Origin of the sequence: Streptomyces sp. NPDC021115, from assembly GCF_044333065.1 — a bacterium.
Lineage (GTDB): Bacteria > Actinomycetota > Actinomycetes > Streptomycetales > Streptomycetaceae > Streptomyces.
In genome coordinates this window covers 284433-330155 of the sequence record NZ_JBIRQF010000001.1, presented here as the reverse complement: position 1 = coordinate 330155, position 45723 = coordinate 284433, and the positions used below count along the sequence as shown (strand labels likewise).

Below are 45723 nucleotides of genomic sequence, written 5' to 3'. Positions count from 1 at the left end.
TTGGCGCGGGTCTCCTCGAAGAGGGCGTCAGCCTCCGCGCGTTTCTGCTCGGCTTCCCGCATCGCTTCGGACCACAGCGATCGGGCCTTGCTCTCGGCCTCTGCGACGATCCGGACGCTGTTGTCCAGTGCCTCCACCTCCTGCAAGGAGGCGGAGGACTTGGCCTTCTCGTTCGCGGCCGTGGCCGCCTCGGCAGCCTGTCGCAGGATCTGCCGCGCCCTGTCCAGCATCCGCCCGGCCAGGGTGTCCGTGTAGCCGAAATGCGTCAGGTCCAGACAGCCGTCGGCGGGTAGCGCCGCCGCGTGGTCGAGGAGGATCCCGCCCAATGCGTCGTACACGGCCTCAGCGTCGGCCGGGCGATCGTCGGGGGCCTTGGCCAGCAGGCGCAGGATGAGGTCATTGAGGGCCTCGGGGAGATCCTGGGCGAGGGCGCTGGGTGGCAAGGGGGTCTCCTCGATGTGCATACGGAGAACGGCCCACGTATTGCTCCCGGTGAAGGGCTGGCCGCCGGTGACCGCGTGGTAGAGCAGGCAGCCGAGGGAGTAAAGGTCGCTGCGGTGGTCGACCTCGCGATCACCCAGAGCCTGCTCCGGGGACATGTAAGGCGGGGAGCCCAGGGGCGTGCCGGTGGCGGTGAGTTCGTGGACTCGGAGCGTGTCACCCAGGAATTTGGCGACACCGAAGTCGAGGACCTTCAAGGTGCCCTCGGGGGTGAGCAGAACGTTGGAAGGCTTGATGTCCCGGTGCACCACCCCGGCTCGGTGGGCGACGTGCAGCGCCTGGGCGATTTGCCCGGCCCACCCGGCGGCGAGCGTCCAAGGCGGGATGGACTCGTTGAGCCGTGCGCGGAGACAATCCCCGGAGACCAGCTCCATCACCAGGTAGAGGGCCTCGCGACCGCTCACCGTTTCCTCGCCCCAGTCATGGACGGTGACGATGTTCCGGTGGGAGAGCCGGCCCGACAGCAGCACTTCACGCTGGAATCTGAGCCGGGTCTCCACCTCGTTCATGTCCGGACGCGTGTGGACGAGCTTGACCGCCACGTTCCGCTGCATTCGTTCGTCCAGGGCGGCCCACACCTCGCCCATGGCGCCTCTGCCTACCAGGTGGGTGATCCGGAACCGTCCGGCCACCAATGTTCCTTGCAACTCTTTCCTCCCCCTTGACCAGTCACGCTCACAGCGCGCCTGGATCCCCCGTCAGTTTCGTCGGTAGCGACGATCAGTAGCCGTAGCCCGCCGAGTTTCCCGAGCTACCGAACGAGCCGCCTGCGAGCTGCCTCAGCCGACGGGCCTCGTCCTCGATGCGGTGGGCGACCCCTCCGGACCTCGCGGTGTCCAGCCCGCTGGCGTTCAGCTGTGCGGCGAGGGTGATGAAGTAGTGTGCCGCGCCCAGGAGATGATGCTCCGGATCCTGCAAGAGGATGTCATCGCCGGGGGGATCGCCGAGGTGATCGAGGACGCGGGAGATCCGCTGCGTGATCTCGTCCCGGGCGTCCTGGGACAGGTCGACCGCGCGGCCCACCTGCGCCAGGATCGAGTGGCAGGAGCGCCTCAGCTCGCCCAGCAGCCGGTAGTCGTGGCTGACCAGGGACGCTCTCGGTGCGAAGTGGCCGATGTTGCCCGAGGCGATGCGGGCGCCTGCCACCCCGGGCGCGAAGCGGTGCAGGTCGATCGCGCTGGTGGCGCCGAGGGCCGCCCGGAAGCACGGGTGGACATGGAATTCGGTTTCGTGCGGCTGTACGGGCAGTTCGCCGCCGCCCGCGAACACCACATCGCTGCCGCGCCGCACGCCGAGGAAGCCGACCCCGTACAGGACGTCGATGACGCCGGAGAGGGTCAGGGCTTCGGCGTACGCGGGGAACAACCGGTGCAATGTCTCCGCGGCTTCCTCGAATCGGCCGCCGAGCGCGGCACGGGCCACCGCATAGCCGGTGTTCTGGAACAGTGGGAAGAGCCGTTCCAGGAAGGGGTGGGCGACCAGGTACTCCAGGACCAGGTCCTTCAGCTTCCACGCGGAGAACTGCAGGCTCGCCTGGTGGATGTCGGCCTCCGTGATCCGGTTCCGGCCGTACGTCAGCCAGGCGGTCTCCTGGCAGAGGTTGAGGAACTGGATCACATCCCGGGGCCGTGGCAGACACCGGCCGAAGAGATAGTCCGGGGTTCCCTCTCCCCGGACGGTCCTCGGGAAGATCTCCCGCCACAGTCGCTCCTCGGTGAGCCCGGCCCCGGCCGTGGCCCGCGCGCGGGCGAGGGCGAGGTCCCGCAGGGCCTGGTCCGTCCATGCGATCCGCAGTTCGTCCCCGTGGAACTTGTCCCCTTCCCCGAAGGACAGCGAGTCGTAGATGTCCGAGCGGAGGAAGAGCAGACACCGCACTGCCTGCCCGTACAGCCCCATCGTGTGCTTGGCCGCCAGCAGCAACCCGATCACCATCGAGTTGCTGTCCGGCTCGGCGGACCACACCCGCTCCAGCTGGTCGACGAGGATCAGTAACGGGCTGTGGGTGCTGGTGCACCCCAGGGCGGTGAAGGCCCGTGCCACTCCCTCCTCGAGCACTTCCAGCTGTCGTGTCGCACGCGCGCCCTCCGACGGAGAGGAGGCCAGCTCCAGACCGGCCTTGAAACCGAACGCCTCCAGCGACAGCGCTGTCTGGAGTCCCCTCGCCCCTCGCGCCAGCCGATTCCCCAACCGGTCGCCGGGCAACTCGTCGTTCTGCTTCAGGAAGCGGTGGAGGGCCTTCAGCGAGCGGTGTTTGCGGCCGTGTGCGTCCTTGGCGTGCGAGAGCAGATGGCGCGCGGCGTGGATCGCGAAGACGTACCGCCAGATCAGCGCCTTCGCCGAGTCGGCGGGCAGTCCCTGCAGCTCGAACCGCCGGATCTCGTCGCCGGCCGCGTCGTCCGGGGTGATCAGGACCTTCCCGCCGGGATGTACCCCGTCCGACATCAGGTGCATGCAGATGGCGCTCTTGCCGGATCCCTTGCGCCCGATGATCAGGGTCTTCCGCCCGGATACCGCCGCATCGGAGGCGGTGGTCCGCAGGAAGCCGCCCCGCAGCAGAAGTCCGTCGGTAACGTCCCGCTCGGCGTCCTCCCGCCCGAAGTGCAGATGCGCCAGTGCGGATTCATCAGCCATCTCAGGCCCCCCAAATCCCCGCTTGACCCTCAATAGAGAGTTGTATCCCATTCCTCGCGGAAGAGAACCGCCGATCGGCGGACAGAACCGGCCCGGGACCGCACCGGTACCGGACCGAGACATGTCGGAATCAGCGGTGGGGAAGCCATGAGAGCCCTCGGCCGGCGGACACGCTCGGCCGAGGGCGAAGGGGCTACTTGACGTTGACGCCGCCCCAGGCGTTGTTGACCGTCTTGTACTCGGTGCTGTTCGCGCCGTACAGCTTCTTCGCGGCGTTGAGCGTCGCGGTGCGGGCCTTGGCGTAGTTGGTGGTCGAGGTCATGTACGTGGTCAGGGCCTTGTACCAGATCTTCTCGGCCTTGGCGCGGCCGATGCCCTTGACGACCCGGCCGTCCTTGGTCGGGCTGTTGTACGTGACGCCGCCGATCACCTTGCGGCCACTGCCCTCGGCCAGCAGGTAGAAGAAGTGGTTGGCGATGCCGGACGTGAAGTGCGGGTCGTCCTCGCCGACGCCGCTCTTCCAGTAGTCGTAGGACAGCCCGTCCTTGCTGGGCTTGTCCATGTAGCGCAGCGGGGTGCCGTCGCCGTTGATGTCGATCTTCTCGCCGATGAGGTAGTCGCCCGGGTCCTTGGCGTTCTTGGAGTAGAACTCGACGGCGGTGCCGAAGATGTCCGAGGTGGCCTCGTTGAGGCCGCCGGACTCGCCGCTGTACTCCAGGTTGGCCGTGGCCGAGGTGAGGCCGTGGCTCATCTCGTGGCCCGCGACGTCGAGGGAGGTGAGCGGCTTCTTGTTGCCCTCGCCGTCGCCGTAGGTCATGCAGAAGCAGGCGTCGTCCCAGAAGGCGTTCTGGTACGCGTCGCCGTAGTGGACGCGGGAGTACGCGGCCTTGCCGTTGCCCTTGATGCCGTTGCGGCCGAGGACCTTCTTGTAGTAGTCCCAGGTCATGGCGGCGCCGTAGTGGGCGTCCACGGCGGCGGTCTGCGCGATGGTGGGCTTGCCGTTGCCCCAGACGTTGTCGGGGTCGTAGAACGCCGACCCCTTCTTGGTGTCGTCCCACGAGTGCTTGGAGTTGTACGTCTGGTGGCCGCCGCGCGCGGTGTCCTTCAGCAGCCACTGGCTGCCGCTCTTGACGGACCCGACGGTCACCTTGCCGTTGTGCTGGCCGGTGCCGGTGCCGTTCTCGATGGCCTGGTACTCGTACAGCTTCTTGCCGCTGTCGGCGTCGGTGATGACGTGCAGCCGGTTCGGCGTGCCGTCCTTCTGGAGGCCGCCGATGACGGTCTCGTACGCGAGGACGGGCTTGCCGGTGGCGGCCCAGATCACCTTGCGCGGGGCGCGCTCGGTGGTGGCGCCGGTGACGTCGGCGGCCTTCGCGGCGGCCAGGGCGGTGCGCTGGGCGCCGGAGGCGGCGAACGAGGCGCGGGTGTCGGCGACCTTGATGGTGGCGTCGGTCGCCTTGGTGACGCCGTCCTTGGTGCCGCTCGGCGTCTGGTGGACGATCAGGTCGCCGCCGAGGACGGGCAGCCCGTCGTAGGTGCGCTCGTAACGGGTGTGGACGGAGCCGTCCGCGTCCCTGACGACGTCACGGACGACCAGCTTCTCCTTGCCGCCGAGACCGAGGGACTTGGCGGTGTCGGGCGTCGGAGTGGCCGCGCTCGCGGGGACCGCGGCGGCGCCGGCGGCGAGCAGGGAGGCGGCCAGGGTGGCCGCTCCGGCGGCGAGGGCGGTACGCGAGCGTCTGTGACGGGATATGCCGGATATGGCAGACGTCGAGCGTGAATCCACGCGTATCTCCTGTTGTCATGGGAGGTTGACCGACGTATCGGTCAACCAGGCAAAGATGTGTCTTTGCTGTGAAGAAAACATACCGGTGCCCGGGGACAATCCCCGGGCACCGGCCACATGTTGTGCGTTACGCATCGGTAACGCCGCAGGTTCTCCCCGACGTTGGTGCTACTTGACGTTGACCCCCGCCCAGGCGGCGTCGACGCCCTTGGACTCGGCGCTGTCCTTCCCATAGAGGTCGTTCGCGGCCTTCAGGGTTGCCTCACGCGCCGCGTGATAATCCGTGGTGGAGGTGAAGTACGTGGTCAGGGCCTTGTACCAGATCTTCTCGGCCTTGTCCCGGCCGATGCCCTCGACCTTCTTGCCGTCGGAGGTCGGGCTGTCGTACTTGACGCCGTCGATCTCCTTGGCGCCGCTGCCCTCGGACAGCAGGTAGAAGAAGTGGTTGGCGACGCCGGAGGAGTAGTGGACGTCGAGGTCGCCGACCTTGTCGGACCACGCGTCCGCGGACTGCCCGTCCTTGCTGGGCTTGTCCATGTAGCGCAGCGGGGTGCCGTCGCCGTTGATGTCGATCTTCTCGCCGATGAGGTAGTCGCCCGGGTCCTCGGTGTTCTTGGCGCTGAACTCGACGGCGGTGCCGAAGATGTCGGAGGTGGCCTCGTTGAGGCCGCCGGACTCGCCGGTGTACTCCAGGCCCGCCGTCTTGGAGGTGACGCCGTGGGACATCTCGTGCGCGGCGACGTCGATGGCGGTCAGCGGGGCCTTGTTGCCCTCGCCGTCGCCGTACGTCATGCAGAAGCAGGAGTCTTCCCAGAACGCGTTGACGTAGCTGTCGCCGTAGTGGACGCGGGACGTGGCGGCCTTGCCGTCGCCGCCGATGCCGTCGCGGCCGTGCACCTTCTTGTAGTAGTCCCAGGTGGTGGCGGCGCCGTAGTGGGCGTCCACGGCGGCGGTCTGCGGGTCGTCGCCCTTGCCGTTGCCCCAGGCGTCGTCCTCGTCCGTGAACGCCTTGCCCTCGCCGTCCTCCTTGTTCTCCAGGTTGAGGGTCTTGTGGCCGCCGCGGTCGGCGTCGGTCAGGGTGTAGCCGCTGCCCTCCTTGGAGGTGCCCAGCTCCACCTTGCCGCTGTACTCGCTCTGGCCGCTGCCGGTTTCGACGCCCTGGCGCTCGTACAGCTTCTTGCCGGTGGCGGCGTCGGTGATGACGTGCAGCTCGTTCGGGGTGCCGTCCTTCTGGACGCCGCCGACGACCGTCTCGTACGCCAGGACCGGCTTCCCGGTGGCGGCCCAGATCACCTTGTGCGGGGTCTGCGCCTTCGCCTGCTTGCTGCTCTGCGCCTCGGCGGCCTTCACGGCGGTGCGCGCGGCGCCGCTGGGGGCGGCCTCGGCCTTGGTGGTGGCGACCTTGACGGTGGCGTCGGTGCCCTTGCTGACGCCGCTCACCTTGCCGTTTCTGGCCTGGTGGACCACCAGGTCGCCGCCGAGGACGGGGAGTCCTTCGTAGGTGCGGTCGTAGCGGGTGTGGGTCGTGCCGTCGGCGTCCTTGATGACGTCCTTGACGACCAGCTTCTCCTTCGCGCCGAGGCCGAGGGTCTTCGCCGTGTCGGCCTTGGTGGCGTTCGCGTCGCGCAGCAGCTCGGCGCGGGCGGACGCGGTGAGCTTGGCGGGCTGGGCGCCCGCCCTGGCACCCGCGTCGGCAGGTGCGGCACCGGCGGATCCGGTGGTCAGTCCGGTGGCCAGCAGCGCCGCGGTGGCGACCGCGGCACCGGCGGCGATCGCCGAACGGCGCCTTCCGCTCCCGGATATGGGCATGCTGAAGGTCTTGCTCACGCTAACTCCCTCGTTGCTGTGGGGGGTCAGTGCCGGGCCACGGCAAGCCGCCGCTCGGCACTGAACAAGAGGTACTGGTGCGTAATGCGTGGGCAGACTGTCACACAAGCCGCGGACATGTCACGGGTTTCCTGGCGGGTCTGGCAGAAATTGTTCATGGAAGCGCTCATGGAGACGCCGCCAGGAGGAGTCGGGTCACCCCTGGCGGCGCCTGGTTCATGGTGTTCACCGTCGCAACGGACGGGGGTTCGGACGGGGGATCAGAAGGTCAGCTTCCAGCCGTTGATGGTGCCGGAGTCGCTTGCGTAGACGTCCTGGACCTTGAGGTTCCAGGTGCCGACCGCCGTCTCGGAGGAGGCGTCCACGGTGTACGTGGCCTTCACGTCGTCCGCCGAGTCGAAGATGCTGGAGTTCTTGAGCCGGTAGGCCGTGCCGTCCGGGGCGATCAGGTCGATCACCAGGTCGCCGCGGTAGCTGTGGGTGATGTCCACGGTCACCTGGAGGGCGGACGGGGCGTTCCCTGCCCGGCTCACGGTGATCGGGGAGTTGACCGCGTCTCCGCCGTCCGGAATGGCGAAGTCCGTGGTGTTCTCGAAGACGTTGCCGCCGGTGGTGTTGACGGTCCAGGTGAACGACGCGGTGCCGGTCTTGCCCGCCGCGTCCGTCACCGTCACGGTCACCGCGCTGGAGCCCTCGGTGGTCGGGGTGCCGGAGATCAGGCCGGTGGACGAGTCGATCGCGAGGCCCGCGGGCAGCCCGGTGGCCGCGTAGCTCAGCGCGCCCGGGTTGGAGCTGACGGCCTTGATCTGCACGCTGGTGGCCTGCCCGACGATGCTGGTCTGGTCACCGGGCGGGGTGACGGTGACGCCGTCGGCGATGCGGGTGCCGACGTTGACCCCGGCCCAGGCGTTCGCCACCGCGTTGTACTGGGGGCTGCCCTGGCCGTACAGCTCGCCCGCCGCCCACAGCGTCGCCTCGCGCGCTGCGGCGTAGTTGGTGTTGGACGTCATGCGCTGGCTGAGCGCCTTGAACCAGACCTGCTCGGCGGCGTCCCGGCCGATGCCGGTGACCGGCAGCCCGTCGGAGGTCGGGCTGTTGTAGCTGACGCCGTTGATGACCTTGGCGCCGCTGCCCTCGGAGAGCAGGTAGAAGAAGTGGTTGGCGACGCCGGACGAGTAGTGCACGTCCACGTTGCCGACGCCCGAGTACCAGCTGTCCTTGGACGCGCCGTCCTTGCTCGGTTTGTCCATGTAACGCAGCGGGGTGCCGTCGCCGTTGATGTCGATCTTCTCGCCGACGAGGTAGTCGCCCACGTCGGACGCGTTGTCCGCGTAGAACTCGACCGCCGCCGCGAAGATGTCGGACGTGCCCTCGTTGAGGCCGCCGGACTCGCCGCTGTACACCAGCTTCGCGGTCGCCGCGGTGACGCCGTGGCTCATCTCGTGCGCCGCCACGTCGATCGAGGTCAGCGGCTTGGCGTTGCCGGAGCCGTCGCCGTAGGTCATGCAGAAGCAGGCGTCCTGCCAGAAGGCGTTGACGTAGCCGCTGCTGTAGTGGACCCGGGAGTACGCGCCCACGCCGTCGCCCCGGATGCCGCTGCGGCCGTGCACGTTCTTGTAGTAGTCCCACGTCTCGGCGGCGCCGTAGTGCGCGTCGACCCCGGCGGTGGCGGCGTCGGCGGTGCTGCCGCTGCCCCAGACGTCGTCGGCGTCGGTGAACAGGGTGCCGGTGCCCGAGGTGCCGCGGTTCAGGTTGTACGTCTTGTGGCCGCCGCGGCCGGCGTCGGTCAGGTTGTACGAGCCCGCGCTGCCCGAGGTGCCGAGGGCGACCTGCCCGCTGTACTGGCTGTTGCCGGTGCCGTTCTTGACGCCCTGGTACTGGAACAGCTTCTTGCCGGTGGCCGCGTCGCTGATGACGTGCAGTTCGTTGGGCGTGCCGTCCTTCTGGAGGCCGCCGACGACCGTCTCGTACGCGAGCGTCGGCGTGCCGGACGCCGCCCAGACCACCTTGCGCGGCGCCCGGTCGGCCTCGGTCTTCCGTGAACCCTGCGCGTCCGCCGCCTTCACGGCGGCCTGCTCGGCTGCGGCGGGCCTCACGTCCGCGGTGGTCGTCGCCACTGCCAGCCGGGCCTTGGTGGCCTTCGCGACCGACTCCACCGCGCCGCCCTTGGTGCGGTCCACGACCAGGTCGCCACCGAGGACGGGGAGCCCGGCGTAGGTGCGCTCGTAACGGGTGTGGGTGGTGCCGTCGACGTCCTTGATGACGTCCCTGACGACCAGCTTCTCCTTGGCCCCGAGGCCGAGTGTCTGCGCGGCGGCGGACTTCGCGGCGGCGGTGTCGGCGGCGCGGATCAGCGCGGTGCGGGCCGCGGGGGACAACTGCGCGGGCAGCGCCCCGGGTCGCGCCTTGGCGGCGATCGTGCCGCCGGGCTTCGCGGCCTGATCGCCCGCGCGGGCGGTCGCGGGACCGGACTGGACACCGACGACGATCATCGCCGCGGCGGCCACCAGGGCGCCGGTCGCGGCGGCGCGCCGATGGGGTCTGTGGGGTCTGGGATGCCGTTGGGGGAAGGGTCTCACGCTGACTCCTTCTGCACTGGCCGCGCGCGATGGCGCGGCCCTCCGGGCAGGACATGGCGGAGCAGGTGGTACGGGTGCGTCCGGCGTCACCGGGTTCGCCTGCCGCGGACGAGCGACGAGGCGAGGCCGCGGTGCGACCGGGGGGTGTGGGGGGTGGTCCGGGGGTTGATGAGCTGTGGAATTGCAGCACCCCGGTCGGGGGAAGAGTGCCATCATTGGACTCGACCTGTCAGGAGCGCGACAATAACTTGACCGGAAAGCGTCCGTTGACAGATGTGCTCTATCCGCATATCGGATAGCGGAGTTCAGTCCGAGCCATCGGCACCGACTGCGCGCTCACGTCGTGTCGAACCGCGGCACCCCGTCGAGCAGCGCGCTCAGGTCGTGGCCCGGCCGCAGTTCGGACACCGTCTCGCCGCGGCGGAAGAGCACGGCCCCGGCCTCGATGCCGCCCAGGGTGAGCCGGTCGCCGTCGCGGCGCAGCCAGGTGCCCTCGCGCAGGCCGAGCACCGGCACGTCGTTCTCCTCCAGGAACTGTTCCAGGCGCTGGGCGCGGGTCTCGCCCATGTGGGCGCTGTCCGGGCGGGCGTCCAGGAAGTGGGGGTTGATCTGGAACGGCAGCAGGCCGAGCGCTTCGAAGCTCGGCGGCTGGACGATGGGCATGTCGTTGGTGGTGCGCAGGGTCGGGCAGGCCATGTTGGTGCCCGCGCTGGACCCCATGTAGAGCGCGCCCCGCTCGACCCGCTCGCGGATCGCCCGTACCAGGCCGTGCCCGTGCAGCGCCTTCAGCAGCCGGAAGCTGTTGCCGCCGCCGACGAACACCGCCCCCGCGTCCCGTATCGCCGCTGCGGGGTCGGCGGCGGTGTGCGCGCCGGTCACCGTCACGCCCAGGGGCTCCAGGGCGCGGGCCACCTGGGTGGTGTAGCCGTCGTGGTCGGCCAGCGCGTACGGGACGAAGACCAGTTCGCGGGTGTCGCCCAGCGCGGCGGCGATCTCCTCCAGGACGTGCTCCAGGTAACCGCGGCCGGGTGCGGTGGAGTTCGAGAGCAGCAGCAACCGCATGCGGGAGCCTTTCGGTACGTACGTAAGGGCGTCAGCGGCGCGGTCAGCGCCGACCGCGGCGCGGGACCTGCCGCGGCCGGGCAGGGGTCAGCAGTCTGCCCAGGTCCGCCGCGCCCTGGAGCAGCGCGGCCACCAGGTCGTCCCGGCGTGGCCGCAGCACCTCCTGGGTGGCGGCCAGGGTCAGGGTGCCGACCGGGCGCCTGCCCACCAGGACCGGCGCGGCCAGCGCCGCGGTCTCCGGATCGTACTCGCCCTCGGAGTACGTGAAGCCCTCGCGCCGCACCTGGGCGAAACGCTCCTCCAGCGCCGCCGGGTCGGTCAGGGTGTGCTCGCTGAACCGGGCCATCGGGCGTCCGTAGATCAGCGCGGCCCGGTCGTCGGCGTCGAGCATGCCGAAGTACGCGCGGGAGGTGGCCCCCGCGTGCGCCGGGTACAGCTCGCCCGCCAGCACGTAGTAGCGCAGCGGCCCGGTCGCCCCGTCCACCGCGGCCACACAGCGCATGTGCACCCCGTCCGGGACCGCGAACAGCGCGTTCACCCCCGCCTCCCGGGCGAGGACCGCCAGCGCGGGCCGGACCAGGCTGGCCATGCCGCCACCGCGCTCCCACACCCGGGACAGATGCCAGACGGCCGGGCCGAGACGGTAGCGGCGGGTGCGCCGGTCGGAGACCAGGAAGCCCCGGTGGGCGAGCGCGGCCAGCAGCCGCTGCGCCACCGACTTGTCGAGGCCGAACTCGGCGGCGACCTCCATCACGCCCCACTCCGGGCGCTCCCGGTCGAAGGCGAGCAGGACGTTCAGCACGCGGTCCGCCGTCTGGAGCGGCGGTGCGCCGGTTACCGGTACGCGTCCGACGGGAGCGCCCCGGAAGCCGTCGCCGCGGCCGCCCGCACCCTCGCGGCACGCGGCAGCACCTGGATCGTCCTGGACTGCATCGGCTACACCGAGCGGATGCGCGCCGCCGCCCTGCGCGCCGCGGAGCGGCCGGTGCTGCTGGCCCGGGCGATCGCGATACGGATGGCGGCCGAGGTGGTCGCCGCCTCGCCGTGAGGCCACCCCCTTCTTGCGCCACCTTCTCCGTACGTCGGCACCCGAGAGGAGCCCATCAGCCCATGCACGGCATCATCCGTGTCCTCACCTGCGACGACCCCACGGCGCTCGGCGCCCATGGCAAGGTCATCGAGGAGCGGTACGCCCTCGCCACCGTCTCCCGCTGCATCCCCGGCCAGCCGCACGGCATCCACGACGACGAGTCGGAACGCCGCGCCGAACCGAAGGTCGTCTCCCTGGCCCGGGAACTGGCCGCCGAGGGCGCCGAGGCCCTCATCATCAGTTGCGCCGCCGACCCGGCACTCGCCCTGACCCGCGAGGCCGTGGACATACCGGTCATCGGCGCCGGTTCGGCGGCCGCCGCCGTGAGCCTCGGCCTCGGCCGCAGGGTCGGGGTGATCGGCATCCGCGACCGGGCCCCGCCCGCCGTACGCGCCGTCCTCGGCGACCACTTCGCCGGTTCGGCCCGCCCGCACGGCGTCCACCGCACCACCGACCTCACCGCCCCCGGCGGCCGCGGGGCGGTGGTCGACGCCGCGTCCGAACTGATCCCCTCCGGCGCGGACACCCTGCTGCTGGCCTGCACCGGCCTCAACACCATCGGCATCCGCCCGTTGCTGGAGGACCGCCTGCGGGTGCCGGTGGTGGACCCGGTGCTCGCGGCGGGCCTGATGGCGTCGTACGCGGCGTAACGCCCTCACGTCCCGCTGGGCACGTGCGTCATACGAGACGCTGCGGCGCTCCGCCGAGCAGCTCCCGCCGCCAGCGCCAGGCGAGCGTCAGACAGGCCCGCCCGGCGGGCAGGGTGTCCTCGTGTGCGGCGTAGCCCAGGACGTTGTCCTCGGTGAAGGGGATTCCGCGATAGCCCGTACCGGCCCGGGTGCCCACGACGAGGACGCCCTCCTCGTTGCGGTCGCCCATGGCCGCGAAGATCTCGTCGAACGCCGCGGCGTCCCAGACGCAGACCAGACAGAACTCCGGCTTCCAGGTCAGCGGGTCGAGGCCGATCCCCAGGAACCGCACCCGGACCTCGCCGGTGCGCAGCGCCTCCTCGAAGCGGGCGTAGGGCGCGTCGTGCGCGTAGTCGAGGGTCACCCCACCGCTTCCGGTGGCATCGGCGGCGCCCAGGAACTCCTCGGCGTACTCCCGCATCGTGGTCCGCCACAGGTCCAGATCGGACTGCCAGACGGGCAGCACGTCCGCGTGCGGCTGGAACTCCCCCGCCGGGGCCACATGGGTGGTGCCCATGGCCACCGCGACCTTCCCGGCCTCGCGGCGGTGCAGGAAGAAGTACGCGTCGTCGCCGTCGACCCGTATCGTCAGGGCGCTCACCCCCGGCAGCGCGGAGCGCCGGGCCAGCGCGAACGGATCCCCGAGTGCGCGGCGGTACGGTCCGCTCAGCGGCTTGGCCCCGGCCCCGCCCCTGAGGTGGCGCAATGCCTCCTCGTACGCGAGCGATTCAGTCGTGTCGAGGCCGTCGAAGTAGTGGCCGAGCGTGAAGTCGAGGGCGATCCCGTCCCCGAGGCGGTCCGCGGGCGGCGGTGTGACCTCCAGCAGACGGTAGGAGGGGCCGTTGAACCAGACGCCGGGGAGGTCGAACGCTTCGATCGCGGCCGAGTAGCTCTCCAAGTGCCGCGCCCCGGCATCGCGCGGCCAGTACCGCAGCAGCTCCTTTCGCCGGATGATCAGCTGCTCCGGGGGCCGGGCCTCCCGCAGTGTCATGCGGACCGCGTCCAGGGGAAGCGGCCGGTCCGGGACCCAGCCGGGCCGGGTGAGCAGGGCGAGCCCCTGGTCCGCCCGGCGCTCCGCCTGGTCGGCCACACACGCGGCGGTCAACTGGGCGCGCTGCGCCTTGAGATGACGCCGGGCCTTCACGAACAGCGCCGCGCCGCGATCCCGGCTCGCCAGCCGCTGCGGAGCCCAGGCCAGCGCCGCGGCCACGATCGCCACCAGCAGCCCGGCGGCACCGATGGCGGTCTCCAGCTCCATCTGCCCGTCCCTCCCCCGTAGACCGGGCCATTCAACCAGGTCAGGCCCACCAGTTCAGATCAGCGCCGGGTCATACCAGACTGTCCCGCCACGCCTGGTGCAGCGCCGCGAAGCGGCCCTCGCCCGCGATGAGTTCGGTCGGGGTGCCGTCTTCGACGATGTGGCCGTCGGCCATGACCAGGACGCGGTCGGCGATCTCGACCGTGGAGAGGCGGTGGGCGATGACGACGGCGGTGCGGCCGCGCAGGACCGTGTCCATGGCGCGCTGGACGGCGCGTTCGCCCGGGATGTCGAGGGAGGACGTGGCCTCGTCGAGGATGAGGACGGCGGGGTCGGCGAGGAGGGCGCGGGCGAAGGCGACGAGTTGGCGCTGGCCCGCGGAGATGCGGCCGCCGCGCTTGCGGACGTCGGTGTCGTAGCCGTCGGGGAGGGCGGCGATGAACTCGTGGGCGCCGATGGCCTGGGCGGCCTGCTCGACCTCGGCGCGGGTGGCGTCGGGGCGGCCGATGACGATGTTGTCGGCGACCGTGCCGGAGAACAGGAACGCTTCCTGGGTCACCATGACCACGCCGCGGCGCAGTTCGGGGGTGGCCAGGTCGCGCAGGTCGACACCGTCGAGCAGGACGCGTCCTTCGGTGGGGTCGTAGAAGCGGGCGAGCAGCTTGGCGAGGGTGGACTTGCCCGCGCCGGTCGCGCCGACCACGGCGACCGTCTGCCCGGCGGGCAGGGTGAGGTCGAAGCGGGGCAGCACCTCGCCGCCGGTGCGGTACGCGAAGCGCACGCCGTCGAAGACGACCTCGCGCCCCGGGGAGCGGGCGGGGCGCGGTGGGAGGGGGCGCGGATCGGAGGGTTCGGGGACGGACGGGTGCTGGGCCAGCAGGCCCGCGATCTTCTCCAGCGACGCGGCGGCGGACTGGTAGGAGTTGAGGAACATCCCCAGGCGGTCGATCGGGTCGTACAGCCGCCGCAGATACAGCGCGGCCGCGGCCAGCACTCCCAGCTCCAGATCGCCCGCGGCGACCCGGTAGGCGCCCCACAGGACGATGGCGGCGACCACCGTGTTGGCGGTCAGCCGGGAGCTGACGACGTAGCGGGCCATCTCCAGGATCGCGGTGCCGTTGATCCGCTGATGGCGGCCGTTCAGCTCGTCGAAGCGGGCGTCGTTGGCGCGCTCGCGGCGGAACGCCTGCACCGGCCGGATGCCGTTCATGGTCTCGGTGAAGGCGACGATGACGGCGGCGGTGGCCGTCGACCGCTTGCGGTAGACGCGCATCGACCGGCGCCGGAACGAGCGGATGAGCAGATACAGCGGCCAGAAGGACAGTACGGCAGCGCCGCCGAGCCCCCAGTCCAGATAGAGCAGGGTGAGGGCGATGTAGACGACGGACAGGGCGATGCCGAGCAGCTCGTCCAGGCCCTCGTTCAGCAGCTCCCGCAGCGATTCGACGTCCGTGGTGGCGCGGGAGATGAGCCGCCCCGAGGTGTACCGCTCGTGGAAGTCCACGCTGAGGGTCTGGGTGTGGCGGTAGATCCGGCCCCGCAGATCCAGCAGCACGTCCTGGCTGATGCGGGCGGAGGCGCGGATGAACGCGAACTGGAGGGCGCCGGAGGCGAGCGCGCAGCCCAGGTAGGCGGCGCCGACGGCGGTGAGCGGGCCGCGGTCGCCGCCCCGGAAGGCGGGCACCGCGCGGTCGATGGCGAACGCGACGAGCAGCGGGCCCGCCTGCACCGCGGCCTGTTGCAGCAGCAGGAGGACGGCCGCGACCCATACGCGGGCGCGGCGCGGGGCCAGCAGCGAGCGCAGCAGGGCGAAGGAGGCGCCCTTGGGCGCGGGCAGTACGTCGTGGTCGAAGGGGTCGTCGCCCCCGGCGGGACGCTCCTCCTCGGCCTTCCGCGCCTTTTCGGCCGGGCGTTCCTCCTCGGCCGTCGTCATGGGCCCTCCTCCTCGTCGTTCTCCCCGTCGTGTCCCGACATCAGCGACCGGTACGCGGCGCTGTCCCGCAGCAGTTGGTGGTGGGTGCCGACCGCGGCGATACGGCCCTCCGCCATCAGCGCCACCCGGTCGGCGAGCAGCACGGTCGACGGCCGGTGCGCGACGACCAGCGCGGTCGTGGTCGCGAGGACCTGCCGCAGCGCGGCCTCGACCCGTGCCTCGGTGTGCACGTCCAGCGCGGACAGCGGGTCGTCCAGCACCAGGAAGCGCGGCGCGCCGACGACGGCGCGGGCCAGCGCCAGCCGCTGCCGCTGGCCGCCGGACAGGCTCAGCCCCTGCTCGCCCACCTCGGTGCCGGTGCCCTTCGGCAGGGCGTGCACGAACTCGGCCTGCGCCACCTTCAGGGCGCGCGCCAACGCGGCCTGATCGGCGCCGTCCGCGCCCATCAGCACGTTCTCACCGGCCGTCGCCGAGAACAGCGTGGGCTCCTCGAAGGCGACGGCGACCAGGCCGCGCAACTCGTCGCGGGGGAGCGCGGTGATGTCCCGCCCGTCGAGGGTGATCCGCCCGCGCGTCACCTCCAGCAGCCGCGGTACGAGGGCGGTCAGCGTGGTCTTCCCGGAGCCCGTCGCCCCGACGAGCGCCATGGTCTCGCCGGGCCGGATGTGCAGGTCCACCCCGCGCAGCACGGGCGGGGCGTCCGGGGGAGTGTCCTCGTACCGGAACTCCACCCCCTCGAACCGGAGCCCGCCCTCGCCCCGCTGCCGGGGCAGTACGGGCGCGGGGTGGCCGTCGGCGTCGGCCGGGCGGTCGTCGGCGTCCGCCGGGGCGGCGTCCAGGACCTCGAAGAAGCGGTCGGTGGCCGTCGCCGAGTCCTGGCTCATCGCCAGCAGGAACCCCAGGGACTCCACCGGCCACCGCAGGGCCAGCGCCGTGGACAGGAAGGCGACGAGCGTGCCCGCCGACAGATCGCCGTCGGCGACCTGGACGGTGCCCAGCACCAGCGCCGTGCCGATCGCCAGCTCCGGCAGGGTCATGATCAGCGCCCAGATGGTGGCCAGCAGCCGCGCCTTGCGCAGCTCGGTGGCCCGCACCCGCTCCGACAGGGCCCGGAAGGCGCGGGCCTGGCTGCGGTGGCGGCCGAAGCCCTTGACGATACGGATGCCGAGCACGCCCTCCTCGACGACCGTCGTCAGATCGCCGGTCTGGTCCTGCACGGTGCGGGCGACCGACGAGTAGCGCGACTCGAACAGCGAGCAGACGATCATCAGCGGCACGGCCGGTACCAGGAGCACCAGCCCCAGCGTCCACGCCTGCGCCAGCAGGATCGCGAAGCCGACCAGGATGGTGACCCCGTTGACCACCAGGAAGGTCAGCGGGAAGGCCAGGAACATGCGCAGCAGCATCAGATCGGTCGTGGCGCGCGACAGCAGCTGGCCCGAGGCCCAGCGGTCGTGGAAGGAGACCGGCAGCCGCTGGAGATGGCGATAGAGAGAGGCGCGCATCGACGCCTCGACGGACGCCAGCGGCCGCGCCACCAGCCAGCGCCGCAGCCCGAACAGCCCGGCCTCGGCCACCCCGAGCGCGAACAGCAGCGCACCGCCCAGCCACACCCCGCCCGGGTCGCGGTCGGCGACCGGCCCGTCCACCATCCACTTGAGGACGAGCGGGATGACCAGGCCCAGGCAGGAGGCGACGACGGCGACCGCGGCCGCCGTGAACAGCCGGGCCCGCACCGGGCGCACGAAGGGCCAGAGCCGCAGCAGGGAGCGCGTGGTGGAGCGGTGCCGCGGGGCGGTGCCGCCCTCCTGGGCGCGGGGTGGTGTCGTCGTCACAGCCATCAGTGGCGAGACTACGGTCCGCCACTGACAGTGCTCACTCGGTTTTTCCGGTTCAGGGTGCGGAGCGGCCGTACCGCTGTCGGTATCGCCGAGGTGATGCGAACGTGCGTGCCCGTGTTCGCTGGTTGGGGTGGTGGCCATGGGGTTGGGGGACGTGTGTGCTGCTGTCGTACGTATGGTCCGTCAGAGGGTTCGGGACGGCATGTCGTCCCGGCCGGGGCCGTGAGGGGCGAGATGGCGCATGTGGGGGTGGCGGCGGAGGGTGGGCATGTCCGGTACACGTACCGGCTGCGTGTGCCGTCCACCGCTCGCACCGTCCTGGTGGCGGAGTGGGACCGGTGCCGCTGGGTGTGGAACGAATGCGTCGCCAAGTCCAGGGCCGTGTACCTGTACAACAAGTCCACCGGGCAGAAGGTCATGTGCGGCCCGGCTCAGCTCGACAGGATGCTGACCGAAGCGAGGCGGAGGACGCTGTGGCTGCGTGAGGGCTCCTCGGTTCCTCAGCAGCAGATCATTCGCGACTTCGGCCGCTCTCGCGCCAAGGCGCACAAGGACATCCGCGCGGGCCTGCCTGTGGCGCGCCGGGCCGGGATGCCGAGGTGGAAATCCAAGCGCGAGGCGCTGCCGACTCTCAATTACACCCGGCGCGGGTTCAGCTTGAAGGGCGGACGTCTGCACCTGGCGGGCGGCATCGTTGTGGTGGTGGTGTGGTCGCGGGAACTGCCGGCTGAGCCGTCCTCGGTGCGTGTGTACCAGGACAGTCTCGGGCACTGGTACTGCTCGTTCGTCGTGCCCGCTCAGGTGCAGCCCGTGCGGGAGACGGGTCGCGTACTCGGTGTCGACTGGGGCGTGAAGGAGATCGCGACCACCACGTCCGACGCGCACGACCTGCCGCACGCGGGGTACGGCAGGAAGGTCCAGGCGAAGCTGACCCGGTACGACCGGATGATGGCCCGCCGCAGGCCGAAGAAGGGGCAACCGGCGTCGAAGGGCTACCGCGAGGCGAAGAAACTGCGGGCGAAGGCGTACAAGAAGGCTGCCAGGCAGCGTGAGGACACCGGGCGAAAGTGGGCGAGGAAGGTTGTCCTCGACCACGACGCTGTCGCTGTGGAGGACTTCCGCCCGAAGTTCCTGGCCAGGACCACCACGGCCCGCAAGGCCGCTGATGCCGCCATCGGCGCCACCAAGGCCGCTCTGGTGGCGATGGGCCGCAAGCATGGGCGGGACATCCGCCTTGTCCACCCCGCGTACACCACGATGGACTGCGCGCACTGCGATGCGAGAGCCAAGCATCGCCTGCCGCTGGGTGAGCGCACCTACACCTGCGCCGTGTGTGGAACCGTGTCTCCACGGGACAAGAACTCCGCACGCGTGATGCTCGTCCGGGCTGGTCTCAACCCGGCTGGTGCTGATGGCGGAAGACCTCCTGGAGCGCTGCTCCAGGAGGCGGCCTGAGCCAGGAATTCCCTCCCGTCAGGGAGGGGAGGAATCAATCGGTTTTTTGGCGTAGGTCCACGGCCGTGAGAGCGCGCAGCAGCAGAACCGAGCGTTCCGGTAGTTCGATCGTCGTACCGGCCGCGTACCGCACTCCGGGTGCCGCGTCCTGGTCCTCGCGCGAGGTGTCCACCAGAAGGTCGTAGCCGGTGGCCCACGGCGGTCCTGGCAGCGTGAAGGGCAGCGGCCCGGGGCCCGCGTGGAGCAGCGCCAGGAAGGTGTCGTCGGTGACCGGCACGCCGCGCGGATCACGCTGCGGCAGGTCGTGGCCGGAGAGGTGGACGCCGAGGGCGGTCGGGGGCGCGTACCAGTCGGATTCGGTCATCTCCTCGCCGCGCGGCGTGAACCAGGCGAGGTCGCGCACCCCGTCCGACGGCCGGGCCTCGCCGGAGAAGAAGGCGGGCTGGCGCAGCACCGGGTGGGCGCGGCGCAGCCGGATCAGCCGGGCGGTGAGGTCGGTGAGCGCCTGCCAGCCGGGGTCGTCCAGGAGCGACCAGTCGACCCAGCCGGTCGCGTTGTCCTGGCAGTACGCGTTGTTGTTGCCGCCCTGGGTGCGGCCCATCTCGTCGCCCGCGACGAGCATCGGGACGCCGGTGGACAGCAGCAGGGTGGCGAGCAGGCCGCGCAGCCTGCGGCGGCGCAGGGCGCGGATGCCGGGGTCGTCGGTCCCGCCCTCGGCGCCGGAGTTCCAGGAGCGGTTGTCGTGGGTGCCGTCGCGGTTGCCCTCGCCGTTGTCCTCGTTGTGCTTGCGGTCGTAACTCACCAGGTCGCGCAGGGTGAAGCCGTCGTGGGCCGTGATGAAGTTGACCGAGGCGCACGGCCCGCGGCCGCCGTGCCCGTACAGGTCGCTGGAGCCGGAGAGCCGGTAGCCGAGGTCGCGTGCGTCGGGCAGGGCGCCGCGCCAGTAGTCCCGTACGGCATCGCGGTAGCGGTCGTTCCACTCGGCCCACAGCGGCGGGAACGCGCCCACCTGGTAGCCGCCCGCGCCCACGTCCCAGGGCTCGGCGATCAGCTTGACGCCGCGCAGCACCGGGTCCTGGGCGATCACGGTGAGGAACGGGGAGAGCATGTCGACGCCGTGCGTCACGGAGCGGGCCAGCGTGCTCGCCAGGTCGAAGCGGAAGCCGTCCACGCCCATCTCGGTGACCCAGTAGCGCAGCGAGTCGGTGATCAGCCGCAGGACGTGCGGCCGGACGGTCTGGAGGGTGTTGCCGCAGCCGGTGAAGTCGGCGTAGCGGCGCGGGTCCTGCTGGAGCCGGTAGTAGCCGCGGTTGTCGATACCGCGCAGCGAGAGCGTCGGGCCCAGCTCGCCCGCCTCGGCGGTGTGGTTGTAGACGACGTCGAGGATCACCTCGATCCCGGCGGCGTGCAGGGCGCGCACCATCCGCCGGAACTCCTCCACCTGCTGGCCCCGGGTGCCGGTGGCCGCGTAGGCGGCGTGCGGGGCGAAGTAGCCGATGGAGTTGTAGCCCCAGTAGTTGCGCAGGTTCCGCCGCAGCAGATGGTCCTCGTGCGCGAACTGATGCACCGGCAGCAGCTCCACCGCCGTCACTCCGAGCCGGGTCAGATGCTCGACCGCGGCGGGGTGGGCGAGCCCGGCGTACGTGCCGCGCAGCTCGGGCGGGACGCCGGGGTGGCGCATGGTGAAGCCGCGCACATGGAGTTCGTAGATCACCGACTCCGTCCAGGGGGTGCCGGGGCGGCGGTCGTCGGCCGCGGCGCCGTCGCCCACGACGACGCCCTTGGGGACGTACGGCGCCGAGTCGCGCTCGTCCCGCACGGTGTCGGCGACATGCTGCTGCGGCCAGTCCCGCACATGGCCGTAGACCTCGGCGGGCAGCGGACCGCCGGGCGGCCCGAAGTCGCCGTCCACCGCGCGCGCGTACGGGTCCAGCAGCAGCTTGGCCGGATTCCAGCGGGCGCCGGTCCACGGGTCCCAGCGGCCGTGCACCCGGTAGCCGTACCGGCGGCCGGGCAGCACCCCGGGCACGAAGCCGTGCCAGACCTCATGGGTCTGCTCGGTCAGCGGGTGGCGGATCTCCCGGCCGTCGTCGTCGAACAGGCACAGCTCGACGGCCTCCGCACCGCCCGCCCACAGCGCGAAGTTGGTGCCGGGCACCCCGTCGGGCCCGGGGGCCACGCACGCGCCGAGCGGCTGCGGGCTGCCCGGCCAGGCGTCGGCCCCGGCCGCCGCGGCCGTGGCCGCGGGGGAGCCGCCGCGCGGGGCGGGCAGGGGCGCGGGCGCGGCGGGGCGGCGGAGGGGCGGTTCCACAGCGTCGGGCGGTGCGGGTAAGCCGTCGGAGGGCTCCAGGGTGTGCTGCTCGGCTGCTTTCGACACATGCGCCTCCGGCGGCTCGCACGGGACCGGGCTCCGCACCTCCCGTCCGGAGCCCGACGGACCGGGCGGTACCGCCCCGCGGCGTCCCGACCGCGTCCGGCTGTGCCCGCCCGGTAGCCCTGTTGTGCCCGCAATCCTGGCAGCCCTCACGTTTCCGCGAGGGCGGGGGAGTGGCCGGTTACCGGGACCGCTCCCACCTGGGACTGAACCGTGACACTCGGACATGATCCCGCTGTCGGTGCGATGTGATTACCTATCGACAGGCGCGCTGTGCGCGTCGGTGTGTCGGAGCTGCCGCGGGGGACTGCGGCTCCGAAGAGGGGAGTGAGCTGTGGTGAGGATGCGGCGGATGACGGGGAAGGCGACCGTGCGGGGGCGCAGGGGACTGTTCGCGCTGCTGCTCGGGGCGCTGCTGGTGCTGGTGGCCGCATGCGGTGGAGGCGGCGGTTCCGGTGACGACGGCCAGAAGGGCAAGGGCACCGAGGCCGCCAAGCCGCGGCCGTCCCGGGCCAAGGTCACCGTCGAGCCGGGGGACGGGGCGAAGGGCGTCGACACCAGCGGCGCGCTCAAGGTCACCGCCGCCCGGGGCAAGCTGACGTCCGTCAAGGTCGAGGACGGCAAGGGCCGGTCGGTCGCGGGGAAGACCGCCGAGGGCGGCACGAGCTGGAAGCCGGACGGGCACCTGCGCGCCGACACGACGTACACGGTGGACGCCCTCGCGAAGGACGCCGACGGCCGCGCGAAGCGCAAGCACACCACCTTCACCACGCTCAAGCCCGAGGAGACCTTCGTCGGGGTCTACACCCCCGAGGACGGCTCCACGGTCGGCGTCGGCATGCCGGTCTCGCTCCGCTTCAACCGGGGCATCACCGACCCGGGCGCGGTCGAGAAGGGCATCAAGGTCAGCGCCTCCCCGTCGGTGCCGATCGCGAGCCACTGGTTCGGGAACGACCGACTGGACTTCCGGCCCGAGAAGTACTGGAAGCCCGGCACCAAGGTGACGCTGAAGATGGACCTCGACGGCGTCGAGGGCAGGCCGGGGGTGTACGGGGAGCAGAGCAAGACCGTGAAGTTCACCATCGGCCGCAGCCAGATATCCGTGGTGGACGCCAAGAAGCACACGATGAAGATCGAGCGGGACGGCAAACCCCTCAAGACACTCCCGATCACCGCGGGCGCGCCCGGCCACGAGACGTACAACGGCATCATGGTCATCAGCGAGAAGCTCGCCGTGACCCGCATGAACGGCGCCACGGTCGGCTTCAAGGGCGAGTACGACATCAAGGACGTGCCGCACGCGATGCGGCTGTCGGACTCCGGCACCTTCCTCCACGGCAACTACTGGGCGGGCCAGGCCACCTTCGGCTCGGCCAATGTCAGCCACGGCTGCGTCGGCCTCTTCGACCAGCGCGGCGGCGGCGATCCGTCCACCCCGGCGGCCTGGTTCTTCGGGAAGTCGCTGATCGGTGACGTGGTCATCGTGAAGAACTCGGACGACGCGACGATCCAGCCGGACAACGGGCTCAGCGACTGGAACATGTCCTGGGAGAAGTGGCAGGAGAAGTAGGGAGACGCAGCGCACCCGGGCGCTCAGCGTCCGCCGCCACTAATCTGCGGCGTATGACTGTGAATCTTGAGGTCGCCGACGGCGTGGCCACCTTCCGCCTCGACCGCCCCCCGATGAACGCGCTCGACGTCGCCACCCAGGACCGGCTGCGGGAGCTGGCCGGTGAGGTGACCCGCCGGGACGACGTGCGGGCCGTGGTCGTCTGGGGCGGTGAGAAGGTGTTCGCGGCGGGCGCGGACATCAAGGAGATGCGGGACATGGACCACGCCGCGATGGTGGCCCGCTCCCGTGACCTCCAGGACGCCTTCACCGCCGTCGCCCGCATCCCCAAGCCCGTGGTCGCCGCCGTCACCGGCTACGCGCTCGGCGGCGGCTGCGAGCTTGCGCTGTGCGCCGACTTCCGGATCGCCGCGGAGAACGCCAAGCTCGGCCAGCCCGAGATCCTGCTCGGGCTGATCCCGGGCGCGGGCGGCACCCAGCGGCTGGCCCGGCTGGTGGGCCCGTCCCGGGCGAAGGACCTCATCTTCACGGGCCGTCAGGTGAAGGCCGACGAGGCGATGGCCATCGGGCTGGTCGACCGGGTCGTCCCGGCCGAGGAGGTGTACGAACAGGCCCACGCCTGGGCGGCACGGCTGGCCAAGGGCCCGGCGATGGCGCTGCGCGCCGCCAAGGAGGCGGTGGACACGGGCCTGGAGACGGATATCGACACCGGGCTCGCCATCGAACGCAACTGGTTCGCCGGGCTGTTCGCCACCGAGGACCGGGAGATCGGGATGCGGAGCTTTGTCGAGGACGGCCCGGGCAAGGCGCAATTCTCCTGACCCGCTTTTCCTGGCCGGGTATGCCCCGTGCGAGCGAATTTCTTCGCTTGCCGGGCGGCCGTCCTTCGGCCCGTTCCGGTACGCTGGGTGATCACCTATACGCGTGGTGACATCGCTGGTCAGGCAGGGTGTTTTGACTCCCTGCGCTGCCAATGGCATAGCTGGGATCGGTTTGTGGAGCCTGGGGCTCCGGTGTTCGGAATCCCCTGGTTCCGCCCCGGACGGCCTTTCGGGCGGCCATCATGGGGGGCATGGCGGGCTTGGAGGGAATGGAGCAGCCGCAGCAGCGCACGGGTACGGCTGCGGTCCGGCGGCTGCCGTCCGCCGAGGAGGATTCGGCTCTCAGGGCGCTCGAGGTGTTCGGGAATCCTGCGGCCGCGGAGGTGCTGTTGCCGTCCCGGCCCGAATCCGCGGCCACCGCCCGCCGGTTGACGGAATTCGTGGTGCTGCGCGACTGGGGGCTCGGCTGCCAGCTCGCCGAATACGCGGTGCTGCTCGTCTCGGAGCTGGTGGGCAATGCCGTACGGCACACCGGCGCCCGCACCTTCGGGCTGCGGTTGCTGCGCCGCCGCGGCTGGATCCGGGTCGAGGTGCGCGATCCGTCGCGCGGGCTGCCGTGTCTGCTGCCGGTGGGGGCGCTCGACACCAGCGGGCGCGGCCTCACGCTGGTGGATCAGCTCTCGCAGCGCTGGGGCGTGGATCTGCTGCCGTGCGGCAAGACGACGTGGTTCGAGATGCGGGTGGCCGAGGCCACGTGAGGTGGCACAAGGGCAGAGGCCCCCACCGTCGGATACGACGGCTCGGGGGCCTCTGTCCGCCCCGCCGTGGAGCGGAAGGGGTGTGGCTCCACGGCATTCGGGGGAACGACCTGGCCCGGGTCAATGGGGGTCGCGGTCCCGACTATTGCAGAACCCATGGATCACCACCAACTCAATCCAAGGTGAGCTGCAACACTTGCCTTGTTAATGGTGGGTAGGGCTGTGATTTTCCTTTGTTGCGCATCTCTCGGAATGAACGGCGGGGAAATGCCAGTGGTTCAGACCGGGACGCCTTGACTTTCTTTGCCTGTCGGTTCTTGGCATGGCCCTGGCGACGCCTCACCATGGAATCCGCGCTACGCGCGTCACATCCCGTCAGATCCCTTGTCGTCAGATCCCTTGTCCTGGCACTGCATTCGGGAGCCCCCCATGGAAGCGCACGGCCCTGCCCCCACCCGACGCACCCTCCTCCGCTCCGGCGCCGGTCTCGGCGCCGCCGCCCTCGGGCTCGCGGCCACCGCGACCGCCGCCACGGCCACCGCCGCCCACGCCGGTGGCAGACGCCCCCGCCGCGCCGCCGCCTATCCCCCCACCCACTGGATCCCCGCCTCGACGTCCAACTACCGCGTCTCCAGCCGCCCCACCGCGTACCCGATCGACTTCGTCGTCATCCATGTGACGCAGGAGACCTTCCCGGACGCCGTGAAGATCTTCCAGGACCCGGCCCGCCAGGTCTCCGCCCACTACATGGTCGCCTCGGCCGACGGCTACATCGGGCAGTTCGTCCGCGAGAAGGACGTCGCCTGGCACGCGGGCAACAAGGACTACAACAACCGCAGCATCGGCATCGAGCACGAGGGGTGGGTGGACGACCCCTCCTGGTTCACCGAGGAGATGTACGCCTCGTCCGCCGCCCTCACCGCGGCTGTCTGCGACCGCTTCGGCATCCTCAAGGACCGCGAGCACATCATCGGCCACAGCGAGGTCCCCGGAGCCGATCACACCGACCCCGGTCCGCTGTGGGACTGGGACCGCTACATGGAGCTGGTCAACCAGGGCTGACCTGGACGCCCGTCGGGCCGCCGCCCGGGGGCCGCTAATGTGTGCGGGTCAGACTCACGCACGAAAGGGGCGGAACAGGTGGCGGACATCGAGGCGGCGCGCAAGGCGTTCGAGCGGTACGACCTCAACGGGGACGGGCTGATCACGGCGGCCGAGTACAAGAGCGTGATGGCGCAGCTGGGTGACCCGTATGTCACGGAGCCCGTCGCCCAGGCCGTGATCAACGCCCACGACGGCAACGGTGACGGTCAGCTCAACTTCGACGAGTTCTGGGCCGCGCAGAACAAGGACTGACCATCGGGTCCGCCCAGTGGCCTACCCAGCGGTTTTTACCCATCGGGCCCGGCCCGGGCCGCACAGCGGCGCCGCCGGCGCGTCAGCGCCAGCCGCGCCGCTGTGCGCCGGCCCGCCGCCTCCGGTCGTTGCACAGCAGGCAGCGGCCGTAACCGGGCGGCAGCGGATCGTCCGGATCCTCGTACAGCGGGTCGACGGCTCCGCGTGGATGCTGGGCGCAGCCGGTCGTCCCGTGCTCGACGGTCAGCGCACCGGCCGCGGCGAGCGCCCGGCGCAGGGCGTCGGTGAGCAGCTCGGTCTCCTGCCCCGAGGGCGTGGCGTCGAGCGAGAAGGCGATGTCGGACGCGGTGGTGAGCGCGCTGCGGAGTTCGCGCAGGTCTGCGTAGCTCATACGAGAAAGCGTAGGCGCCCCCACCGACAACGCCTCTGACCAGCCCCCTTACGCCTCGCGCTGCTCCTGCGGCGCGCTCTGCTGATCGGTCTGCTCGGCCTGCTCGGCCTGCTCGACGTCGTTCTGGCGCTCTTCGTCATCGTCGTCGCCGTCCACGAGGTCCTCGATGGCGTTCGCCACCCGGGTGACCGTGGCCCACGTCTTCAGCGACGTCTTGCTGGAGAAGTCAGCGACGTTCTTGTCCACCGGCCGGTCGGTGTACTGGTGGATCTTCCACTTCGCCTTGATCCGCGGCTTGCCCGCCGACACGTAGTCGGCGATCCACAGCCCGTCCCCGGCGTACGAGGTGGTGTCGTGGTTGAGCCAGAAGTTCCGGTTGCAGTACAGCATCACGCGGTGCGTGGGCCGCAGCTTCTTGACCTCCCGGATGAACCGGTCCTTCTCCGCGTTGCTGGCGCGCGTCCCCGAGCCGGTGGTCTCCCAGTCCACGGCGAGCAGATCGTGCTTCTGCGAGGCGCACTTCTCCACGAAGTACCGCGCCTGCGCGGCGATGTTCCCCGGCCACAGGAAGTGGTAGAAGCCGACGACGCACCCCGCCTTCCGCGCCCTGGCCGCCTGCGAGGACTGCTTCGGGTTGATGTACGACCGGCCCTCGGTGGCCTTGATGAAGACAAAGGCCAGCCCGTCCGTGTCGAAGCTGGACTGGTGCGAACTCACGTCGATGCCGTGCAGCATGGTTCCTGCCTCATGGGGAGAAGGTGAAAAAGGGCCGGGTGTCCCCCTTGTCATGCCCGGTCCAGGACCTTACGCAACGCTGCCGGGGTCACGCACGGTATTTGCACAAGCGACTGATTTGGTAGGGAAATTCGTGAATTTCCCCCATGGCCGTGATAGGCCGCCGCGCTGTGCCCCCGCCCAAGAACTCACCCCTGGACATGAGTCTGCAGCACATCGCAGGTGTACTGGAACTCCTCCGTCAACCGGGTCGCCTCGATCACCAGCACCCCGTACGGCCGGGTGTGGTCGCCCAGCGGCAGCCCGTCGCTCTCCGCCTGACCGGTGACGGTCCGGCGCTGCTCCTGCATGTCCTCGGCCAACTGGCACAGCTGCCCGGCCTGGTCCTTCAACCGCGCCTCGTCCAGCTGCGCCAGCACCCGCACGATCTCCTCCAGCGAGCCGAGGAACGTGCCGTAGCACCGCAGGAACCGCCGGTACGAGTAGTCCCGCTCCTCCCCGCGCCACCGCTCCAGGCTCCTGGTGAGCGACGCCAGCTGATACGCGGCACGCTCCAACGCCTCCAGTACGGCGCGGTAGTTCGCGAACGAGGTGCGCCCCCGATGCCGGGGCAGCCACCGCCGCGGATTGAACGGAACGCTCTCCTCCGCGGTCCGCAACCCCGACCGCGCCTGGGTGACCAACGCCTGGGCATGCTGGGACCCCGAACGCCAGCGCCGCGCGTGCTCCTCGGCGAACTCCCCGTCGCGCATCGCCGGTCCCATGTCGGCGAGCAGCGTCTCCAGCGCCCCGGCCAGCGCCCGGAGCCCGTGCTCCGCGCTGCGGTACCGCAACGGCGGCACGACGACCACGTTCACCAGCAGCCCGAGCGAACACCCGATGAGGACGAGCAGGATGATCTGCCCCAGCTGGGTCGCCCGCTCCACGTTGCCCGTGGCCGAGGCGTACGTGGAGAACGCGAAGAACGCCGCCGTCGCCACCTGCGACCGCTGCGCCCCCAGCGCCCGCCACTGCCCGATCGTCAGCGCGATGGCCGCCACCAGCACGAACGACACCGGATCCGGCCCGGTCAGAAACCCGAGCGCCGCCTGCACCGCCACCCCCGTCACCACCGCGGCGACATAGCGCAGGGACTGCGCGACCGACTGGTACACCGTCACGTTCATGATGAGGACGGCGGAGAAGGGTGCGAACGCCGGGGACTGGGCGTGCAGCAGATACTGCGCGACCAGCCACGCGAGGGTGGCCGCGAGCGTGCTCTTGCCGATCAGCAGCAACGTGTGCCGCTCGGCCCCCCGCGTCGCCCGCAGCGCCCGCCGCCACCGCTTCGTCCGTCCCTGCTCATGCCCACTGTCCGTCGTCGTCTGGCCGTTCATCCGACTATGGGTTCCCCCTCAGCGGAACCTCTCACCTGGCCAGAAGGGCCTTCTCAGGAGTTTCGGGGAGGGGACGACGGGAAGGCGGAGGGTCGAGCCGAGCGGAGCACACAGCACGAGGACGCCGCCGGCCATCGCCAGGGCGAAGCTCCACAGGCCCATCACGCCGGGTCCTCATCGCCGCCTGGGCCGTCGCGGCCGCCAGCACCTATCTGCTGTGGAGCCTCCTGAAGGCCAACACCGACGCCTCCAGCGGCCATGCCGCGGCCGTCCCGCCGTTCCAGTACGCCGTCGCGGCCGGAGGCGCTGTCGGGCTCATCGGGTGGCTCATCTCCCGGAGGCGGGCATGAGAGACCAACCGCCCCCCGGTACCGGCCGGATCGCCGTCTGGCACCGGTCGCCGGTCAGCGGCTGGATGATCGCGGTCGGCGTCGTCTCCGCCATCGCGCTCGTGGTCATCGCCCTTCTCGACCGGCAGTACGGCTCGGTGTCCCTGATCCTGCTGATCGCCGCCGCCGCGTTCCTCGCCATGGGCGCGATCAGGGTCGCCGTCTCCCCGCGCGGCGTCACCGTCACCTCCCTGCTGTTCCGCCGCATCCCGCTGGACCGCATCGCCGAGGCGTCCGCCCGGTGGACGCGGCCGATGGAGATCGGGGCTGGGGCTACCGCTGGAGGCCGGGCGTCCGGGCCGTCTCCCTCCGCGAGGGGGACGCCCTCTGGCTCACCCTCACCCGCGGCACCCGCTTCGTCATCACCATCGACGACGCCGAAGCCGCCGCCGAGTTGGTCAACGCCTACCTGTCGGCCGCTCCCGGGGGCACCCCCATGCCGGTCCCGGGAGCGACTGAAGTGCTCGTCGTCATCGCCCCCTTCTCGCGCACGCCCCTCGCGGAACAGATCGCCGCGTGCGTGCGCCGGGGAATGAGTCAGGCCTTGCGCCGCATGCCCTCCCGTGCGGGGTTGCCCTGCTGCTCCGCCTTCGGGTCCTTCTCGTTCTCCTTGGCGCGCACGCCCTCCTTGATGCGGGCGCCGATGGTGGCGTCGATGTTGTGCCAGTACTCGAACGCCCGGTGCAGCACCGGCTCGGTGACGCCGTTCAGCAGGTGTCCCACGACGTTGTCCACCAGCCGGTCGCGTGCGGCGTCGTCCATCACCTCGCGCACGAGGGTCCCGGCCTGGCCCCAGTCGTCGTCCTCCGCGTGCGAGACGTAGGCCGTACGGGTGATCTCACCGTCCGCGTACCAGCTGGGCGGGGTGCCGTAGCGCTCGGTGTCGGCTGCCGGGCCGCCCTTGGAGTTGGGCGCGTACACCGGGTCGGTGGTCCTGCGGTAGGCCATCGCCCCGTCCTTGGAGTACGTGTGCACGGGAGCGACCGGCGCGTTGACGGGCAGCTGCTGGTAGTTTCCGCCGATCCGGTGGCGGTGCGCGTCGGCGTACGAGAAGAGCCGGGCCAGCAGCATCCGGTCGGGGCTCGGGCCGATGCCCGGTACCAGGTTGTTCGGCTGGAACGCGGCCTGTTCGATCTCGGCGTGGTTGTCGGTCGGGTTGCGGTCCAGGGTCATCCTGCCGACCTCGGTCAGCGGGTAGTCGCCGTGCGGCCAGACCTTGGTCAGGTCGAACGGATTGAACCGGTAGCCCGGCGCGTCCTCGTACGGCATCACCTGTACGTACAGGGTCCAGCTCGGGTGGTCCCCGTCCCGGATGTGCTCGAACAGGTCGCGGGTGTGGTAGTCGGTGTCGGCCGCGGCCATCTGGTCCGCCTCGTGCTGGGTGAAGAACTCGATGCCCTGGTCGGTCTTGAAGTGGTACTTGACCCAGAAGCGTTCACCCGCGGCGTTGATCCACATGTAGGTGTGCGAGGTGTATCCGTTCATGTGGCGCCAGCTGCGCGGGATGCCGCGGTCGCCCATCAGCCAGGTCACCTGGTGGGCGCTCTCGGGGGAGAGGGTCCAGAAGTCCCACTGCATGTCGTGGTCGCGCAGGTTGTTGTCGGCGCGGCGTTTCTGGGACCGGATGAAGTGCTGGAATTTCATCGGGTCTTTGACGAAGAACACCGGTGTGTTGTTGCCGACCATGTCGTAGTTGCCCTCGCTGGTGTAGAACTTCACCGCGAAGCCCCGCGGGTCGCGCCAGGTGTCCGGGCTGCCGCGCTCGCCGGCGACGGTGGAGAACCGCGTCACCAGTTCGGTCCTGGTGCCGGGCTGGAACACCGCGGCCTTGGTATAGGCGCTCACGTCGCCGGTCACCTGGAAGTGTCCGAACGCACCGCTGCCCTTCGCGTGGGGCTGCCGTTCGGGGATGCGCTCCCGGTTGAACTGGGCCATCTGCTCGATCAGATAGGCGTCCTGAAGGAGGATCGGCCCACCGGGCCCGACGGTGAGGGAGTGTTCGTCGCTTTCGACGGGGACGCCGGCGTCCGTCGTCGTCGGATTGCGGTCCGCGTTCGCCATTTCTGTGTTCTCCTTCGTCTCGCGGGGCGCCTTTGGGGGCGCCCGCAGGTCAGACGGCGGGGGCGGCACCCTCCGCGCAGGAAGGACACCGTCCCCAGAACGTGATCTCCGCCTCGTCCACCACATAGTGGGCATCCTGCTCGGCCGTGAGGCACGGAGCCGCGCCCACCACGCATTCCACGTCCTCGGTGCGGCCACAATCCCGGCACACGAAGTGGTGATGGTTGTCGCCGACCCGCCGTTCGAAACGGGCGGGGGTGCCCTGCGGACGCATCGCGCCAGACCATGGCTCCCGAGCCAGGCCAGTACCGTGCGGCGCAGCCCGGTGGCCCGCGTCCCGCCGCACGCAATATCTCCACCGGACCGGGCGCTGGCCGTTTCCGGTCATCGTTCGGGCTTGGGGATCATGGTCTCCGGCGAGTTTCCCCTTTGGGCCGTGTCAAACGTGCCGGGAAGGGGAGCGCGTCGACGTCCTGGCCGGTGATGACGGCGTGTCGGTGGGGAGCGAGAGCAGAATGTTTCGGCGAGCGGGACTGGGTCACCTGTTCGGTCCCACAGGACGGAACGACTGACCCACACCCGGATTCGAGAAAGGCCCCGCCGTGTTCAAGGCCATCGCTGATGTACTGCGCGCCATCGGAGGCGCCATCGCCACTGTCGTCACCCTGCCCTTCCGTGCCCTCGCGCGCCTGTTCGGCGGAGCGTCCGCCAGCGCGCGCGGGCGTCACTGATGCCGGGGAGGGGAGCGTCGGCCCTTCGTCCCGCCCGGCGCTCCCCCGGCTCGTGCGCGATCACGTAGTCGACCAGGTGGAAGGGGAGCTGGAAGGTGGCCCAGCGGAGCGCGATCCGCCCGGCCCGGTCAGAAACCCCAGCGCCCGCCGCCACGGCTCTATGGGTTCCCCCTCAGCGGAACCTCTCACCTGGCCACGAGAACGACGTCAGCGGCATCACCCCAGTTGCTCCCTCAGCCAGGACCGTTCGGCCTGGCTGGTGGCGCGGGAGATGAGGAGCATGCCGCGGCGGTAGGGGTCGTCGGTGTCCTCGGCACGCAGTGGGCGGTTGCCGTCGTGGAAGAAGCTCGCGGGCTGTTCCAGGAACTCCAGCCGTCGGCGCAGCACGGCGTGCTGGTCGGCGGTGTCGGGCAGCTGGGAGAGGAACGCCAGGATCGTGAAGTACCGGCTGCTGTCGCTGATGTCCAGCTCGTCGGGCTCCCGGAGCCGGTGCAACAGCTCGGTGCGGCCCTCGGCGGTCAGGCTCACGGTGTGCCGCTGGGCGGCCGAGGCTCCCGGCTCGGTGCGCCGGCCCAACAGCCCGGCCTTGACCAGCCGGTTGATCGCCGGGTAGAGGCTGCCGTCGCTGACCGGCCGGGAGTGGCCGGACAAGTGCGCGATGAGGCGGCGCAGTTGGTATCCGTGCAGTGGGCCGTCGGCCAGGAATCCCAGGATCGCGAGTTCCAGCATGCTGCTACCCTCGCACATCGAAACGAGGTATCTCGAATCGAGGTAGGTTGTGAGCTATACCGAGGAGTGGGTGACCGCGCGGGCACGTGACGCCTACGAGCACGGCCGGGCGACGTTCGGCATACGGTCCGAGCACACGGCGCTGCTGGTCATCGACATGCAGGACGAATTCGTACGCCCCGGCTGGAGCCCCTACTGGGTACCGGCGGCGACGCGGATGGCGCCGAGGCTGCGCCGACTCGTCGAGACGTGCCGTAACGCCTCCGTCCCGGTCATCTGGACCATCTTCGACGACACGCATCTCGGCCTGGACCGGCCGCACGCCCTGCGACACCTTCCGCATTCCGGCACCGACTGGCGGCGGCCGGGGCCCGCGACGGTGTGGGACCAGATGGGCCACCGCGCCGACGAGGCCCTGATCCGCAAGCCGTCCTACGGCGCCTTCTATGACACCCCGCTCGACACGATGCTGCGCAACCTCGGTCGCGACACGGTCATCGTCACGGGAACGCTCACCAACTACTGCTGCGGCACCACGGCCCGGCAGGCGTACGAGCGCGGCTACAAGGTCGTGTTCGGAGCCGACGTCACGGCCACCGATGACGAGTCCATGCAGGAACCCGAACTCGCCGTCCTGCGCAAAGGCTTCGCCTTGGTGGCGACCGCCGAGGAGATCGCGAGCCGACTGACGGGACCCTTGTCGCGGCCATGATCAACCCCTAGCCTCGCCTCCCGGATCGAACATCCGTTGGGGGGCTGGGCGTGGCCGTATTCATGGTGGCCGCGACCGTGTACGGGGTGGGGCAGCTGCTGGTGCTGTCGTCGCCGACGCGGTCGGTGCGGGTGTCCACGGTGCTGTTGGCGGTCGCCGCCGGTGTGTACGGGTGCGGGGTCGCGGCGGCGCTGCTGGAGTTGGCGTACACGCGCGGGGTCGCCGAGAACGCCGGGGAGCCGCTGGCCGAGGTCGTGCGGACCGCCAGCTACACCGTCGACCCGGTCATCGAAGAGCTGATGAAGCTCGCGCCGCTGCTGCTGATGGCGTGGAACGTCCGGTTCCGCCGACAGGCCGGGCTCACGGATTTCGTCGTGCTGGGCGCGGCGCTCGGGGCCGGATTCGGGCTCCTTGAAGCCGTGGCGCGGTACGGGCTGGACGCGGGGCGGGCGATCCCGCACCCGGCGGGTGGCTGGCTCATCCCCGACAGCCTGCGGGCGCCGTACATCCCGGGCGCCGAGCGGGTCTTCTCCGCGTGGTTCCCCGCCCCGCAGGGGGCGTTGGAACTCGGCGACCGCACCCCGGAGGTGGGCGCCAGCCCGCACCTGGTGTACACGGCCCTCGCCGCGCTCGGCGTCGGGGTGCTGCTGCGTACGAGGGGCTGGACACGGGTCCTCGGCCTGCTGCCGCCGGTCGCCGCGTCCGTGCTGCACATGCTGACCAACTACGCCGCCGCGCACCCGGCCGACCGGGACGCGGCGTCGCGGGTCGACGCGTTCGAGGGGGTGCTGTGGGCCGTACCGCTGGTGTGCCTGGCGGTCGCCATGGCGGCCGACCTGCGGCAGTTGCGGCGCGGCAAGCGTTACGCGCCGGACGTCCTGCTGCCCGCCGAGCGGGCCGGGCGCTCCGGCCTGAGCGCGCTCGCGGCGTACGGGGCGTGGTGCGTGCCCTGGTCCACGCTGATCGCGCTGAGGTTCGCGCGGCTGCGGCGGTCGCTGCTGTACGGGGTGGCGGGCGGCGTGGCGCCGTACCCCGGCGCCGAGTCGTTGCACCGTACGGTCGCCTGGTCCGCCGCCCAGATCGACGCCTCCGACCGCGACACCGCCTGGCGGGGCGTCGGCTTACGGTCCGTGGCGCAGGCCGCCCGTGGTCTGCGCGACCCGCGGCGCGTATGGCTCGTGCTCATCCCCCTCGCCCTGGCCCTCCCGGCCCTGGCCCTGTTGGCGATCGGCTCCTTCCCCGCCGGGGCGGAGTTACAGCGCTACCTCACCTCGGGCAGTGGACCGTACGTCCTCATCGGCTTCGGGGCCGCGGGCCTCCTCTGGGCCGCCTGGCAACTCGCCCGCCTCCTGCGCGCCTGGCGGGCGACCCGCGCCTTCCCCCACGGCGAGGTGCTGGCCCTCATCCGCCTCCGGCTCTGGACCGCGGCGGGCGGCTGCGTCGTGGGCGCGCTGCTGCTCCTGCGCCTGGCCGACGGTACGGCTCCCTCCGCCCCCGTGATCCGCAACCTCCACCTCCTGGACGCGCTGCACGACTTCGCCACCTACCTGGGCTTCGCCCTCCTCCTGCTGTCCCTCCTGGCCCTCCTCCCACCCGGCGGCGGCCTCGGCCTGGCCCTGGCAACCGGCGCCGCCCGGGCAGGCGCCTTCGCCATCACCCGCGAGGCGGCAGTCCACGCGGCGGTCTACGGCACGCTGGGCGTCGTCCTGATGGGCGTTGCCGGAGCCGGGGCGGGAGGAAACCCTGATGGCTGGAACGCCTGGCCTCGGGAAAAACGTAAGGGTAAGACGAGGCAGGAACACCGTGCCGACATCAAGGGGGATGAGGGGAAGAATGGATCTCACACCATCGAACGCCATGTGGAGAAGACGACTCGTGATATGCGGAGCCGACTGAGGTCGCAGCCGAACATTGAGGCCGACTCCCGCTTCGTCGACGAGAAATCCGCTCAGCGATTCGTGGACGAGGTTCTGGCTCGTCAGCAGAGTTCGATCACGGATTGGCTCAGGGGCTCGAAACCGAAGCTCATACTGCCTGAGACAGCATTCAATGAGAACACAGGACTGACGCTCACCAGGGAGAGCTATCTGAGAGGAGATGCCCCGAGCTGGGTGAACAAGGTGAAGGTTATTCTCAAGCGTGACCCATCGGCGGCATCGGGGTACCGGGTGCTGACGTCCTACCCTGTTCCTTGAACCGCTTCCTCCCGAAAGGGATCTCCATGCCCCACCCTCCCGCGCCGGGCCACCGATTCCACGAGATTCAAAACCTGCTCCGCGCGTACACTCACGCGGACTATGCGTTTACCGACACTCCGACCAGGCCGGGTCCCGCCTTGGAAGGGTATCTGCGTGTCATCTCGCGGTTCCCGCAGCGCGGTGTCCGCGTCCTCCAAGAGCTCGATGACCTGCTCAGCGTAGGTTTGTTTTCCCCTGAAATTGCCGATGAGGTGGACCTGATGCCTCAAGTGCGCCCCACGGAGGGGAGGGGAGTCGAGGAATCTCTGAGTATCGCACGGGATCACATCCGTGCTTCCCAGCAGAAGCCCGGTGACCATTCCGCACAGGCTCCGCAAATGGGTTGGGAGTGGGAAGAGTGTTTCCCTGAGCTCAACCAGCTCATCGGCGGCTACTTCCACCAGGACTTCTCGTACGAATACTCGTCGTATCGCGAGGCCCTGGAGGACTACCTGTGCGGAAATCCCCAGGATGACCTGAGGCAGGCACGCGAGGAGATCCCCCAGTTGCTGGCCATGGCGGAAAGCGGCCAGGAGCTCCGCCGGGCGGTCGCGGCGCTGGGCATGGGTGTCAGCCCTCCGGACGGAGTGCCGCTGAGACAGTGGCTCATTGACATCGCGCACGTCATCGAGCGGCATCTGGGAGGTCAACCCCTCTGGGGCGAGGATCACTGACTTCGGAATGGGGGGCCCGGCCCCGGTAGGCTGACCCCCGATGACAGCAGGCCCGTCGCGCAGGTTCATGGAGGTGAGTCATGACCGCCGAGATGGTCGCTCCCGCGTGGATGCACGAGCAGATCACGGCCGAGCAGTACGACTCCTGGTCCGAGGAGCAGTGCGCGGGTGTCGAGATCGTGGACGGGATGGTCGTCGTGAGCCCCAGCGCGTCCAAGCGGCACAACCGCCTGGCCCGGATCCTCGCGAACGCCCTGGAGGACGCGTCGGGGCCCGACTGGAACGCCGATACGGACTTCGACGTCCGGCTCCAGGACGTTCCGCTCACCAATCGCCGTCCCGACGTGGTCGTGTACCGCGCGGAGACGATCGACGTCACGCCCACCCGTCCCGAGCATGTGGTGCTGGTCGCCGAGGTCGTGTCGCCGGGTTCGGAGACCACCGACCGGATCGTCAAGGTCGATCAGTACGCGAAAGCGGGGATCGCCTTCTATTGGCGGATCGAGCAGGCCGCCACCGGGGTACCGCTGGTGTACACCTACGTCCTCGACCCCGCGAGCAGGGCCTATCGTGAGGGAGACGTGTTCACAGGCGTGGTGAAGGTTGCGGCTCCGTTCCCGGTGGAAGTCGACCTCGGCCAGATCTGAGCCCCGCCAGGCCGGGAAGCCGCTGGTCATCGGTCGCGGCCAGGGTGCTGATCATGATTTTGTCGCTCCCGCCGGCCGCGCACACCGGGCCCTGTGCGGGGGATGACCACCCATCAGGCCGCGCGGATGCGGGCGTCGCCGGAAGTACGGTCGCGGATATCGGGCGGGGGCATGGCCCTCGCGGGGGTCGCCAGGGGGATACAGTCCGGCCAGGGACCGGGCCGGGGTCATGGGAGGGGCTGGTGTGTTCGAGATCGTGACGGTGAGTGCGCTCACCGCGTTCCTCACGGCGGTCGGCAACGGCGCCGCCGGGGAGGTCGGCAAGCAGGTGCTCGTCTCGACGGGCGCGCTGGTGCGGCGGACCCTGGGGCGGGAGACGCCGCTGCCGAGCAGCCCGGAGGGGTGGGAGCTGCTGGCGCGTCAGATGCATCCGCACCTCAGTGAGGACCCACGGCGGAACGACGAGTTCGCGCTGCTGCGGCGGAGCCTGCCGGAGGTGGCCCTGCGGCCGGGCCCGGGACTGCCGCCCGCCACGCGGGACTTCACCGACCGTCAGTCCGCGCTGCTGTACGGGCCGCCCGGCATCGGCACCAGCGCGGTGGCGCTGCACTGGGGCGCCGACCGGATCGCGCAGTACCCCGACGGGCAGTTCTACGTCGACGTCCGCGACGCCCCCGGCGAGCACGGCCTCGAACCCGCCGCCGTCCTGCTGCGCCTGCTGCGGCAGATGGGCGTCGAGCCCGGCAGCATGCCGCCCACGGAGGCGGGCCGCGAGGAGGCGTACCGGACGCTGACGGCGGGCCGCCGCGCGCTCGTGGTGATCGACCACGCTTCCTCGGCCGCGCAGGTCCGTGGCCTCATCCCGGCCACCCCTGAGGTGTTCCTGCTGGTGGTCGCGTCCGGTCCGGCGTTCTTCATGGAGGCCGAGCGGATCGCCGTACCCCCGCTGAAGGACCGGGACGCGGTCCAGCTGCTGCGCAAGGTGGCGGGCCCGGAGCCGGTCGCGCGCGCCAAGCCGCACATGCCCGCCCTGCTGGACGGCTGCGCGGGCAACGCCTTCGCGCTGAAGGCCGCCGCGCTGCGCCTGCTGAACGGTGACGCGCCCGTCACCTCCGGCATCGACCGGCATCCGGTGCGCGGCACCGCCGAGGACGCCTGCCGCCGCCTCCGGCCGGAGGCGGCGCGGCTGTGCTGCCTGACCGCGCTCGGCGGCTGGCCCGCCATCGACGCCCGGTTGGCCGGGACGGCCGCCGACGTCGCCCCGGAGGACGCCGCCCGGATGCTCGCCGAGGCGGCGGACGTCCAGCTCATGGAGCCCATGGGGGACGGCCGTTACCGCTTCCGCCCCGAGGTGCGCCGCCACCTGGCCGACGCCGCGGGACCGGAACACGGCATCCCGGAGTGCTCAGCGGCGGTCTCCCGGACGCTCGACGGCCTGCTCAATCGCGCGCTGCACGCCGCCCACGCCGCCCTCCCGCAGAGCTGGCGCACCGAGCCCGCCCCCGCCGACGGCACCCCCTGCGGCGACGAGGCCGACGGCATGACGGTGCTGCTCGCCGAGGCGGGCAACCTGGTCCAGGCGGTCTCCGTCGCCGAGGAGTACCAGCACATCGCCACTGCCCTCCGCCTGGCCCGCGCGCTGTGGCCGCTCCAGCTGAAGGCCGGAAAGGTCGACGAGGCCCTGCCCGCCCTCCGCATCGCAGCCCGCAGCGCCGACGAGCACCACCCCGGCACCCGCCTCGCGGGCGCCCTGCACTTCCAGCTCGGCCACTGCCTTGGCGAGCTGCGGCAGTGGAACGGAGCCGAACGCGCGGTCCGCGCCGCCGTCGCCGCCGAGCACGCGGCAGGCCATCTGCGGGGCGAGGCGTCGTCCGTGGAGATGCTGGGCCTGCTGTGCCTGTACCAGTGGCGGTGGGAGGCGGCGTACGAGCGGTTCGCCGAGGCCGAGGGCGTGTACGGGCGCATCGGCCCCGACGACGAGGGCGCCCGCGACCTGCCGCGCGCTCTCGCCCTGATCAAGCGCCACCAGGGGCGCGCCCTGCGCGGCATGGGCGACCTGACCGAGTCCCGCGACCGGCTGGAGAGCGCCCGGGACTTCTTCGCCGAGCGCGGCGAGTCCTACAACCTGGCCCGCACCCTCACGGACCTCGCCGAGACCCTCCACGACGCCGGAGCCGACGCGGACGCCCTGACGCGGATCACCGAAGCGGAACGCCTCCTCACCCCGGAACAGGCGGCTCCCCACCTGGCCTACCTGTCCCGCCTACGCCTGCGCTGCGAGGCGTAACGCCCGGGGAGCGGGCCGGTGGCCTGCGGAACGATTGCCCACAACCGGCCGCCCGCCACCGGCACCCACCACACGTCACCCGCGCACCACCCGCACCACGTGCACCCCACCACCCACGTGCACCCGCAGCGCAGCGGGCACAGCAGCACCGCCCGCCTGCCACGCGTACAGCGCCGAGGCGTACGCCTCGGGGTCCGCGTCCGCACCCGACAACACGAGCAGGTCACCACAGCCCCGCGCCCGCACCACACACTCGTCCGGCCCCGTCACGTACGCGGCCACCGCACACCCTGGGTACCGCCCCAGCACCTCAGCAGTCCAGCCCGCCGCGCCGCCCAGGCGCGGATCGTCCGGTGGGCCCTCGCGCAGGATCACGTCGGCGCGGGTCAGGTCGCCGGGGTCGCGGGTGTCCTCGTGGACGGCGAGATGGGCGTCGCCGCGCGCCCCGTACGGGTGGCCCGTGGTGCGTTCGAGCCAGACGTCGGGCCCGCTGACCCGGGTACGGACGTTCAGGGGTGCCGTACGCCGCGGCGGGTCGTAGCGCGGCAGGGGCAGCGGCTCCAGCAGAGCAGAAGAAGCGGGTTCGGGCAGGTCCATCAGCGCGTAGAAGTGCCGCCGCAGCAGCGCCGCCGACGCGCCGGGCGCCGAGCTGGTGAACTCGGCGGGGCCCGCGGCCCGGCGGTGGCCCGCCAACAGCCGCTCCACCTGGTCCCGCAGCGGGCCGCGCGGATCGAGCTGCGGCGCGTCCCGGACGAACGCCGCCACCGGGGCTTCCGGATCGAGCCGGTCCTGCGCGGCGGACGCCAGCAGCACGGGAATCCCCAGGGCGGCCGCGTAGTACGAGACCGCCCCGAAGTCCCCGACGACGGCATCGGCGGCCAGCAGGGCCTGCCGCCAGGCGTGCACGGGGTCGATGAGGGTCAGCCCGCCGCGCAGGGCCCGGTCCAGCCAGACGCGGAGCTGGCCGGGGCCGTGGCCGTACCAGATGTTGGGGTGCAGCACGGCCGCCAGCCGGTAGTCGTCGGCGGGCAGTTCGGCGGCGAGCCGGGGCAGCAGCCCGGGCAGGACGTCCTGGCCGCCGCCGTTGCCGAAGAAACCCTCCGGGTTCCAGGTGGAGTTCAGCACGACGAGGCGCTGCCCCCGCCGCACCCCCAGCGCGCGCCGGAACCGCTCCCGGTGCGGCTCGGCGGCGAGCATGCGGTCGAAGCAGGGGTCACCGGCCAGCACCGACGCGGGCTCGGCCTCGGGGCAGACGCGGCGCAGCCGCTCCAGCTGCTCCGGGTGGGACAGGACGAGCCCGTCCACGAAGGGCCGCCCGTCCACGAGCAGCCACTCCGGCGACAGGCCGAACGTGGGCTCGCGACTCCGTACCCCAGGCCCGGGAAGCAAGAGCCGCTTCGTGTAGCCGACCCCGTGCGACAGGACGGTCAGCTTGCCGCGCAGATCGCTCAGCCGACCCCCGAAGCTCGCGGAGACCGCGAGATCCACCGGCGTCGCCAGCGCCTGTTCCCACGGCAGCACCGGAAGCCCCAGCTCCGCGAACAGCTCCCGTATCCCGCCCTGGAACGCGGACGACTCCGTCGAGGTGACCAGGAGCTGCACCCGGAAGTCGTCGTGGAACAGCGGCAGTACGTCCAGCAGCCGCCCGGCGGAGGTGACGTTGTGCACGACGAGCAGGACGCGCCGGCTCGCCGCACGGCTCGTCCAGCGCTCCGCGCCGTCCCCGACCGGCACCCGTATCGCCGGAGGATCAGCCGACGTCACCGGCTTGCCCTCAGCACTCGATGACGTTGACCGCGAGCCCGCCCCGCGCCGTCTCCTTGTACTTGACCTTCATGTCGGCGCCGGTGTCCTTCATGGTCTTGATGACCTTGTCCAGGGACACATGGTGGCGGCCGTCGCCGCGCAGCGCCATCCGCGCGGCGGTGACGGCCTTGACCGCCGCCATGCCGTTGCGCTCGATGCAGGGGATCTGCACCAGACCGCCGACCGGGTCGCAGGTCAGGCCCAGGTTGTGTTCCATGCCGATCTCGGCGGCGTTCTCGACCTGCTCGGGGCTGCCGCCCAGCACCTCGGCCAGGCCACCGGCGGCCATCGAGCAGGCGGAGCCGACCTCGCCCTGGCAGCCGACCTCGGCACCGGAGATCGACGCGTTCTCCTTGAAGAGCATGCCGATGGCGCCCGCGGCGAGCAGGAAGCGGATGACGCCCTCCTCGTCCGCGCCGGGGACGAAGCGGGTGTAGTAGTGCAGGACGGCCGGGATGATCCCGGCGGCGCCGTTGGTCGGGGCGGTCACGACACGGCCCCCGGCGGCGTTCTCCTCGTTGACCGCCATCGCGTACAGGGTCACCCACTCCATCGCACGCGCGGCCGCGTCGCCCTCGGAGCGCAGGGCGCGGGCGGCGTTGGCCGCGCGGCGGCGGACCTTCAGCCCGCCCGGCAGGATGCCCTCCTGCGTCAGCCCGCGGGAGACGCAGGACTCCATGACCCGCCAGATCTCCAGCAGCCCCGCCCGGATCTCCTCCTCCGTGCGCCACGCCTTCTCGTTCTCCAGCATCAGCGCGGAGATGGACAGACCGGTCTCGCGGGAGAGCCGCAGCAGCTCGTCGCCGGTGCGGAAGGAGTACTTCAGGACGGTGTCGTCGAGCTTGATGCGGTCCTCGCCGACCGCGTCCTCGTCGACGACGAAGCCGCCGCCGACCGAGTAGTAGGTCTTCTCCAGCAGCGGATGGCCGGTCTCGTCGTACGCGAAGAGCGTCATGCCGTTGGCGTGGTACGGCAGGGACCGGCGGCGGTGCAGTATCAGCTGGTCGGACTCGTCGAAGTCGATCTCGTGGCCGCCCTCGACCTCGGTGGCGAGCAGTCGCAGCCGCTTGGTGGTGCGGATGCGCTCGACCTCGCCGTCGGCGGACTCGACGTCGACGGTGCGCGGGGAGTGGCCCTCCAGGCCGAGGAGGACGGCCTTGGGGGTGCCGTGGCCGTGGCCGGTGGCGCCGAGGGAGCCGAACAGCTCCGCCCGCACCGAGGCGGTGGGGGCCAGCAGCCCCTCGTTCTTCAGTCGCCCGACGAACATCCGCGCCGCCCGCATGGGGCCGACGGTGTGCGAGCTGGACGGGCCGATGCCGATCGAGAAGAGATCGAATACGGAGATGGCCACCGGGGACTCCTTCGTCTGCACGTGGGGGTGCGCGTGCGGGTGGTGCGGTGCGGGGGGCGCGCCGGGTGGGCGCGCCCCCCGAGGTCCGGGCCCCAGGAGGCCGGGACCCGGCTTACTTCGACAGGTGCGGGTACAGCGGGTGCTTGTCGGCGAGGGCGGTGACCCGCGCCTTCAGCGCCTCGGCGTCGTATTCGGGCTTCAGCGCCTCGGCGATGATGTCCGAGACCTCGCGGAAGTCCTCGGCGGTGAAGCCGCGGGTGGCGAGCGCCGGGGTGCCGATCCGCAGACCCGAGGTGACCATCGGGGGCCGCGGGTCGTTCGGGATGGCGTTGCGGTTGACCGTGATGCCGACCTCGTGGAGGCGGTCCTCGGCCTGCTTGCCGTCCAGCTCGGAGTTGCGCAGGTCGACCAGGACGAGGTGCACGTCGGTGCCGCCGGACAGGACGGAGACGCCCACCTCGGTCACGTCCGCCCGGGTCAGCCGCTCGGCGAGGATCTTGGCGCCCTCGACCGTGCGCTCCTGGCGCTCCTTGAACGCGGAACCGGCCGCGACCTTGAAGGACACCGCCTTGGCCGCGATCACGTGCTCCAGCGGGCCGCCCTGCTGGCCGGGGAAGACCGCGGAGTTGATCTTCTTGGCCAGCTCGGCGGTGGAGAGGATGACGCCGCCGCGCGGACCGCCCAGGGTCTTGTGGGTGGTGGTGGTCACGACATGGGCGTGCGGTACGGGGGAGGGGTGCAGACCCGCCGCCACCAGGCCGGCGAAGTGGGCCATGTCGACCATCAGGTACGCGCCGACCTCGTCGGCGATGCGGCGGAAGGCGGCGAAGTCCAGCTGACGCGGGTACGCCGACCAGCCGGCGATGACCAGCTTGGGGCGGTGCTCCTTGGCCAGCCGCTCGACCTCGTCCATGTCGACCAGACCGGTCTCGGCGTCCACGTGGTAGGGCACCACGTTGTAGAGCTTGCCGGAGAAGTTGATCTTCATGCCGTGGGTGAGGTGGCCGCCGTGGGCCAGGTTCAGCCCCAGGATGGTGTCGCCGGGCTGGAGCAGCGCGAACATCGCGGCCGCGTTGGCCTGGGCGCCGGAGTGCGGCTGGACGTTGGCGGCCTCGGCGCCGAAGAGTTCCTTGATGCGGTCGATGGCGATCTGCTCGACCACGTCGACGTGCTCACACCCGCCGTAGTAGCGGCGGCCCGGGTAGCCCTCGGCGTACTTGTTGGTCAGGACCGAGCCCTGGGCCTCCATGACGGCGGCCGGAGCGAAGTTCTCCGAGGCGATCATCTCGAGGGTGGACTGCTGGCGGTGGAGTTCGGCGTCGACGGCGGCGGCGACGTCCGGGTCGAGCTCGTGGAGGGAGCTGTTCAGAAGCGACATCAGGGTCCCGATCGAAGTAAGGAGGGTCAGTTGTTGGAGAAGGTGGCGTATTCCTCGGCGGAGAGCAGGTCGTCCGGCTCGTCCGTCACCTTCACCTTGAACAGCCAGCCGCCCTCGAAGGGGGCGGAATTCACCAGCGCCGGGTCGTTCACCACGTCCTCGTTGATTTCGGTGACCTCACCGGAGACCGGCGCGTACAGGTCGCTGACCGACTTCGTGGACTCCAGCTCACCGCAGGTCTCACCGGCGGCGACCGCGGAGCCGACATCCGGGAGCTGGACGTACACGACATCGCCGAGCGCGTTGGCCGCGTATTCGGTGATGCCGATCGTCGACACGCCGTCCTGGTCGGCGGCCGACAGCCACTCGTGCTCCTTGCTGTAGCGCAGCTGCTGGGGGTTGCTCATGGTCCGATTCTCCTGGATAGGGGGGAGTGCATGGGAAACGGGTCTTTACTGGTGAGACAGAGGTTTCAGCGCTCGCGGCGGTAGAAGGGGAGCGCGACCACCTCGTAAGGCTCCCGGGTACCGCGGATGTCCACCGACACTCCCGGGCTGCCGGGCGCGGCGTGCTCCGCGTCGACGTACGCCATGGCGATCGGCTTCCCCAGGGTCGGGGACGGGGCGCCCGAGGTGACCCGGCCGATCTCCGAGCCGTCGGGGCCCGTCACGGCGTATCCGGCGCGCGGCACCCGGCGGCCCTCGGCGACCAGGCCGACGAGCGTGCGCGGCGGCCGCGCCTCGGCCTCGCGCGCGGCGGCCTCCAGCGGCCCGCGGCCGACGAAGTCGCCGGGCTTGCCGAACTTCACCACCCGGCCGAGCCCCGCGTCGAACGGGGTCGTGTCGGTGCCCAGCTCGTGCCCGTACAGCGGCATCCCCGCCTCGAGGCGCAGCGTGTCCCGGCAGGACAGACCGCACGGCACCAGGCCCACCGGGGCGCCCGCCTCGGTCAGCGCCTGCCAGACCCGCTCGGCGTCGTCCGGCGCGACGAACAGCTCGAAGCCGTCCTCGCCGGTATAGCCGGTACGGGCGATCAGCGCGTCCACGCCGGCGACGGTGCCGGGCAGCCCCGCGTAGTACTTCAGCCCGTCCAGGTCGGCGTCGGTGAGGCCCTTGAGGATGCCGGGGGACTGCGGCCCCTGGACGGCGAGCAGCGCGTACGCGTCGCGGTCGTCCCGTACGACGGCGTCGAAGCCGGTGGCGCGCTCGGTCAGCGCGTCCAGCACCACCTGGGCGTTCGAGGCGTTGGCCACGACCAGGAACTCCTGCTCGGCGAGCCGGTAGACGATCAGGTCGTCGAGGATGCCGCCCTCGCCGTCGCAGATCATCGTGTAGCGGGCGCGGCCCACGGCGAGCGCCGAGAGATGACCGACCAGGGCGTGGTCGAGGGCGTCGGCGGCCTGCGGCCCGGTGAGAGCGATCTCACCCATGTGGGAGAGGTCGAAGAGCCCGGCGCGGGTGCGCACCGCGGTGTGCTCGTCGCGCTCGCTCCCGTACCGCAGCGGCATGTCCCAGCCGGCGAAGTCGGTCATGGTGGCGCCGAGCGCACGGTGGACGGCGTCCAGCGCGGTGCGGCGGGGCGTGGGCGGGGCGTCGGTCATGGTGCGGCTCCCAGGGGCATGATCACGGCGATGACAGTGACGGGCGGGGCGGATGGGACGACAAGGACGGCGCTGCGTCCTCCCCATCTGTCATCGGAACCTGAGAGGTTCGCCGTGACCACTCCCGCGCGGCGGGACGGCCGGGCTTGCACCTTGGGTGGAGCCACCGGCTTCGGCGGCCCGCTTTTCAGATCTGCCTCATCCATGCGGTATCGGGGCCTGAGAGATTCAAGGGAGGACTTGCTCCTTCGGCGCCTCGGACGACCGGCGGACTGCCGGTGGACGAGAACTCTCCCGCGCGGATTCAAGCGGCCGGTATGGAGTTTTGCGCGGTCATCATCGCACGTCCGCTCCTGAAGGGAACCCTTGATCTTGCGCCGTATCTGTGAGCGGGGTCGCGCCGGGGCCTCCTTGATGGACATTACCTTTTCTTGACACTCTCGGGGTACGGAGCCGCTTGACCGACCTTGGAGGACGATCACGGTGCACGGGCAGGGAACATACGCGACAACCCGAGGAACCCTGCCCGCGCGGCAGGAGCGGACCCCGCAGGAGCCGCCGTCGCAGCGAACGGGCGGCACAATCCGGCCGGACCGCCGCTCCGCCGTGCACGACCTGCGCGGCGGAGTGGGGGCGGAGCTGCGCTACCCGGCGCGTGACCTGATCATCGCCTCGGGGCTGCCCGGCAGCGGCAAGTCGACCCTGATCAACCGGGTGGTCCCGGGCGCCGACCCGAGCGGCGCGGCCGTGGTGCGGGTCGACTCGCAGAACACCCGGGAGGCATGGGAGAGACGCATGCCCCGCTGGCTGCCGTACGCGGTCTACCGGCCGCTGGTCCGCTGCGCCCACTACGTGGGGCTGCGCCGGGCGCTCACCTCCGGCGCGAGCGTCGTCGTCCACGACTGCGGCTCGCAGCCCTGGGTGCGCCGCTGGCTGGCCAGGGACGCCCGGCGCACCGGCCGCGGGCTGCACCTGGTGCTGCTGGACGTGGACCCCACGGTCGCCCTGGAGGGTCAGGCCGCCCGCGGCCGCGGGGTCTCCGGATCTGCCTTCGGGCGGCACCGGCGGGCGATGGGCCAACTGGTGGC

The 45723-nt window shown here is 71.1% G+C and carries 37 protein-coding genes, 1 pseudogene and 1 riboswitch (1 of these 39 cut by a window edge); of the genes and pseudogenes, 15 read left to right on the top strand and 23 right to left on the bottom strand.

Translation table 11 applies throughout. The annotated features are described in order from the left end of the window. The 7 genes from ACH4TL_RS01460 to ACH4TL_RS01430 form a co-directional block, all read right to left on the bottom strand. The coding region (locus tag ACH4TL_RS01460; RefSeq protein ID WP_398313594.1) for a serine/threonine-protein kinase at nt 1-1133 on the bottom strand (1133 nt) is incomplete at its 3' end. A gap of 88 nt (nt 1134-1221) precedes the next feature. Next, nucleotides 1222-3132, bottom strand: a complete 1911-nt coding sequence (locus ACH4TL_RS01455; protein WP_398313596.1) for a P-loop ATPase, Sll1717 family — start codon at nt 3130-3132, stop codon at nt 1222-1224. Between the two features lie 193 nt (nt 3133-3325). Beyond that, a complete protein-coding gene (locus ACH4TL_RS01450) occupies nt 3326-4918 on the bottom strand; it encodes a M4 family metallopeptidase (protein ID WP_398313598.1) in 1593 nt (530 codons plus the stop codon). Between the two features lie 168 nt (nt 4919-5086). Beyond that, nucleotides 5087-6727 carry a M4 family metallopeptidase gene (locus ACH4TL_RS01445; protein WP_398313735.1) on the bottom strand — a complete coding sequence of 547 codons (1641 nt, stop codon included), beginning with the start codon at nt 6725-6727 and terminating at the stop codon, nt 5087-5089. A 278-nt stretch (nt 6728-7005) separates the two neighbouring features. Next, nucleotides 7006-9237, bottom strand: coding sequence for a M4 family metallopeptidase (locus tag ACH4TL_RS01440; RefSeq protein ID WP_398313737.1), 2232 nt, complete (start codon nt 9235-9237; stop codon nt 7006-7008). 423 nt (nt 9238-9660) lie between these two features. Next, nucleotides 9661-10386, bottom strand: coding sequence for a dipeptidase PepE (pepE, locus tag ACH4TL_RS01435; protein ID WP_398313600.1), 726 nt, complete (start codon nt 10384-10386; stop codon nt 9661-9663). A 43-nt stretch (nt 10387-10429) separates the two neighbouring features. Continuing rightward, on the bottom strand, nt 10430-11188 hold the full coding sequence (locus ACH4TL_RS01430) for an IclR family transcriptional regulator (protein ID WP_398313602.1): 759 nt from the start codon (nt 11186-11188) through the stop codon (nt 10430-10432). Between ACH4TL_RS01430 and ACH4TL_RS01425 the strand changes: the two genes are divergently transcribed. Together ACH4TL_RS01425 and ACH4TL_RS01420 are read left to right on the top strand one after the other, a co-directional pair. Then, on the top strand, nt 11069-11434 hold the full coding sequence (locus ACH4TL_RS01425) for an AroM family protein (protein WP_398313604.1): 366 nt from the start codon (nt 11069-11071) through the stop codon (nt 11432-11434). The genes ACH4TL_RS01430 and ACH4TL_RS01425 overlap by 120 nt on opposite strands. A 62-nt stretch (nt 11435-11496) precedes the next feature. Further along, on the top strand, nt 11497-12126 hold the full coding sequence (locus ACH4TL_RS01420; protein ID WP_398313606.1) for an aspartate/glutamate racemase family protein: 630 nt from the start codon (nt 11497-11499) through the stop codon (nt 12124-12126). Between the two features lie 28 nt (nt 12127-12154). Here the strand turns inward: ACH4TL_RS01420 and ACH4TL_RS01415 are convergent, their stop codons facing one another. From ACH4TL_RS01415 to ACH4TL_RS01405, 3 genes are all read right to left on the bottom strand, one after another. Beyond that, nucleotides 12155-13423: a hypothetical protein gene (locus ACH4TL_RS01415; RefSeq protein ID WP_398313608.1), complete on the bottom strand. Its 1269-nt coding sequence runs from the start codon at nt 13421-13423 to the stop codon at nt 12155-12157. 70 nt (nt 13424-13493) lie between these two features. Continuing rightward, nucleotides 13494-15356 (bottom strand): ABC transporter ATP-binding protein, encoded by a 1863-nt coding sequence (locus ACH4TL_RS01410; protein WP_398313609.1) that lies wholly within the window; start codon nt 15354-15356, stop codon nt 13494-13496. Then, nucleotides 15353-17197 (bottom strand): ABC transporter ATP-binding protein, encoded by a 1845-nt coding sequence (locus tag ACH4TL_RS01405; protein ID WP_398313610.1) that lies wholly within the window; start codon nt 17195-17197, stop codon nt 15353-15355. Before ACH4TL_RS01405 ends, ACH4TL_RS01410 begins: the two co-directional genes overlap by 4 nt. A 234-nt stretch (nt 17198-17431) precedes the next feature. Between ACH4TL_RS01405 and ACH4TL_RS01400 the strand changes: the two genes are divergently transcribed. After that, a complete protein-coding gene (locus ACH4TL_RS01400) occupies nt 17432-18652 on the top strand; it encodes an RNA-guided endonuclease InsQ/TnpB family protein (RefSeq protein WP_398313611.1) in 1221 nt (406 codons plus the stop codon). Nucleotides 18653-18686: 34 nt separating this feature from the next. Here ACH4TL_RS01400 and glgX read toward each other — a convergent pair whose 3' ends face one another. After that, on the bottom strand, nt 18687-21029 hold the full coding sequence (glgX, locus tag ACH4TL_RS01395) for a glycogen debranching protein GlgX (protein ID WP_398313613.1): 2343 nt from the start codon (nt 21027-21029) through the stop codon (nt 18687-18689). Nucleotides 21030-21378: 349 nt separating this feature from the next. On the opposite strand from glgX, the gene ACH4TL_RS01390 reads away from it, so the two are divergent. From ACH4TL_RS01390 to ACH4TL_RS01370, 5 genes are all read left to right on the top strand, one after another. Further along, on the top strand, nt 21379-22596 hold the full coding sequence (locus ACH4TL_RS01390) for an Ig-like domain-containing protein (RefSeq protein ID WP_398313615.1): 1218 nt from the start codon (nt 21379-21381) through the stop codon (nt 22594-22596). A gap of 53 nt (nt 22597-22649) precedes the next feature. Beyond that, nucleotides 22650-23417 (top strand): enoyl-CoA hydratase/isomerase family protein, encoded by a 768-nt coding sequence (locus ACH4TL_RS01385; RefSeq protein ID WP_398313617.1) that lies wholly within the window; start codon nt 22650-22652, stop codon nt 23415-23417. Between the two features lie 251 nt (nt 23418-23668). Next, nucleotides 23669-24175 (top strand): ATP-binding protein, encoded by a 507-nt coding sequence (locus ACH4TL_RS01380; protein WP_398313619.1) that lies wholly within the window; start codon nt 23669-23671, stop codon nt 24173-24175. Between the two features lie 429 nt (nt 24176-24604). Beyond that, nucleotides 24605-25237, top strand: a complete 633-nt coding sequence (locus tag ACH4TL_RS01375) for an N-acetylmuramoyl-L-alanine amidase (RefSeq protein ID WP_398313621.1) — start codon at nt 24605-24607, stop codon at nt 25235-25237. Nucleotides 25238-25315: 78 nt separating this feature from the next. After that, nucleotides 25316-25531 (top strand): EF-hand domain-containing protein, encoded by a 216-nt coding sequence (locus ACH4TL_RS01370; protein ID WP_123102265.1) that lies wholly within the window; start codon nt 25316-25318, stop codon nt 25529-25531. Nucleotides 25532-25613: 82 nt separating this feature from the next. Here ACH4TL_RS01370 and ACH4TL_RS01365 read toward each other — a convergent pair whose 3' ends face one another. The 6 genes and pseudogenes from ACH4TL_RS01365 to ACH4TL_RS01340 all read right to left on the bottom strand — a co-directional run bounded on the left by ACH4TL_RS01365 (nt 25614) and on the right by ACH4TL_RS01340 (nt 30757). Further along, the gene (locus tag ACH4TL_RS01365) at nt 25614-25922 is read right to left on the bottom strand and encodes a hypothetical protein (protein WP_398313623.1); all 309 of its coding nucleotides are present in this window, start codon (nt 25920-25922) and stop codon (nt 25614-25616) included. 192 nt (nt 25923-26114) lie between these two features. Further along, nucleotides 26115-26657: pseudogene (locus ACH4TL_RS01360) on the bottom strand (glycoside hydrolase family 25 protein); the annotation flags it as partial. Between the two features lie 188 nt (nt 26658-26845). Further along, nucleotides 26846-28033: an aromatic acid exporter family protein gene (locus ACH4TL_RS01355; RefSeq protein WP_398313625.1), complete on the bottom strand. Its 1188-nt coding sequence runs from the start codon at nt 28031-28033 to the stop codon at nt 26846-26848. A gap of 327 nt (nt 28034-28360) precedes the next feature. Next, on the bottom strand, nt 28361-28603 hold the full coding sequence (locus tag ACH4TL_RS01350) for a hypothetical protein (RefSeq protein ID WP_398313627.1): 243 nt from the start codon (nt 28601-28603) through the stop codon (nt 28361-28363). Nucleotides 28604-28959: 356 nt separating this feature from the next. Continuing rightward, a complete protein-coding gene (locus ACH4TL_RS01345; RefSeq protein WP_398313629.1) occupies nt 28960-30483 on the bottom strand; it encodes a catalase in 1524 nt (507 codons plus the stop codon). Nucleotides 30484-30532: 49 nt separating this feature from the next. Further along, complete coding sequence (locus ACH4TL_RS01340) at nt 30533-30757, bottom strand: Fur family transcriptional regulator (RefSeq protein ID WP_398313631.1); 225 nt, start codon at nt 30755-30757, stop codon at nt 30533-30535. Between the two features lie 328 nt (nt 30758-31085). Between ACH4TL_RS01340 and ACH4TL_RS01335 the strand changes: the two genes are divergently transcribed. Next, nucleotides 31086-31214, top strand: a complete 129-nt coding sequence (locus ACH4TL_RS01335) for an LPFR motif small protein (RefSeq protein WP_398313633.1) — start codon at nt 31086-31088, stop codon at nt 31212-31214. A 216-nt stretch (nt 31215-31430) separates the two neighbouring features. Here the strand turns inward: ACH4TL_RS01335 and ACH4TL_RS01330 are convergent, their stop codons facing one another. Further along, a complete protein-coding gene (locus ACH4TL_RS01330; protein ID WP_398313635.1) occupies nt 31431-31943 on the bottom strand; it encodes a PadR family transcriptional regulator in 513 nt (170 codons plus the stop codon). Nucleotides 31944-32013: 70 nt separating this feature from the next. On the opposite strand from ACH4TL_RS01330, the gene ACH4TL_RS01325 reads away from it, so the two are divergent. From ACH4TL_RS01325 to ACH4TL_RS01305, 5 genes are all read left to right on the top strand, one after another. After that, a complete protein-coding gene (locus ACH4TL_RS01325; protein WP_398313637.1) occupies nt 32014-32655 on the top strand; it encodes a cysteine hydrolase family protein in 642 nt (213 codons plus the stop codon). 50 nt (nt 32656-32705) lie between these two features. Further along, nucleotides 32706-34850, top strand: a complete 2145-nt coding sequence (locus ACH4TL_RS01320) for an RNase A-like domain-containing protein (protein WP_398313639.1) — start codon at nt 32706-32708, stop codon at nt 34848-34850. Nucleotides 34851-34876: 26 nt separating this feature from the next. Then, a complete protein-coding gene (locus ACH4TL_RS01315) occupies nt 34877-35566 on the top strand; it encodes a contact-dependent growth inhibition system immunity protein (RefSeq protein WP_398425126.1) in 690 nt (229 codons plus the stop codon). Between the two features lie 80 nt (nt 35567-35646). Beyond that, nucleotides 35647-36213 carry a Uma2 family endonuclease gene (locus ACH4TL_RS01310; protein ID WP_398313642.1) on the top strand — a complete coding sequence of 189 codons (567 nt, stop codon included), beginning with the start codon at nt 35647-35649 and terminating at the stop codon, nt 36211-36213. Between the two features lie 244 nt (nt 36214-36457). Further along, the gene (locus tag ACH4TL_RS01305) at nt 36458-38500 is read left to right on the top strand and encodes an ATP-binding protein (RefSeq protein ID WP_398313644.1); all 2043 of its coding nucleotides are present in this window, start codon (nt 36458-36460) and stop codon (nt 38498-38500) included. 75 nt (nt 38501-38575) lie between these two features. On the opposite strand, the gene ACH4TL_RS01300 is transcribed toward ACH4TL_RS01305, so the two are convergent. From ACH4TL_RS01300 to gcvT, 5 genes are all read right to left on the bottom strand, one after another. Further along, on the bottom strand, nt 38576-40264 hold the full coding sequence (locus tag ACH4TL_RS01300) for a hypothetical protein (protein ID WP_398313646.1): 1689 nt from the start codon (nt 40262-40264) through the stop codon (nt 38576-38578). A gap of 10 nt (nt 40265-40274) precedes the next feature. Further along, entirely contained in the window at nt 40275-41657 is a 1383-nt protein-coding gene (locus ACH4TL_RS01295; protein ID WP_398425124.1) for an L-serine ammonia-lyase, read from the bottom strand. Between the two features lie 112 nt (nt 41658-41769). Further along, entirely contained in the window at nt 41770-43035 is a 1266-nt protein-coding gene (gene glyA / locus ACH4TL_RS01290; RefSeq protein ID WP_398322182.1) for a serine hydroxymethyltransferase, read from the bottom strand. A 26-nt stretch (nt 43036-43061) separates the two neighbouring features. Then, complete coding sequence (gene gcvH, locus ACH4TL_RS01285) at nt 43062-43442, bottom strand: glycine cleavage system protein GcvH (RefSeq protein WP_398322185.1); 381 nt, start codon at nt 43440-43442, stop codon at nt 43062-43064. A 65-nt stretch (nt 43443-43507) separates the two neighbouring features. Continuing rightward, on the bottom strand, nt 43508-44635 hold the full coding sequence (gene gcvT, locus ACH4TL_RS01280) for a glycine cleavage system aminomethyltransferase GcvT (RefSeq protein WP_398322188.1): 1128 nt from the start codon (nt 44633-44635) through the stop codon (nt 43508-43510). Nucleotides 44636-44832: 197 nt separating this feature from the next. After that, a riboswitch (glycine riboswitch) is annotated at nt 44833-44942 on the bottom strand. A 170-nt stretch (nt 44943-45112) separates the two neighbouring features. Between gcvT and ACH4TL_RS01275 the strand changes: the two genes are divergently transcribed. Beyond that, a protein-coding gene (locus ACH4TL_RS01275) for an AAA family ATPase (protein WP_398322881.1) crosses the window boundary here: on the top strand, nt 45113-45723 show its 5' portion. Its footprint extends 97 nt past the window's final position; 611 of the gene's 708 nt are visible here — the first part of the coding sequence; it begins with the start codon at nt 45113-45115; its stop codon lies off the right edge, out of view.

What these genes read in the sequence shown, in the direction of transcription:
- ACH4TL_RS01455 (WP_398313596.1), bottom strand. Translation starts at nt 3,132, where the DNA reads ATGGCTGATGAATCCGCACTGGCGCATCTGCACTTCGGGCGGGAGGAC.
- ACH4TL_RS01445 (WP_398313735.1), bottom strand. Translation starts at nt 6,727, where the DNA reads ATGCCCATATCCGGGAGCGGAAGGCGCCGTTCGGCGATCGCCGCCGGT.
- ACH4TL_RS01440 (WP_398313737.1), bottom strand. Translation starts at nt 9,237, where the DNA reads ATGATCGTCGTCGGTGTCCAGTCCGGTCCCGCGACCGCCCGCGCGGGC.
- pepE (WP_398313600.1), bottom strand. Translation starts at nt 10,386, where the DNA reads ATGCGGTTGCTGCTGCTCTCGAACTCCACCGCACCCGGCCGCGGTTAC.
- ACH4TL_RS01420 (WP_398313606.1), top strand. Translation starts at nt 11,497, where the DNA reads ATGCACGGCATCATCCGTGTCCTCACCTGCGACGACCCCACGGCGCTC.
- ACH4TL_RS01415 (WP_398313608.1), bottom strand. Translation starts at nt 13,423, where the DNA reads ATGGAGCTGGAGACCGCCATCGGTGCCGCCGGGCTGCTGGTGGCGATC.
- ACH4TL_RS01410 (WP_398313609.1), bottom strand. Translation starts at nt 15,356, where the DNA reads ATGACGACGGCCGAGGAGGAACGCCCGGCCGAAAAGGCGCGGAAGGCC.
- ACH4TL_RS01405 (WP_398313610.1), bottom strand. Translation starts at nt 17,197, where the DNA reads ATGGCTGTGACGACGACACCACCCCGCGCCCAGGAGGGCGGCACCGCC.
- ACH4TL_RS01400 (WP_398313611.1), top strand. Translation starts at nt 17,432, where the DNA reads ATGGCGCATGTGGGGGTGGCGGCGGAGGGTGGGCATGTCCGGTACACG.
- ACH4TL_RS01390 (WP_398313615.1), top strand. Translation starts at nt 21,379, where the DNA reads ATGACGGGGAAGGCGACCGTGCGGGGGCGCAGGGGACTGTTCGCGCTG.
- ACH4TL_RS01385 (WP_398313617.1), top strand. Translation starts at nt 22,650, where the DNA reads ATGACTGTGAATCTTGAGGTCGCCGACGGCGTGGCCACCTTCCGCCTC.
- ACH4TL_RS01380 (WP_398313619.1), top strand. Translation starts at nt 23,669, where the DNA reads ATGGCGGGCTTGGAGGGAATGGAGCAGCCGCAGCAGCGCACGGGTACG.
- ACH4TL_RS01375 (WP_398313621.1), top strand. Translation starts at nt 24,605, where the DNA reads ATGGAAGCGCACGGCCCTGCCCCCACCCGACGCACCCTCCTCCGCTCC.
- ACH4TL_RS01365 (WP_398313623.1), bottom strand. Translation starts at nt 25,922, where the DNA reads ATGAGCTACGCAGACCTGCGCGAACTCCGCAGCGCGCTCACCACCGCG.
- ACH4TL_RS01355 (WP_398313625.1), bottom strand. Translation starts at nt 28,033, where the DNA reads ATGAACGGCCAGACGACGACGGACAGTGGGCATGAGCAGGGACGGACG.
- ACH4TL_RS01345 (WP_398313629.1), bottom strand. Translation starts at nt 30,483, where the DNA reads ATGGCGAACGCGGACCGCAATCCGACGACGACGGACGCCGGCGTCCCC.
- ACH4TL_RS01340 (WP_398313631.1), bottom strand. Translation starts at nt 30,757, where the DNA reads ATGCGTCCGCAGGGCACCCCCGCCCGTTTCGAACGGCGGGTCGGCGAC.
- ACH4TL_RS01330 (WP_398313635.1), bottom strand. Translation starts at nt 31,943, where the DNA reads ATGCTGGAACTCGCGATCCTGGGATTCCTGGCCGACGGCCCACTGCAC.
- ACH4TL_RS01315 (WP_398425126.1), top strand. Translation starts at nt 34,877, where the DNA reads ATGCCCCACCCTCCCGCGCCGGGCCACCGATTCCACGAGATTCAAAAC.
- ACH4TL_RS01310 (WP_398313642.1), top strand. Translation starts at nt 35,647, where the DNA reads ATGACCGCCGAGATGGTCGCTCCCGCGTGGATGCACGAGCAGATCACG.
- glyA (WP_398322182.1), bottom strand. Translation starts at nt 43,035, where the DNA reads ATGTCGCTTCTGAACAGCTCCCTCCACGAGCTCGACCCGGACGTCGCC.
- gcvH (WP_398322185.1), bottom strand. Translation starts at nt 43,442, where the DNA reads ATGAGCAACCCCCAGCAGCTGCGCTACAGCAAGGAGCACGAGTGGCTG.
- gcvT (WP_398322188.1), bottom strand. Translation starts at nt 44,635, where the DNA reads ATGACCGACGCCCCGCCCACGCCCCGCCGCACCGCGCTGGACGCCGTC.